At 39.5% G+C, this 57671-nt stretch carries 51 protein-coding genes and 3 pseudogenes (1 of these 54 running past the window's edge); 41 read left to right on the top strand and 13 right to left on the bottom strand.

The window, feature by feature from the left end; all coding sequences use genetic code 11:
* The 6 genes from GF867_RS09295 to GF867_RS09270 all read left to right on the top strand — a co-directional run.
* Window positions 1-461: the end of an NAD(P)H-quinone oxidoreductase gene (locus GF867_RS09295; protein WP_153832831.1), read on the top strand. 550 nt of this gene lie to the left of the window's left edge; only the last 461 of its 1011 coding nucleotides appear in the window; its start codon lies off the left edge, out of view; it ends in the stop codon at window positions 459-461.
* Window positions 462-465: 4 nt separating this feature from the next.
* The gene (locus GF867_RS09290) at window positions 466-1287 is read left to right on the top strand and encodes an aldo/keto reductase (protein ID WP_153832830.1); all 822 of its coding nucleotides are present in this window, start codon (window positions 466-468) and stop codon (window positions 1285-1287) included.
* 668 nt (window positions 1288-1955) lie between these two features.
* Complete coding sequence (locus GF867_RS09285) at window positions 1956-2366, top strand: GNAT family N-acetyltransferase (protein WP_153832829.1); 411 nt, start codon at window positions 1956-1958, stop codon at window positions 2364-2366.
* A gap of 494 nt (window positions 2367-2860) precedes the next feature.
* Window positions 2861-3661 carry a hypothetical protein gene (locus tag GF867_RS09280; protein WP_153832828.1) on the top strand — a complete coding sequence of 267 codons (801 nt, stop codon included), beginning with the start codon at window positions 2861-2863 and terminating at the stop codon, window positions 3659-3661.
* A 458-nt stretch (window positions 3662-4119) separates the two neighbouring features.
* Window positions 4120-4881 carry a CHAD domain-containing protein gene (locus GF867_RS09275; RefSeq protein ID WP_153832827.1) on the top strand — a complete coding sequence of 254 codons (762 nt, stop codon included), beginning with the start codon at window positions 4120-4122 and terminating at the stop codon, window positions 4879-4881.
* A gap of 12 nt (window positions 4882-4893) precedes the next feature.
* Window positions 4894-5484 (top strand): SOS response-associated peptidase, encoded by a 591-nt coding sequence (locus GF867_RS09270; RefSeq protein WP_153832826.1) that lies wholly within the window; start codon window positions 4894-4896, stop codon window positions 5482-5484.
* Between the two features lie 71 nt (window positions 5485-5555).
* Here GF867_RS09270 and GF867_RS09265 read toward each other — a convergent pair whose 3' ends face one another.
* On the bottom strand, window positions 5556-6323 hold the full coding sequence (locus GF867_RS09265; protein WP_153832825.1) for an ABC transporter permease: 768 nt from the start codon (window positions 6321-6323) through the stop codon (window positions 5556-5558).
* Window positions 6320-6979 carry an ABC transporter ATP-binding protein gene (locus tag GF867_RS09260; RefSeq protein ID WP_153832824.1) on the bottom strand — a complete coding sequence of 220 codons (660 nt, stop codon included), beginning with the start codon at window positions 6977-6979 and terminating at the stop codon, window positions 6320-6322. The genes GF867_RS09265 and GF867_RS09260 overlap by 4 nt, the downstream gene beginning before the upstream one ends.
* 158 nt (window positions 6980-7137) lie before the next feature.
* Between GF867_RS09260 and GF867_RS09255 the strand changes: the two genes are divergently transcribed.
* From GF867_RS09255 to GF867_RS14065, 3 genes and pseudogenes are all read left to right on the top strand, one after another.
* The gene (locus GF867_RS09255; protein ID WP_153832823.1) at window positions 7138-7647 is read left to right on the top strand and encodes a VOC family protein; all 510 of its coding nucleotides are present in this window, start codon (window positions 7138-7140) and stop codon (window positions 7645-7647) included.
* Window positions 7648-7682: 35 nt separating this feature from the next.
* A complete protein-coding gene (locus GF867_RS14070; protein ID WP_253940798.1) occupies window positions 7683-7871 on the top strand; it encodes a hypothetical protein in 189 nt (62 codons plus the stop codon).
* Between the two features lie 27 nt (window positions 7872-7898).
* Window positions 7899-8345: pseudogene (locus GF867_RS14065) on the top strand (TSUP family transporter); the annotation flags it as partial.
* 189 nt (window positions 8346-8534) lie between these two features.
* Here GF867_RS14065 and GF867_RS09245 read toward each other — a convergent pair.
* From GF867_RS09245 to GF867_RS09235, 3 genes are all read right to left on the bottom strand, one after another.
* On the bottom strand, window positions 8535-8819 hold the full coding sequence (locus GF867_RS09245; RefSeq protein ID WP_153832822.1) for a helix-turn-helix domain-containing protein: 285 nt from the start codon (window positions 8817-8819) through the stop codon (window positions 8535-8537).
* A 237-nt stretch (window positions 8820-9056) separates the two neighbouring features.
* Entirely contained in the window at window positions 9057-9278 is a 222-nt protein-coding gene (locus GF867_RS09240) for a hypothetical protein (protein WP_153832821.1), read from the bottom strand.
* A 46-nt stretch (window positions 9279-9324) separates the two neighbouring features.
* A complete protein-coding gene (locus GF867_RS09235; RefSeq protein WP_153832820.1) occupies window positions 9325-10308 on the bottom strand; it encodes a YhdH/YhfP family quinone oxidoreductase in 984 nt (327 codons plus the stop codon).
* Window positions 10309-10540: 232 nt separating this feature from the next.
* On the opposite strand from GF867_RS09235, the gene GF867_RS09230 reads away from it, so the two are divergent.
* The 7 genes and pseudogenes from GF867_RS09230 (at window position 10541) to GF867_RS09200 (ending at window position 16386) form a co-directional block, all read left to right on the top strand.
* Window positions 10541-11350, top strand: coding sequence for an aldo/keto reductase family protein (locus GF867_RS09230; RefSeq protein WP_153832819.1), 810 nt, complete (start codon window positions 10541-10543; stop codon window positions 11348-11350).
* Window positions 11351-11669: 319 nt separating this feature from the next.
* Window positions 11670-12242: a GNAT family N-acetyltransferase gene (locus tag GF867_RS09225; RefSeq protein WP_153832818.1), complete on the top strand. Its 573-nt coding sequence runs from the start codon at window positions 11670-11672 to the stop codon at window positions 12240-12242.
* Between the two features lie 45 nt (window positions 12243-12287).
* Window positions 12288-12590, top strand: coding sequence for a hypothetical protein (locus GF867_RS09220; RefSeq protein WP_153832817.1), 303 nt, complete (start codon window positions 12288-12290; stop codon window positions 12588-12590).
* Between the two features lie 18 nt (window positions 12591-12608).
* Window positions 12609-13622, top strand: a complete 1014-nt coding sequence (locus GF867_RS09215; RefSeq protein WP_153832816.1) for an alpha/beta hydrolase — start codon at window positions 12609-12611, stop codon at window positions 13620-13622.
* Window positions 13623-13646: 24 nt separating this feature from the next.
* Entirely contained in the window at window positions 13647-14051 is a 405-nt protein-coding gene (locus GF867_RS09210) for a MaoC family dehydratase (protein WP_153832815.1), read from the top strand.
* A gap of 604 nt (window positions 14052-14655) precedes the next feature.
* Window positions 14656-15694: pseudogene (locus GF867_RS09205) on the top strand (IS1595 family transposase).
* A gap of 149 nt (window positions 15695-15843) precedes the next feature.
* Entirely contained in the window at window positions 15844-16386 is a 543-nt protein-coding gene (locus GF867_RS09200) for a ClbS/DfsB family four-helix bundle protein (protein WP_153832814.1), read from the top strand.
* 211 nt (window positions 16387-16597) lie between these two features.
* Here the strand turns inward: GF867_RS09200 and GF867_RS09195 are convergent, their stop codons facing one another.
* From GF867_RS09195 to GF867_RS09180, 4 genes are all read right to left on the bottom strand, one after another.
* On the bottom strand, window positions 16598-17719 hold the full coding sequence (locus tag GF867_RS09195) for an ABC transporter ATP-binding protein (RefSeq protein ID WP_153832813.1): 1122 nt from the start codon (window positions 17717-17719) through the stop codon (window positions 16598-16600).
* 121 nt (window positions 17720-17840) lie between these two features.
* Window positions 17841-19169: an ABC transporter substrate-binding protein gene (locus GF867_RS09190; RefSeq protein WP_153832812.1), complete on the bottom strand. Its 1329-nt coding sequence runs from the start codon at window positions 19167-19169 to the stop codon at window positions 17841-17843.
* 40 nt (window positions 19170-19209) lie between these two features.
* Entirely contained in the window at window positions 19210-20121 is a 912-nt protein-coding gene (locus tag GF867_RS09185) for a carbohydrate ABC transporter permease (protein WP_153832811.1), read from the bottom strand.
* Complete coding sequence (locus GF867_RS09180; RefSeq protein ID WP_153832810.1) at window positions 20118-20990, bottom strand: carbohydrate ABC transporter permease; 873 nt, start codon at window positions 20988-20990, stop codon at window positions 20118-20120. The genes GF867_RS09185 and GF867_RS09180 overlap by 4 nt, the downstream gene beginning before the upstream one ends.
* 264 nt (window positions 20991-21254) lie before the next feature.
* Between GF867_RS09180 and GF867_RS09175 the strand changes: the two genes are divergently transcribed.
* The 9 genes from GF867_RS09175 to aroD all read left to right on the top strand — a co-directional run bounded on the left by GF867_RS09175 (window position 21255) and on the right by aroD (window position 32239).
* Window positions 21255-22442 (top strand): tetratricopeptide repeat protein, encoded by a 1188-nt coding sequence (locus GF867_RS09175; RefSeq protein ID WP_153832809.1) that lies wholly within the window; start codon window positions 21255-21257, stop codon window positions 22440-22442.
* A gap of 673 nt (window positions 22443-23115) precedes the next feature.
* Window positions 23116-24285, top strand: a complete 1170-nt coding sequence (locus GF867_RS09170) for an ATP-grasp domain-containing protein (protein WP_172974002.1) — start codon at window positions 23116-23118, stop codon at window positions 24283-24285.
* Window positions 24286-24323: 38 nt separating this feature from the next.
* A complete protein-coding gene (locus GF867_RS09165; RefSeq protein WP_153832808.1) occupies window positions 24324-25082 on the top strand; it encodes an esterase family protein in 759 nt (252 codons plus the stop codon).
* Window positions 25083-25125: 43 nt separating this feature from the next.
* A complete protein-coding gene (locus GF867_RS09160) occupies window positions 25126-26286 on the top strand; it encodes an ATP-grasp domain-containing protein (protein WP_153832807.1) in 1161 nt (386 codons plus the stop codon).
* Between the two features lie 1339 nt (window positions 26287-27625).
* On the top strand, window positions 27626-28369 hold the full coding sequence (locus GF867_RS09155; protein WP_153832806.1) for a methionine ABC transporter ATP-binding protein: 744 nt from the start codon (window positions 27626-27628) through the stop codon (window positions 28367-28369).
* Window positions 28356-29054, top strand: coding sequence for a methionine ABC transporter permease (locus tag GF867_RS09150; RefSeq protein ID WP_153832805.1), 699 nt, complete (start codon window positions 28356-28358; stop codon window positions 29052-29054). Before GF867_RS09155 ends, GF867_RS09150 begins: the two co-directional genes overlap by 14 nt.
* A gap of 40 nt (window positions 29055-29094) precedes the next feature.
* Window positions 29095-29964, top strand: a complete 870-nt coding sequence (locus tag GF867_RS09145; RefSeq protein ID WP_153832804.1) for a MetQ/NlpA family ABC transporter substrate-binding protein — start codon at window positions 29095-29097, stop codon at window positions 29962-29964.
* Window positions 29965-30485: 521 nt separating this feature from the next.
* The gene (locus GF867_RS09140) at window positions 30486-31442 is read left to right on the top strand and encodes an FAD:protein FMN transferase (RefSeq protein WP_153832803.1); all 957 of its coding nucleotides are present in this window, start codon (window positions 30486-30488) and stop codon (window positions 31440-31442) included.
* A gap of 41 nt (window positions 31443-31483) precedes the next feature.
* On the top strand, window positions 31484-32239 hold the full coding sequence (gene aroD / locus GF867_RS09135; RefSeq protein ID WP_153832802.1) for a type I 3-dehydroquinate dehydratase: 756 nt from the start codon (window positions 31484-31486) through the stop codon (window positions 32237-32239).
* A 692-nt stretch (window positions 32240-32931) separates the two neighbouring features.
* On the opposite strand, the gene GF867_RS09130 is transcribed toward aroD, so the two are convergent.
* Window positions 32932-34788 carry an alpha-amylase family glycosyl hydrolase gene (locus GF867_RS09130; protein ID WP_153832801.1) on the bottom strand — a complete coding sequence of 619 codons (1857 nt, stop codon included), beginning with the start codon at window positions 34786-34788 and terminating at the stop codon, window positions 32932-32934.
* 108 nt (window positions 34789-34896) lie between these two features.
* Here GF867_RS09130 and GF867_RS09125 point away from each other — a divergent pair, with 108 nt between their 5' ends.
* Window positions 34897-35727, top strand: coding sequence for an aldo/keto reductase (locus GF867_RS09125; protein WP_153832800.1), 831 nt, complete (start codon window positions 34897-34899; stop codon window positions 35725-35727).
* 119 nt (window positions 35728-35846) lie between these two features.
* Here GF867_RS09125 and GF867_RS09120 read toward each other — a convergent pair whose 3' ends face one another.
* A complete protein-coding gene (locus tag GF867_RS09120; RefSeq protein WP_153832799.1) occupies window positions 35847-36428 on the bottom strand; it encodes an NADPH-dependent FMN reductase in 582 nt (193 codons plus the stop codon).
* A 249-nt stretch (window positions 36429-36677) separates the two neighbouring features.
* Between GF867_RS09120 and GF867_RS09115 the strand changes: the two genes are divergently transcribed.
* The 3 genes from GF867_RS09115 to GF867_RS09105 all read left to right on the top strand — a co-directional run bounded on the left by GF867_RS09115 (window position 36678) and on the right by GF867_RS09105 (window position 40584).
* Entirely contained in the window at window positions 36678-37958 is a 1281-nt protein-coding gene (locus GF867_RS09115) for a DinB family protein (RefSeq protein ID WP_172974001.1), read from the top strand.
* Window positions 37959-38396: 438 nt separating this feature from the next.
* The gene (locus GF867_RS09110; protein WP_153832797.1) at window positions 38397-39668 is read left to right on the top strand and encodes a hypothetical protein; all 1272 of its coding nucleotides are present in this window, start codon (window positions 38397-38399) and stop codon (window positions 39666-39668) included.
* Between the two features lie 214 nt (window positions 39669-39882).
* Entirely contained in the window at window positions 39883-40584 is a 702-nt protein-coding gene (locus GF867_RS09105) for a hypothetical protein (protein WP_153832796.1), read from the top strand.
* Between the two features lie 80 nt (window positions 40585-40664).
* On the opposite strand, the gene GF867_RS09100 is transcribed toward GF867_RS09105, so the two are convergent.
* Window positions 40665-41849, bottom strand: a complete 1185-nt coding sequence (locus GF867_RS09100; RefSeq protein WP_153832795.1) for an ROK family protein — start codon at window positions 41847-41849, stop codon at window positions 40665-40667.
* A 1168-nt stretch (window positions 41850-43017) separates the two neighbouring features.
* Here GF867_RS09100 and GF867_RS09095 point away from each other — a divergent pair.
* The 12 genes and pseudogenes from GF867_RS09095 (at window position 43018) to GF867_RS09040 (ending at window position 56602) form a co-directional block, all read left to right on the top strand.
* Entirely contained in the window at window positions 43018-43566 is a 549-nt protein-coding gene (locus GF867_RS09095; protein ID WP_153832794.1) for a QueT transporter family protein, read from the top strand.
* Between the two features lie 551 nt (window positions 43567-44117).
* Complete coding sequence (gene coaBC, locus GF867_RS09090) at window positions 44118-45323, top strand: bifunctional phosphopantothenoylcysteine decarboxylase/phosphopantothenate--cysteine ligase CoaBC (protein WP_153832793.1); 1206 nt, start codon at window positions 44118-44120, stop codon at window positions 45321-45323.
* Window positions 45324-45839: 516 nt separating this feature from the next.
* On the top strand, window positions 45840-46847 hold the full coding sequence (gene aroF, locus GF867_RS09085; protein ID WP_153832792.1) for a 3-deoxy-7-phosphoheptulonate synthase: 1008 nt from the start codon (window positions 45840-45842) through the stop codon (window positions 46845-46847).
* A gap of 14 nt (window positions 46848-46861) precedes the next feature.
* Complete coding sequence (aroB, locus tag GF867_RS09080; protein WP_153832791.1) at window positions 46862-47959, top strand: 3-dehydroquinate synthase; 1098 nt, start codon at window positions 46862-46864, stop codon at window positions 47957-47959.
* The gene (gene aroE, locus GF867_RS09075) at window positions 47940-48833 is read left to right on the top strand and encodes a shikimate dehydrogenase (protein ID WP_172974000.1); all 894 of its coding nucleotides are present in this window, start codon (window positions 47940-47942) and stop codon (window positions 48831-48833) included. Before aroB ends, aroE begins: the two co-directional genes overlap by 20 nt.
* A 10-nt stretch (window positions 48834-48843) precedes the next feature.
* A pseudogene (gene aroC / locus GF867_RS09070) lies at window positions 48844-50013 on the top strand (chorismate synthase); the annotation flags it as partial.
* A gap of 192 nt (window positions 50014-50205) precedes the next feature.
* Window positions 50206-51495: a 3-phosphoshikimate 1-carboxyvinyltransferase gene (aroA, locus tag GF867_RS09065; protein WP_153832789.1), complete on the top strand. Its 1290-nt coding sequence runs from the start codon at window positions 50206-50208 to the stop codon at window positions 51493-51495.
* A gap of 12 nt (window positions 51496-51507) precedes the next feature.
* Window positions 51508-52008, top strand: coding sequence for a shikimate kinase (locus GF867_RS09060; protein WP_153832788.1), 501 nt, complete (start codon window positions 51508-51510; stop codon window positions 52006-52008).
* Between the two features lie 91 nt (window positions 52009-52099).
* Entirely contained in the window at window positions 52100-52855 is a 756-nt protein-coding gene (locus tag GF867_RS09055) for an ABC transporter ATP-binding protein (RefSeq protein WP_153832787.1), read from the top strand.
* Complete coding sequence (locus GF867_RS09050; protein WP_153832786.1) at window positions 52855-54123, top strand: ABC transporter permease; 1269 nt, start codon at window positions 52855-52857, stop codon at window positions 54121-54123. Before GF867_RS09055 ends, GF867_RS09050 begins: the two co-directional genes overlap by 1 nt.
* Before the next feature lie 883 nt (window positions 54124-55006).
* Window positions 55007-55570, top strand: coding sequence for a hypothetical protein (locus tag GF867_RS09045; RefSeq protein ID WP_153832785.1), 564 nt, complete (start codon window positions 55007-55009; stop codon window positions 55568-55570).
* A gap of 111 nt (window positions 55571-55681) precedes the next feature.
* Entirely contained in the window at window positions 55682-56602 is a 921-nt protein-coding gene (locus GF867_RS09040; protein ID WP_153832784.1) for a hypothetical protein, read from the top strand.
* A 446-nt stretch (window positions 56603-57048) separates the two neighbouring features.
* On the opposite strand, the gene GF867_RS09035 is transcribed toward GF867_RS09040, so the two are convergent.
* On the bottom strand, window positions 57049-57671 hold a 623-nt coding region (locus GF867_RS09035), incomplete at its 5' end, for an IS3 family transposase (RefSeq protein WP_153832783.1).

Here is a 57671-nt window from a genome sequence, read left to right as displayed (position 1 = left end):
TAACATTCTGCCAGAGCTTAGGTGCTGATGTACTGATTAACTATAAAGAAGAAAACTTTGCGGAACGTGTGCTGGAAGTGACTGACGGTCGTGGGGCGGACATCATCATGGATTTCGTTGGAGCAAGTTACTGGTCACGTAACCTCGAGAGTATTGCGGTCGAAGGACGTTGGCTATTGATTGGAGCCCTAGGCGGTTCACTTGTACCGGAAGTGCAATTATTTGATCTGATGAAAAAATTTGTGACGCTGACTGGTACGCTCTTAACACCGCGTACGGCTGAGTACAAAGCACGTCTGTCGCATGAATTTTTGGCACGTTTCGGGCAAGCTTTTACTGACGGACAATTACGTCCCGTAGTGGACCAAGTGTTTGACTTATCGGAAGCCGAAGCAGCACAACAGCGTATGAAAGACAATTTAAATACCGGCAAAATACTATTAACAAACAGGAGTGTTTAACTATATGAATTCTATCCAATTAATTGATGGCAAAGAGATACCCGTTCTAGGTTATGGAACATGGCGTAATACAGATCCAAAAGAGTGTGTGGATGGCGTAGTAGCTGCCTTAGCAGCAGGTTACCGTCATATTGATACAGCTCAAATGTATGGCAATGAAGCTTTGGTCGGAGAAGGTATGCGACTAAGTGGTGTGCCACGCGAAGAAATTTTCTTAACAAGTAAAATTAATAACAATAATCATGCATATGAAGATGCCCTACAATCCATTGACGCTTCTTTAGAAGCTTTAGGAACGGATTATTTAGATTTAATGTTAATCCACTGGCCAGTTGTTCAAGGGCATGAAGAGGATTGGCGTGAATCAAATATTCAAACTTGGCGTGCGCTTGAAACAGCTTATAAAGCGGGTAAAGTACGTTCAATTGGTTTGAGTAACTTCAAAGTTGAACACTTAGAAAACTTGTTACCTCACTGTGAAATCAAGCCAGTTGTGAACCAAATTCGCTTGCATCCTGGTGTATTACAAACTGAAACTGTAGCGATGAGTCGAGAAGCTGGTATGGCTTTGGAAGCTTGGTCACCTTTATCACCACTTCCGCAAATGTTAGAGGATAGCAGTTTAGTAGCTTTAGCAGACAAATACAGTAAATCTATCGCGCAAGTCTTATTACGTTATAGTATTGATAAAGGCTATATTCCTTTGACGAAGTCAGTTTCAGCTGCTCGTATTCAAGAAAACTTTGAGATTTTTGATTTCAAATTAAGTGAAGAAGATCTGACAGTTCTGGATAACTGGCAATGGCAAGGGGACGTATTCTTCTAATATAATGAATGAAGTAGGCGCTATGATTAGCGTCTCTTTTTTATAGTACGCTGCGCTCATGTGTTGCTTTGCCCTGGCGGAGGTCGCCTTTAAAGCCGAAAAGGTCGTTCGTCTTTTCCGGCTCAATTGGCTAGGCGCTGTCTAATTCGCTTCGCTCAAAATCAGCTCAAGCTGCGCCAATTGCCCTTAATACCGCTATTGGCAATCAACACATGCGCTTCGCTGGGATTCAAGACAGTACGCTGCGCTCATGTGTTGCTTTGCCCTGGCGGAGGTCGCCTTTAAAGCCGAAAAGGTCGTTCGTCTTTTCCGGCTCAATTGGCTAGGCGCTGTCTAATTCGCTGCGCTCAAAGTCAGCTCAAGCTGCGCCAATTGCCCTTAATACCGCTATTGGCCATCAACACATGAGCTTCGCGATAGTGTCAGATATTTAGCTGGATGTAAGAGTTTTAAGCCTGTTGAAAATTATTTTATTGAAAATTGATGGCTGAAAACTTTGACAAAGGTCAAAAATTTGATAAAGTGGAATTCAATGATGCATAGAAAGGTACTTAAATAAACGAACTTAAATAAACGAACTATATTATGAATATGAATTTAAAGGAGACATTAGACAGTGGACAAATTGTGGAATAAAACTTCAAAATAATTATTTTGAGGAGGAAAAAATGGAATTAAACTTTAGTAATACGAAAAATATAGATGTTGCTCAGTTGGAAAATTTATATAACGATGTTGGATGGCTTGCGTATACGCAAGATTTATCTGTGCTAAAACAAGCTGTATCAAATTCACTAGATGTTGTGTCTGCTTGGGATGAAGACAAGTTAATTGGGCTAATAAGAATTGTTGGAGATGGTTTAACTATTGTTTATGTACAAGACATACTAGTGTTAAACGCTTATCAAGACAAAGGGATTGCGACCCAATTAATGCAAAGAATTTTGCATAAATACGTTAAGGTACGCCAAAAGGTACTGTTAACTGAGGAAGCACAAGATGTCAGACACTTTTATGAAAAGCATGGTTTTCAATCTTGTGACCAGGGGAATTTGGTAGCTTTTGCGAAACTGAATTAAAATTTATTACGATTAAAAGATGGCGATTGCCCTCTTTTTTCGTAAGATAAGCGTTTATAAGTTTAGATTTCATTTACCATGCTTTAAGCGAGAGCTAACGATGAAGTTTTACCTAGGTACTAGATTAGCCCTTGTTCAAGTCGATACTCGCAGACCTTCGACTAGATTAAATTCTTTCTAGTCAAAAGTTCAATCCCTTTGGCTAAATCAAACCATACTTGCACAGTAAATAGTTTTCTCGCAAGAAACCAGGGCGGTGTCGTTCTCAGACGTTCACGACGATTATACAAGCCTCCCTTTTTGATATCGCGTTGGTTAGCATGACCCACTTGATTATGGGTATTATTGTATAGGGGGGAGGCCTCAAACTTTTTCCGAGACTTTTTATGGAGATATTTAGTTCACAAAGTGGAAATCGCATAGGCTAGGGTTTGTTTATAGGGAAAATTTGCGGTAAACTATTGAACGAAGATAAAATGGAGAGGAGAATTGATATGCGCTGGACTGAGTTACAAGCCAATGCAAATCAATGCTTATTGTGTGGTAGACAGGCTTTAGGGTCGAGTCCTCATTATACAAATTATAAAAGTTTTGAGAAGAGAACGGGTAATTTTTTAGTATCGTTAGACTCGCAAGATGTCTTTCTTGGTGAATCGAATAACGTGCGTAAGCGTGTGAAGCGTCTGATGAAAGAAGCTTCTCCAAACAATACTGGGGAAATGCTATCGAATAAAGAGGCAGGGATGCATGTTCAAGTTGCATATAATGACTTAGGGCGCAAAGAGTTAGAAGAATTAAATTCACCTGATAAGAAAATGATACAAGTTACGGAAAATGAAATGGCAAAGTGGGAAACTTTGCAAGCAGACTCTTTAGCTTTACTGACGCAAGCGCATCAAAATATGAAAAGTATGCGACCTTGTGAATGGACAATGCGACAAGCAGACTCAGTAGCTGGGGTTTATATCATATTTCAAGGGAATCAACCGATTTATATCGATCATGCAGCGAATCTTTTGACTGCCTTAAATGATCATTCGAACAATACTTCTCAATCCACTTTTAGACAAATGATTGCACGCAACGAGCTTGGTTTTACATTAAAAACTCAGACTACAGAAACTTCACCTTACGGTTTGTATTTAGATCGTGCTGAAGAGTATGCGGTCAATCATTATCTAATGGATTGTTTGGTAGTCACAATGCCGGTTACTTTCGGTCGACTCGAATTAGCCGAGGCGATGGTGAATTATTATGCGCCGATATTCAATGTTAAATCGCGAAAAATTACTTAAACAAGGTCTGCTTCGGCAGGCTTTTTTTATCGCTACGCTCACTGGGCGGGTTTACCAATGTGGAGGTCGCTTTCAAAGCCTCACCTCAGTTCGTCTTTTCCATCTCAAACGGCTAGGTTCTGACTAATTCGCTATGCTCAAAGTCAGACCAAGCTGCGCCGTTTGTCCTAACTACCGCTATAGGTAAACCCGCCCAGTGAGCTCCGCTTGTTTGGATTGTGGGGCGGGTTTACCAATGCGGAGGTCGCTTTCAAAGCCTCACCTCAGTTCGTCTTTTCCATCTCAAACGGCTAGGTTCTGACTAATTCGCTTGCTTTATTGAAAGTCAGACCAAGTTTTGGTGTTCGACTTTTTTCTAAGCATTAAGATAGTGGTTAATATTTTGTATGGAATTAATTTATTGTTTTTAGAAAAATCAGTTAGCTGATATAATAGAGGCAAAGAAAGAGGTGAACTAAATGGATAAAATTAAGCAAGCTTTGCAGGCTCAGGTAACGGTAATTGAAGAGAATTATCGTCATTATCTGAATAATCCTTTTGAAGCGAGTCATGCGCATGCATTGCGTGTTAGTTTACGAACAATGCGAGCTTTATTAAATTTCTTAAAAAAGAGTATGGATGCGGATGTTTATGAAAGCTACAATCAGCAGTTGAGAGAATCGGCAGCTTTACTAGGACCTTTGCGTGAATTGGATGTATTGCTTGATTGGTGTGCGGAGTCTGCTGTAAAAGAAGACAAATTGACGAAATATTACTATGAGACGTTCGCTTATCTGCATACGCTACGCCGTCGTGAAATGAAGAAGACCTTGAATAAAACGAGTCGCAAGCAATTTAAGCAGATGATTGCGATTCTTGAGGCGATTAACACTGACCAGTTAAAATTAAAAGATAGAAAAGATTGGCCATGGTACACGAAACGTCGTTTGAATACTAAAATGACGCAACTTCAAGATCAACTTACTGATTTAAATCACGAAGATTACGAAGGAGTTCACACGTTACGAAAGAAGGCGAAAAAAGTTCGCTATGCTGCGAGTTTGTTTGGTCCGTTGACAGATAAGAATTTTTCGAAAGTGATTCATCAGGCGAAAGATATTCAAAACGAACTTGGAGCACTCACAGACAGTCATGTGAATCAACAATTGTTAATAGAATTAGCCGCTCAAGTCGATGATAAAGCCGTTAAGTCAGGTTTGTTAGCTCTAAGCAAACTGTAAGGAGTGGAGAATGTGTGTGGACAATATAGCTATTTAGCTTCACAGCAGGAACTGTTAGCAAGGTATCAACTGGAAGAAACGGAGAGTTTTGAACTTGAAGAAGCTGATGTGTTTTATCCACAAGGTAAACACCCCGTTTTATTGCCCAACCAGAAAATTTATAATGTTCAGTGGGGACTGGTACCGAGCTTTGCCAAGCGCCCTTTGATTAATGCGCGAGTTGAAACAGTACTGGACAAGAAAACGTTCCGCGAGCCTTTTCTAAAGAAACGTTGCATAGTTCCAGCTACCAGGTTTTACGAATGGCAAACCAACAACGAAACCCATGCCAAAATACGATACGAAATATCACTTGAAAATCTACCGATTTTTTCGATGGCTGGTATTTGTGAACGTTATTTTAATGAAGATGGCAGTAGTTATTTAACTTATGCAATTTTAACGACAGAACCTAATGAACAAATGCGAGCGATTCATGATCGCATGCCGGTAATTCTTGAACCTGACTTTGAACAGCGCTACCTTGATTTAGCAGAAGCCGTTGAAGATTTATTGCCATATCTAACAGCAACCCAAAGACCCTTAAGACTACATATGCATTAAGAAAACCACACTAAAATAAAGCGTTCAGCTGCTTCTCATATCCTAGTGAGAAATAACTGAACGCTTTTCTATTAATCAATTGTTAATTGTAACTGCTCATTATAGAAACTTTGATAAGAAAGATAGCTCGCTATAAAAGAAGAAATAGCTGCTACAGCGACCAACATGAACATCACTACGATTTGATAGCGAATCGCATGTGTCGGATCAATTCCGGCAAACATTAAACCAGACATCATTCCTGGTAAACTGACTAAGCCAACTGTTTTCGTACTTGAAATCGAAGGGGTCATGCCAATTCGAATACTATCACGTAAAATTCCTGCTGAAGCTTGCTTAGCATTAGCGCCCAAAGCCAGTTTCTCTTGAATTTGTTGACGACGATCCTGGAATTGAGTTCTTAACGTACGATAAATAACACCAATTGTGTTCATCGAATTTGATGAAATCATCCCGGTAATGGGCACGATTTGTGATGGTGTCCAATCGAGAGTACCAGATGCCACCAGAATAAAGAGCGCTAGGCTAGTTCCAATACCAATTGCTAATAAAGAAGTTCTAAATGAGTGCCGTAGGCCGTTGCTATTCTTGTGGGCATGATAGCTTGCGTTGTAAATCATGAAAGCCACCATAACTAAGGTTAAGACAGCATTGTCAACTTGGAAGATATAAGCCAAGACATAGCCAATGACAAATAATTGAATCACAGCGCGAATGGCGGCAATGATAATATCTTTACTTAAACCAACTTTTTCCTTGAAATCGACAGATACAGCCAGAATAATTAAAGCAGTCGATAAAACTAAAGATACATTACTGATTTCTAGCGATTCATTCATTTTAATTCCTCCATCACACCGTTTTTCACTTGTAAGACGCGGTCAAAATATTGCGTATCATCATTATTATGTGTAATCCAAAGTACAGTTAAACTTTCTTCTGCATTTAATTGACGCACGTAGTTTAAGATGATGTCACGGTTAGTGGCATCTAAGGAACTGGTTACTTCATCCATTAATAAGACTTTAGGTAAATACATTAAATTACGCACTAGGGCAATGCGTTGCTTTTCACCGCCAGATAAATCATGGACAGATTTATCTAAATAACTGGCATCTAAACTAACTTTTTCTAAACCACGAATCGCGCGTTCTTCATCAAAGCTTTCATCACGAATTAGTGCTGGAAAAGCTAAATTGTCGCGAACCGTCTCATCGAATAGGAGAGCATTCTGGAAGAAGTAAGAGACTTCTTTTCGGTATTCAGTTGCGGCTATTTCAGATATATTCTGCCCTTGATAGTGAATTACACCTTCGGTGGGTGAAAGTAGGCTACCCATTATTTTCAATAAAGTACTTTTACCGCTACCTGAAGGACCAATGATGGCAATGCTTTCCCCGGCATGAATTGTTAAAGAGACCTCTTTTAAAATTTGTTGTTGGTTCATTTGGAAACCTACTTGTTCGAGTTGAAAAATAGGTGGTTGTGTTAGCATAAAATATCCTCCTTTGACTTACAAAAAACTTAACTAGAATCATTCTAATGTAACTGAAAAAATAAAGCAACACGAAAGGGTATGAATACGTTTCCGACCTTTAAACTTAATGTGCTTATGTTATACTAGCCCTAAAGATTAAGAAAGGGTGTCATTAAATGTCAACGTCACGTGAAATGGAATTTACCCTAAATTTAGTAGTTACTAATGCCTTAGCAGCTCTAGAATTTTATGAAAAAGTCTTTGAAGGTGAACGCGGGGAAATTTATGAGTTTACAAATCGCCAACAAGAAAATGAGGCTAACATTAAGTTAGGCAATGTTAAGTTGCGTTTGTTGGATGCAAATCCAATCTATGAATGTTATCCACCTAAAGCGGGTGAAGCCAGTCCAATGTGGATGCAACTAATGGTAGCAGATGTCGATAAAACCCTGAAAATAGCAGAGTTTTATGGTGCGACTGATGTTCAGGCCCCTAGCGAATTAATGGGACTTAGACATGCTCAATTTACGGATCCATTTGGCTACATCTGGACGATAAATTGTGTTCTGAAAGAAATATCTTTCCAAGAGCGTTATGAAGCTTATTTAACTTTGCAGGCAGAACAAGCGAGCGAAGAAGAAACTGATTTCGAAGATGCAGCCAACTTTAGACAGCAAACACCCTAAGTCAACTATATCTTAAGCATAAAGGAGCCGATTCAATGACGTTAACTTGGTTGTATACTATAATTGTGCTGTGCGCGACGACCATTGGGGCAATTACTGGCCTGGGTGGCGGCGTGATTATTAAGCCGTTATTTGACTTATTAGGGGCAGACACAGCCACAGTCATTGGCTTTTATTCATCAGTCGCAGTTTTCACGATGTGTTTAGTGTCCATCTATAAATAACTCAAGCAAGGTTTTAATTTTAAACTTAATATTCTTATCGGGGTATCTGTTGGTTCGTTGATTGGTGGTTATTTAGGTGAATTAGTATTTGGGTTAGCCACTCAGTCTTTGACGGATAATATGGTCCAAAGAATTCAAGCCAGCTTACTTTTCATCACCTTAGCCATTATTTTATTATATGCCTTTTATAAAGGCCGCATTAAACATTACGCCATAGATAATTGGTTAGTCGCCACTGTGGTTGGCTTGTCTCTGGGGACAATTTCGGTATTTTTAGGTATTGGGGGAGGCCCGCTGAATGTTTCTTTGTTACTATGGCTCATGTCTTTCACAATGAAAGAAGCAGCGGTTTATTCAATCGCGACGATATTTTTCTCACAATTATCAAAACTCGGCAGTATGTATTTAAGTGGCGCTCTATTAAGTTTTAACCTAACGATATTGCCTTATATTATGGTGGCTGCAATCATGTGAGGCTATCTAGGCACGTTGATTAATCAGCATTTAACCAATCAAAGAATCGAGCAGCTTTATAATACCTTGATGGTAGTTCTGATGTTGGTATCAGCCATAAATATTTATCAGACATATTAATCAACCTTAAAAAGGAACACCTTACACGACCAATTGAGTAAAGTGTTCCTTTTTATGTGGTAATCATTGCTAGTAATAGCGTTTTAGACTACGTTTATGTAAACTTTCATCCATAATGGCGAGGAGCACTGCATAATCAGCTTCGCTCAATTTTCTGAATTCACTTGGACTTAATTGATGATACTGAGTAAACATTTTTGAAAAGCTGAAGGCATCTTTATAGCCTACCATATTCGCGATTTCCTTAATTTGCATCTTTGAACCACGCAATAATTGACCCGCTTGGTTCATCCGTAATTCTTGAATCATACTTTTAGGTTGATTTATTGAGCTTTGCACTGATTGTTTGGCCATGCTCAAAGTCAGCGCACACTACACTAATTGCCTTTTGTACCCCTATGGTAAACGATTACGATATACTTGGGATAGGCGTTGTAAGAGTTGAGAGTTCAACTAAAAGTCACAATATATCGTGAAATAAAAGAGGCCATACAAAACTTCGGACGTGGATAAGAGGCTAAATAAACAAAAACATCACGTGAGCATCAAAGAGGATAGACCATGATGTCAAGTGATGTTATTGGTAATCATTCAGACATAACGTAGCATGCAACTATTATAAGCGTCATTCTTACCAGTACGAATGAATTGAATGTTGTATTGATATGCGACTGGACGGTCGCATATTTCAAAATACAACTTACTAATGGTGGTGAAATTAATCACACTCTTACTATACTTCAAGGTGTCTTGACAGTCAAGGAGTGTGTTATAAAACATTGTTTCTTCAAATAATTGTAATATAATCGTCATAAAAAAGTATCTTCAGCAAAATACTGAAGATACTGGAATAGTTATATTATAGTTTAACGATTGTACGACCCAAGTGTTTACCAGCTTTAAGATCAGCTAAGATGCTAGGGACTTCGTCTAAACTTACTTCTTGGCTTAGCGCATCTGCAGTAATGTTCCACTCGTTTGACATTTTATTCCATAAGATTAAACGGTTTTCGTGTGTTTCAGTCACTGAATTAATTCCTAGAATATTTACGCCACGTAGAATAAAGGGTAGAACGTTTGTGTCTAATTTAGCACCAGCAGCGTTACCACACATTGAAATGCTGCCGTTGTCAGTGATTTGCGGAATTAAAGTTGCCGCAACTTCGCCACCCACTGTATCCAATACATAATCATAAACAGCTCGACCTAATAAGCGTTTTTCGCCAAGTTCTTCTGAAAAGACAACATGGTGCGCGCCAAATTTTTTAGCGACTTCCACTTGATAGTCTTTACGAACGAGTGCAGAAATATTTGTGTAACCATTTTTTGCTAAGATTTGTAGCGCGACACTACCAACGCCACCAGTAGCACCTGTAATCAGGATGCGGGCATCTTTATTGTCTGCTAAACCGTGAGCTTCTAAGGCATAAACAGATTGAGCAGCAGTAAAGCCAGCTGTTCCAAAAATCATAACGTCTTTTAAGCTTAGACCTGCTGGAAGAGGTACTAGCCAATCAGCTTTTACGCGTGCGTATTCAGACAAACCACCAGTGTGGCTCACACCTAAATCGTAACCTGTTACTAAAACTTCTTGTCCTTGGGAGAAACGTTCATCTTCAGAAGACACTACTGTACCACTTAAGTCGATTCCCGGAATCATCGGATACTTGCGAATAACGCCACCTTTAGGTTGGACTGCTAACATATCCTTGTAATTAAGTGATGAGTAAGCAACCTTCACCACAACATCGCCTTCGTGTAAATTCTCTAAAGAAATTTCTTCTATCCCATGAACAACGGTTTCGTCCGTTTCCTTGACTACCAATGCTTTAAACTGTTCCATAAAATCCTCCTACTTTTTCAAAATACGACCCTAAATCACTTTGTGATAACGTTATCATATTGTAGCGTTTAAAGCAATTTCCAACAGGATTTGGCTTCGTATTTTGGAAGTGTTTTCTTAAGTGTACTTGTTTTTATGAATCTGTGAAACTTAAGTTTTCTGATTGTATTCATTAGTTTTACTTAGAGGCCCGTGCTACAATATAAGGTGAATAGAAAATGGAGGTCGAGACATGGAATTTGTAACTTTAAATACTGGAATTGAAATGCCCTTGTTAGGGACAGGAACAAACACGTACGGCAAACTAGAGCGTCGTTATGACGGAGAAATTACGGGAGATACAAGTGAGTTAGCATCAGCCATTGAGTTAGGTTACCGTTCAATTGATACGGCGATTAGTTATCGTAACGAATCAGTGATTGGAGATGCGGTTAAGCAGAGCGGGTTGGCTCGCGAGGAATTTTTCATTACGTCTAAATTACCGGGAACTCCCGAATACACGGCTTCGCGTGAAGCGGTTGAGAAGGGAATTGCCTTTAGTTTATCGCAATTACAAGTAGAGTATATTGACTTGTATTTAATTCATCATCCATGGGATAATTTAGAAGAAATTGTTCAAGTATGGAAAGTGTTAGAAGAGTATGTTGATAAAGGCGTCTTGAAGGCGATTGGTGTCTCTAACTTTGATGTTGAACAATTACAGTATTTGCTTGATCATGCGCGTATTAAACCTGCAGTGAACCAAGTGAAATCACATGCTGGTAATTGGAATGACGAAGTCATTGATTTTGGTCGTCAACACGGTGTTGTGGGTGAGGCTTGGTGGCCATTATCTGGTGTTGATGAGGCCGCACGAGCACAATTAACCGAAATCGGTGAGCGCTATGGTAAGACTTGGGCGCAAGTTACGTTGCGTTATCAAGTACAAAGAGGTGTGATTGTGATTCCTAAATCGCACAATTCAGAACGTCAGGCAGCTAATATTAATTTGTTTGATTTTGAATTAACTGACGATGAAATGTTATTGATTGCCAAATTATAGAATAAACTAAAGCCATAGGTTGATGCCTGCGGCTTTTTGTGTTGGCTTCGCTTGGCTAGTTCAACTACAATACGCAAAATGTAATAAAGTGCTACGCAAAGCACCTCGTTATGTGAGCGAGGTGCCAGAGTACTCCTCAAAGCCCCTCGTGCCAAAAATGAGGGGCTGCCTGAGTGAGTCAAACGAACTAAGAATAAACAATATAGTTTTAACATAATGTTTTGGTCATAATGGGGTAGCTTGTATCTTTTTAACAGTATTCTGTACTTAAAAATGTTAAACTAATTAAAAATGCATGTGGTGGAAGTGGAGTGATTGAATGGAACAGTTCCGATTTAATTTAAAGGTTGCTGAAGATTTGTATTTGGCGATGCCAATGTACGTAGACAAAGTTGCCGAAAAATTGTTTGAGGTGTTGGATAGTGACCGTGAACATATTGGAAAATATTTGGACTTTGTTGAGAAAACTCAGACCATTGAAGATGAGCGTGCTTTTATCGCTAGCCAATTAAATGATCAGGCAGCAGGCAAGTCGTACTTGTATTTGATTATTTATCAGGGCGATTTAGTCGGTACGATTAATTATCATTTTGTTAACCATCAACATGGTCGTGCGGAAATTGGTTATTGGTTACATTCTGCTTATACAGGTAAAGGGCTAGTTTCGCGATGCGTCAAGGCAATGCTAACGATTGGTTTTGAAAGTCTTGGTTTTAATCGGATTGATTTGTATGCGGATGTGGAGAACGCCCCAAGTAATGCGGTAGCCACAAGGACCGGGTTTAAATTTAACGCTTTACAGCCAGCGCAAGTGAAGATGCACGGGCAATTCCGTGATATGAACCAATATATTATGTTGAAAAGTGATTATGAAGTTTCAAAGGAAGATTAACCAGAAAGAGTTCGCTGTATTAGGCTGAGCTGAAAGGAGCATTGCATGAATTATTTAGGTTGGTTAGTGATTAGTTTGGTAGCCGTTGTGGGTTTGAGTTTTATTACACGCTCTAAGAATTCGAAAGAGATGGATCGTAATCGCCGAGCTTTGTTGGCAGGTGAATTAAATGACCGTCAAATAGCCAATGCTTATCGCAAGTTAGACACGTATCGAGAGAGTAAGTTTTATGCAGTGATTGCGTATGGCTTTTTCTATCAGCAGTATTTCGAGAAAGCGAATGAAGATTATGTTTTATTCAAGGCTGAAATGCAGAAGAGAGAGTTGTTCAAGCAATACCCGTATTAAGTTGAAAGGAGGGTGTCAATGGGGAAACTAAATAAAGCCTTGTTATTGGTAGGAGGTACAGTGAGTGGTGTGGCGCTTGCGACAGCACTCACTTTGTATCTCACACCTAGACCTGGAGCTTACCTGATTAAGAAAATATTTGATCGACCTTATGGAATCAAACTTCCAGAAGAATACGAAAAGGCTGCGAAACAAGTGAAGGTGATTCGTAATGGGATTTACTCCATTGATACTGACAAGAGCAGCTATGATCTGTACTTGCCTGTGAATTTAGCTGAAGGTGAACGTGTGCCCGTTCTGGTATGGTTGCATGGTGGTGGCTTTGTGGGCGGTGATAAAGAACAAATGTTGGAGTTTGCGACTTATGTGACTGCCCAGACTGGCCTAGCGGTCTTATGTCTGAACTATGATTTGGCGCCAAAGGCGAAGTATCCGTCCCAGTTAGCCCAGCTTAATGAAGCGGTGCAACATATTCAAAGTAATTCAGATTTAGTAGAATTTATCGATACCGAGCAATGGTTTTTCGGTGGAGACTCAGCTGGAGCACAAATTGCAGGGCAGTATGTCTTGATTCAGACGAACGAAAACTATCGTCATCACTTAGGCTATTCTGCTAGTTTGACGTCTAGCCAGCTCAAAGGGTTTATTGCTTATTGTGGACCGCTTGCGATGAATTTATTGGCGAATCGTCAGAGTAATCATCCAGCCATTAAATTCTTTTACAATACAGTCTCACGTTCTGTTATTGGGAGTCGTCAATGGTCACAAAGCCCTGAGCTAAGTGAGGCGTCCTTAGCCAATCATGTCAATGCACAGTTTCCAAGTTCTTTTGTAACCGACGGCAATAAGTTTACGTTTAATGATCATGGTAAATATTTTGTAAAGAGGTTAGTGGAATTGGGTGTTGCGGTGGAGCATTTGTTTATTGAAACGGAAGAACTAGTGCATGAATATCAGTTTGAGTATCAAACGGCAGCAGCTCAGCGTTGTTTGGCTGAAACAATTGCTTTTATTAAAGCAAATCGCGATTAATTATTTGAGGAGATGAATCATAAAATGTCAGAAGAAATTTACACAGTAGGCCAAACGGCTAGTTTTACGAAAACAGTCACAGAAACGGATGTAGTCCTGTTTGCGGGTATCAGTGGTGACCTTAATCCGGCGCATGTTGATGAGGTAGCAGCGAAGCAATCGATGTTTAAAGGTCGTGTTGCACATGGCATTCTGGGTGCGTCCTTTATTTCAGCGGTGATTGGCATGAAGTTGCCTGGACCGGGAACATTATACTTGTCGCAAGACTTACAATTTGTTAAGCCAATTTATTTCAATGATACCGTTACGGCGACAGTGACGATTAAAGAGGTCGGTCGACGCGGACGTTTAACACTCGAAACCAAGCTGACGAATCAAGACGGCAAAGAACTGATTACAGGTGAAGCGAAAGTCTTCGCCCCTAAATAAATAGCCAAAATACTCCCTTAAATAGCTCGTGTATCAATCACGAAGCCTTTAAGGGAGTTTTCTTTATATGATAAGAAATTATAAGTTTTATGTGGAATTAACAAGCATTGTACTTCCCTCAGCTTATAGTTATCTAACGTGGTGGTTGCTTTAAAAGACTGCCTGGAGTTCTTAATGTTCGGTTTTTCCAGCTCAATCGACTAGGATCTTATTATAATGAAGAATTTGCTTTGCTTGTATTTAGAGCAAATGATTCTATTATTTGCGATGGATGCACTTATTACTGCTTTGGAAAACCTCCGAGTCTAGCTACGTGAGGTAGTTCAACTAAAAGCCAAAATCTGCTTCCAATGTGTCGATTCAGAATTTGAGTCAGCACGTTAGAAGGCACTTAAATCAATATTATAATAAAATGTACAAATATAATGATAATATTAGCATAAGTGGTCAAGTCTATTTAATAAACTGAACTGAATCTTATTCGAGGCCACCCCTATAGACTAGCTCTTTTTTTAAGGCTATGTTAAAGAACTCTGTTGATATTTAATAAAAGAGAACGTTTGTTCTTTAATGTAAGAAAAGAGTGAGAGCGAGTGGGTTCCGAATGTCATTGAAGGAGATTATCGAAGAGATTCAAAAATTAAATACAGCCGACCAACATAGATTGAAACAGTTCTTTGTGAACTCGCTTGCATCTTATTCGGCAAGCGAACCTGTCTTCAAAGAAGTGTCTGAACGAAAGCATAAAGAAGGTTATACGTGTACCCATTGCCACTCGACGAAGGTTGTCCGTTTCGGGAAATACTCAGTGAAAATGGATATGCGACTGATTGAACGTCAACGTTATCGCTGTAAATATTGCAGAAAGACCTTCACCGATGTTACGAATACCCCACTTCATCGAACTCACTTGCCTCACAAATGGTTAGGGTTCATCCAATGTATGATAGAAGGCTACTCCCTTCGTAAAGCCTCTGAATTGATTGAGGTTCATTATGTCACTCTCTTCTATTGACGACATAAACTGCTTTCTGCGATGAAGCAGATGGACTTTGAGAAGTTCGAAGGTATTGTCGAGATGGATGAAACCTATTTCCTGTATTCTGAAAAAGGAAAGTGTAATCTCAAAGGTCGTAAACCAAGAAAACGTGGCGGCTCCTCGAGGAAACGGGGCATTAGTAAAGACCAATTGTGCGTTCTTGTCGCAAGAGACCGCCAAAAGTGACGTATTCAAAAATCCTCGATCAAGGACGTATCGTAAAGACTCAACTTGATGATGCCATCGGCTCCAAACTTTCTTCAACGAATGTTCTCTTTACAGACGCTTGGAGAGCCTTTAAGACCTATGCGACCGATAAAGGTTTGGAACATTACCGATTCAAATCAGATGGATATCAACGTGTGAAAGGTGTTTATCACATCCAGAACGTTAATAGTTTTCATAGCCGACTAAAAGGCTGGATTGACCGTTTCAATGGCGTCGCTACAAAGTACCTCGACCATTATTTGAGTTGGTTCCGATTCCTCGATAGCATCAGACATCGCAACAACGATGCAACCGTCAGCAAAATATAATAGAAAGTTGTTTATTCTCAACAATAGAAACCTATGATAAACTTAGATTATCAGAAATTTCCAAATGATAATCTAAGTTGTTCAAGAATAGGGGCTTTATGATTTTGTCTATAAATTATGACCATTTAGGAAGTTTTAATCATATCAAAAGTAGAGAAAAAATATTCAAAGCTATATTTTCTTAAAAATTCCATTAGTCAAAGAGAGGAGATTAAATATGATAGACAAAAATGAGAAAGAGATTTTATTATTGAATAGCGAGAAAAATTTCAAAGAACTACTTGAAATAATTGAATCAGTACCGAAAAGTAAAAGAGGAATTTCTATTGAAACTCCAGAGAGAGATAAAAATTTTAGAGATGTTTTAATGCATCTTTATGAATGGCACGCAATGCTTGAGAGATGGTATAGAGAGGGTATGGATGGGGATATTCCTTTTATGCCAGCACCTGGTTATAAGTGGAGTAGTATTAAACTCCTGAATATACGGATTTGGGAGAACTATCAAGATGTGACATTAAATCAAGCTATAAAAAAATTGAAGTTAAGTCACCAAAGAGTAACAGACTTAATTAAAATACATACGAATGAAGAAATCGTGACAAAAAAATATTATAAGTGGACGAAAACAAGTAATTTGCTCAGTTATTTTACAGCGAACACATCTAAACATTACATTTGGGCTGTGAAAAAATGTGAAGTTATCGCAAAGGCTTTAAAAGAAATAGAAAATGAAAATTTTGTAAAAACGTCTAATTAAACGAACGAGGACTTTAATAGAGTAAACAAAAGGGAACTTCTAAAAATGGAAGTTCCCTTAATTCTCGTAAAAAATCAACAATATAATTTAACATAGCTTTTTTAAGAAGCCATACAAATTACAAGAACCTTAATGTGTTTCAATACACCTACAAAGAGGGCAGTTTCACGCTATTTTATCCAACTACTTGAAAACTGAATCAACTAGCTCTTTATATCTCACGTGGTTCGAGTAAGGATTCTTCAGTCGCATCATCGAACAAATGCCATCTGTCAGGTGCGGCTTTTAAATAAATTGTATCGCCAACCGCTAAGTCTGGACCTAATTCAAGACTGGCAACCATTATTTGGTCGCGGTCACTTACAGTGAAAAAGACATTGCGTAGATGACCAAGGTGTTCGATATTTTCAATTTGGACACGAATTGTTCCTGTTTCTTCAGCAGTCGCTAAATATAAATCTTCGGGTCTGATTCCAGCATAAACATCTTGATATAAACCTGGAATAATCATACGTTCAAACACAGATGAAGCGAGTGGGGCAAATGAACCGTTGAAAGAAACGCCAGCTTGGCCTTGTTTGTCAAAGATTAATTGAGTTTCAAAGACATTCATTTGTGGATTACCAATGAATTCAGCAACAAATTTTGTACGAGGATTTTCATAAAGCTGAATGGGCCTATCCAATTGTTCTAACGCACCTTTATTTAAAACGGCAATCCGGTCTCCCATGGTCATGGCTTCTGTTTGATCATGGGTAACATAGATAAAAGTTGTATCTAATTGTTGATGAAGTTTGACGATTTCAGCACGCATTTCGATACGAAGCTTCGCATCTAAGTTCGATAAAGGTTCATCAAATAAAAAGACTTTCGGCTGACGAACCATAGCACGACCTAATGCGACGCGTTGACGTTGACCACCCGAAAGGGCATCGGGTTTACGTTTTAACAAGTCAGATAGTTGCAGTATTTCTGCGACTTTTTGGACACGTTGCTTGATGAATTTACGTGGAACTTTTTGCATTTTTAATGGGAAAGCAATGTTTTCTTCAATTGTCATGTAAGGATACAAGGCGTAATTCTGAAAGACCATTGCGATATCGCGGTCTTTAGTTTCCACATAATTGACCAGATTATTATCAATAAATAAACCGCCGTCTGTTATCGATTCTAGTCCTGCAATCATTCTTAGTGTAGTAGATTTTCCACAACCTGAAGGTCCCACAATGACTAGGAACTCCTTGTCTTGAATTTCAAATGTTAAGGGTTTAACTGCGAGCGATTGTCTGTCGTCGTATGACTTGGTCACTTGCCTTAATTCAACATTGGCCATAATAAACACTCCTTGGTTTTTGGGTTCATATTCTGTCAAAAGTAAGACAGCTTCTTACGTTGTTCGGCGCAAGAAGCTGTACTTAATAAGTTTCAAAATGATGCGTATAACAAAGTTAAGCTTAGTAGTTTACTAAGTTATATTGCTCGATTGCTGTATTGATTTGATCAGCCATTGCTTGAGCAGCTTCAGCTGGTGTTAAGTTACCGTTTAACATGTTTTCAATTTCAGTTTCAACAATTTGGCGTGCTTCAGGGAATACTGATACTAATGCACCTTGAGATTCTGGTGAAGACGCGTGTAATTGATCGATTGCAGTTTGGAATTGTGGGAAGTTAGCCACGTTCTCTTGGAAAACTGCTTCATCATGTGCGGCAGTTGAAATTGGGAAGTATCCTGTTGCTGCTGCCCATTCTGCTTGAACACTTGGTGATACTAAGAATTTAACGAATTCCCAAGTTGCTTGTGCTTTCTCAGGATCTTGACTATCTAAAGCCCAAACTGATGCACCACCGATTGACACACCACCTTCAAGTCCATCTTCAGTAACAGCTGGTAAGAAGGCTGTTCCGACTTCGAATTTACCATCAACTTCAGCTAGAATACCTGCTAATGATGCTGTTGAGCCCATTGTCATCGCTGATTGGCCAGAAACGAATTCTGGTTGTCCACCTTGACGGCCAACGTTTGGTGCTGCATTTGCCTCAAATAAGTCATACCAAGCTGTTAAAACTTCTTCCATAACGCCAGATTCGATAAAAGCAACTTCTGTGGTGTACTCTTCACGACCATTGCCATTGTTAACGAAGTGGTCGCCTTCTTTAGCGATAAATTGTTCAACGAACCAACCATAAACTTGTAAAGAAATAGGCATTGTCGCGCCAGCTTCTTCAAGCGCTGGTTGAATTTCAATGATTTCAGCTAAAGTAGTTGGTGCATTTTCGATACCAGCTGCTTCAAATAGATCAACGTTGTAGTAAAGAATTGGCGTAGATGAGTTGAATGGCATTGAAATTAATTCATCATTTACCGTATAGTAAGCGGCGATGTTAGGCTCAATTTGCGAAAGGTCGTAGCCTTCAGCATCGATAAATGTTTGTATCGGTGTAACTAAACCTGAATCGATCATATAACGTGTTCCGATATCGTAGATTTGAACTAAATCGGCTTCTAAGTTACCTAAAGAAGAGTTTCTTAATTTAGTGATGGTGTCATCATAAGAACCTTGGTATTCTGATGTTACTGTGATACCCAATTCATTTTCTTCGTTGAACTGTTCAACTAAAGCTTCTAAAGCAGTTCCAGCATTACCACCCATTCCATGCCAGAAGACGATTTCTTGATTTTCGCCGGTTTGAGCGTGTACTTCGTTTGTTGCAGTTAATCCAAGTAATCCTGTTAAGGTTAAAGCGGCTGCTGTGACAGTTTTTAATAACTTAAATTTTTTCATGATGTATAATAGCTCCTTGTTTTCTATGATTTATGAACAATTATCCTTTGACCGAACCAGAAAATAGTCCTTTTACTAATGCCTTTTGCCCTACTAAGAAAATTATTAGTGAAGGTAAGAGACAGAAGACTACTCCGGCAAACATTAAGACGATTGACTGACTGTCGACACTTTGCATCATTGAAACCCCGATTTGGACCGTACGATAATTATCAGAACCCGAAACCATCAATGGCCACATATACATGTTCCACGCATTGATAAAGGCGTTAACGGCCGTTGCGCCTAATGCAGGTTTTGATAATGGTAGCAGAATTGTAAAAACAAATCTGATATTACTACAGCCATCAATTCTAGCTGCCTCATATAATGTGAAAGGAAAACTCTTATAAAATTGTCTCAACAAGAAAATCGTTGAAGCCGACGTTAGATAAGGAATAATCAACACATGATAGCTATCTAACCAACCCCAACCAGCGACTTGTAAATAGTTCGAGACAATGGTTGCTTCACCAGGGACCATCATGGTTGCTAAGACTAAAGCAAAGATGACTTCTTTAAAACGTGAATTTAAAAACTCGAAAGAAAAGGCTGCTAAAGCCCCAGACAATAACTGTCCGATGGTAATTGCAATGGCCACAATAAACGAGTTAAGGATAAATCGACCAAGTGGGGCAGTTTGGAAAGCATTCACATAGTTACTAAATTGTGGTACGGCAGGGAGTAATTGAAACTCTGTTGTATAAATTTCTCCAGGAGTCTTCAATGACATGGTAACCGCATAGATTAATGGAAATAAAGTCACCACTGCCAGAATACTATTCACAACCAGTAAGCCGATTTTCATAATTCTTTTTCTTAGCTGTGCTTGTTTAAAGAGTCGCTCTTGTTCTTCTAATAACTCATCCAAAATAGGTACTTTTTCAAGTTCAAATGGTAGTTCTTGTGTCATGATTTAGCCCCCTTATTCTGAACAGCAAACATAATAGCGGTTAAGACTGCAATTATCACAAAGAGAATAATTGATTCTGCAGAAGCTAAGCCGTAACGGAAGTTTTGGAAAGCATTCCGGTAAATATCATGTACGATAACATTCGTCGATTCACCTGGACCACCTGCTGTTAAGATTCTAATTTGAGCAAATGATTGGAAAGCCCCAATAATATTAATCACAAACACGTAAAAACTAATGTTGCGAATACTTGGCAATGTAACAAACAGAAACTTATTCCATGTGTTTGCTCCATCCACTGAGGCACTTTCATACAAACTTTGATCAACATTGGCCAGTGCTGCACTAAAGTAGAGAAAGTTGAGACCGCTATTCAGCCAACCTGTTATGACTGCCAGTGTGATCAGGGCAAACTTTGGATCTACGAGCCAATTAACGTTTAAATTAAGTAATTGGTTCAGTGCACCCGTCTGCTGGTTGAGCATTATTTTGAAAACCATCGCAATGCCACTTGAAGCAATTGCCATCGGCAACGCATAGACGGTCGAAAAAAACTTTAACCCTGGGAAAGCAACGCTACAAAGCAAGGCTGTAATAAAACCAATGCTGATGCCTACAATCAAGACCAGTATCACAAATTGGACAGTCACCCAGATACTGTTCTGGAAGGAAGCCGAGGTGAAAAGGTCTTTATAGTTCTGCAGTCCGTAGAAGACTTTCTCAACGCCACGATTATCGGTAATGAAAAAGCTGCGATAAATCGTCCGTAGGAAAGGCCAATAAGTGAAGAGTAATAGAATAATTCCAGCCGGAACCAAGTATAAATAAGGTTCAATGATCGGATGCTTATTTTTTTCTTTTGTAAACATATCGATTCCTTTCGTTTATTAAATTTTACTCAACAGAAGTTAATAAAACCTTAAGCTGACGAGTTCAAGTATAGCGATTGAGTATTAATTACACGTAAATCTTCTGTAAATTAAGTGTAAAAAATATTGGAAGAATGTTAATTTAAAGTAAATTATTCCAGAAAGTTCATCGAAAATATTTTGCAAAAACATTGAAAAATTATAATTAAGATGTCATCGTTTTCACAACATGCTATAATTATGATGGAAGAAGGAGTGTGAGCGATGAGTTTTAATGATGATTTTTTTGCAAATTTGCAACAGTTTATTGATGAAAATGCAGATAAATATCCTTCAATAGATGATGCAGTTGAAGCTTATATTGAACAGTATAATAAGGGACAACGTAATCCTAAAAAGAGTAACGGGCCAATTTCGGACCGTGAAAAATCGATGGATTTGTTACAAGAAGCAATGTATGAAAATAATGTAAAAAAACAGCGTAAGCTATTAAAAGAAGCGGTAAAATTGTGGCCCGATAACTATGAGGCTGAGATATTGTTAGCGGAAGGTAGCGTTGAGGAGGTAATCAAGCACTTCTTAACAGTTCATGAAAGAGCTCATAAAAACTGGTTGAAGACTGATCAAGTAGGTTGGTTAAACTTTGAAGAACGTCCTTATTGGCAGTTGAAGTATTTTATTGGTTCTTATCTTTTTAACGTAGGAATGCTGATTAAGGCGGAACCTTTCTTTAGAGATTGCTTTGACTTTAATGAAATGGACAATTTAGGTGCGCGTTATCACTTAATGTCAATTTATGCGAGAACTTATAACTGGGAAGCGGCAACTGAAATTTATTACCAAACGCCTGAAGCTTCGGAAGATGATATGATGGTTATCCCGTTGATGAGTTTAGCTGTTGCTTTAGGAGAATTTCAAACTGCACGTAAGCTACTCGCTGATTTATATCGTATTAACCCACAGTTCGACGAAATATTAAAGGAAGACTTCTGGCCTTTTGAGTTGTTAGATGAAATTTACAGTCCAGATCAATATTCGTTCAATTCTGTAACGACTATTGCTAATGCAATCGTACCATTGATACCACTCTTGACTGGTGTTGATTATGCCTATGGGTGGATTAAAGAAGAATATGGAAAGATTGCGAAGCAAAAAGCGTTGAAACTTAAAACACCTAAACAAGTACAACGTGCGAAAAAAAAGAAAAAGGACAACGTTATTAGTTTTCCATCAGGCGTTACGACAGACTTTGCCAATAATTATGAAGCCGAAGGCTCACCATTGGCAGGCTTAGCACCAAAACCTCAACATATTTTAGCCTTGCAAGGACTTACGAGCTTTGAAGCCTTAGCACATAAGACGCAAAAGGAAGTTGCGGCGATTCAAGGGATTGGACCCAGAACAATCCAAGGATTATTGGATAATGGCGTGAAGTTCAAAGAAGAGAAGTAAATAGGAATACTCGCATCTGCATTTTTATTAAGGGCGCAACGAGACTGAGCAACATTATTCTTTAGATAGAAGGTGTTGCTCTTTTTTTTATAGTATAAGGTTTTATAAGTTTTATGTTGATTTATCAATCTTTATAATACGTTCAGCTTATTGTTTTCCAAGGGGGAGGTCGCTTTCAAAGCCTCACTTACGTTCGTGCTTTTCCAGCTCAATCGGCTAGGCTCTGTCTATGAGCAAAGCGAAGTAGACAGAGCAAGCTACGCCGTTGCCCATTATCTGTATCGGTACCGCTATGAAAAATAATTAGTTGATCTACGTTAAATATTCCAAAAAAAGTAAAGCGATATAATCAAATTATATTGCCAAACAGAATTTAAAGTCCTTAGACTCGTCCGAGGCTTTCTCATGGTATATGGAATTATAAGTTTTCGCTGGCTTAATGATATTTGAGTTTCGTTTTATGACAGTTAGAGTGGCCAAATCAGCCAAATTCCATTCAATATTCAGACTCAGCAGCCGAGTTTAAACATTGAAAGGAAATACTACCTTTAGGCTCCAATTTTTTGAGGGAAAAAGACTGATTCTAAAGGTATCTTTAGAATCGAATTAGAAAACGATTAGAAGGTATGCTATAATTAGACAAATTTAAATTATATTAAATGAGGTGATTTGCTTGAATCGAGTAAAGAATTTTGTTGTAGTGTCTGCACACTTTCCGGAAAATTATCAGTATTTTGCCCAGAGGTTGAAGGGTGTGGGGATGAATGTGTTGGGGATTGGTGATGGTGTTTACGATGAGTTGCCTCAAGAATTGAAACAAAGTTTAACGGAGTATTATCGAGTGGATTCGATGGATGATTACCAACAAATGTATCGAGCGGTGGCGTATTTTGCCTTTAAATATGGAAAAATTGATCGGATTGAATCGCATAATGAGCATTGGTTAGAGACGGATGCACGCCTCAGAACGGATTTTAATGTGCTAGGTTTTAAAAGTCAGGATATGAATCAAATTAAGCGTAAGTCTTCCATGAAGGCGGTCTTTAATGCGGTGGGTGTACCTGCTGCGCGTGGGAGGGTGTTTAAGGATTTTGAAGATGCTCAGCGATTAGTGAAAGAACTGGGTTATCCGGTGGTTATTAAACCTGATAGTGGAGTCGGGGCAAATGACACTTGGAAAGTGAATAATGCTGATGATTTAGAGGCATTTTGGAATCAGAAACAGGAAAATATTTCCTATATTATGGAGGAATTTATTGCGGGGACGATTCATTCGTATGACGGGCTGACCGATCAGAATGGACATATCGTCTTTAGTTCTTCTTATGTTTATAATCAGGGCGTATTGGATGCGGTTTCGGCTAATTCGAGTTTCTTCTACTATATCCGTCGTGATATTCCCGAAGAGCTAGAAGAGATGGGGCGTAAAATCGTTAAAGCTTTTGCTTTGAAAGAAAGATTTTTCCATATTGAATTCTTTTTGCGAGAAGATGGCAGTTATATGGCCTTGGAAATTAATTTTAGACCGCCAGGTGGGGCTGGGGTGGAGATGTTTAATTATGCCAATGACATTGATATTTATCAAGAGTATGCCAATATTGTGCAACATAATCAGTTTACGGCAGATGTGACGCGGCCATATTATTGTGGGTATATTTCTCGGAAATCGGGACGTGATTTCAAGCATGATAATGAGGCGGTTCGGGCACATTGCGGCGATCAACTGATGAAATTAATTGAAGTGCCCGAGGCATTTGTGCCGGTACTAGGGCGTAATGGGTATGTTGTCAGAGCGAAGGAGAAGGCCGAGTTATTGGATATGCTGGCTTACATAGATGCATAGCTGTAAGAGAGTCGGCAAGTAAGCGAAGGAGGAATACCATGAATTTTGAAAGCAGAAGTCATTATAGTGGTGCCTTAGGGCGCGAGATGCATTTTAACAAACATGGTCATGCAGGGCGACCCGTGATTGTCTTTCCTTCATCCGGAGGGAGCCAACATGAGTTTGGCGATTTTGGGATGGTGGAAGCTGCTGCGGATTTTATTAATCGAGGGAAATTAATTATTTATACCGTTTCAAGTTTTGATAGTGACTCTTGGCTAGCTGACTGGAAGAGCCCTTCTGATAAAGGGCAAGCACATAATGCCTATGATCGTTATATTATTCATGAACTGGTGCCGTTAGTACGACATGAATCACCTTGGCAAGGCAAGTTAATGACAGCAGGAGCATCGATGGGTGCTTTTCATGCGGTGAACTTTTCCTTGAGGCATCCAGATGTATTCGGAGCCTGTGTCGCTATGAGTGGTGTTTACGATGCACGTTATTTTACCGGTGATTTCGGTGATGACCACGCTGTTTATGAAAACTCACCTATTGATTTTCTGTGGAACCTATCGGATCCATGGTTCCTAGAACAGTATCGTCAGAATGACTTTATTATTTGCGTCGGCCAAGGTGCCTGGGAAAGCCCGCATATTTATGATACAAGTCGTTTGCAAGATGCTTTTGTTGCTAAAAACATTCCCGGCTGGTTTGATTTCTGGGGCTCTGATGTAGCCCACGATTGGCCTTGGTGGCGCAAGCAATGGCCTTATTTCTTATCGGTACTCGAACAACAAGGGAAATTAAACGAATAATTTTCATGGAACAAAACCAAATTTGTAGCATGGGAGGAAATCGATGAGCTTTAATTTTATTATTATATCACCGCATTATCCAGAGAACTTTCAATTGTTTGCGACACGCCTCAAGGAAAGTGGTGCGACGGTATTAGGAATAGCGGATGAATCGTACGACAATTTGTCACCACTGATACGAGAAGCTTTAACTGAATATTACCGAGTGGATGATATGGAAAACTATCATGAGATGTATCGAGCTGTTGCATATTTTGCCCATCAGTATGGTGGGGTTCATCGGCTTGAATCGCATAATGAACACTGGCTCGAAATGGACGCGCGCTTGAGGACTGATTTTAATATCCCGGGTTTAAAAGCCCATGAAATGGATCGACTTAAACAAAAGAATAAGATGAAAGCAGTATTTCGCTCCATCAATGTACCGGTGGCGAACGGCCGCGTTTTCGAAGGTTGGGAAGACGCCAGCAAACTGGTGAGCGAATTAGGCTACCCGGTCATCATTAAACCCAATATCGGCGTGGGAGCCAGCGATACTTGGCGCATTAGTAGCGATGAAGAGTTGTCACATTTCTTCGTTGAACGCAATTCAGCCGAAACCTTTATTATGGAAGAATTTATCGACGGTGACATCGTCACATTTGACGGACTGACGGACCAAGACGGCAATATCGTTTTCAGCCAAAATATGGTCTACGATAAGCCAGCGTTAGAAATCATTTCACAAAATATGGAAAGTTTTGTGCTATATCCAAAAGAGATGCCGGAAGACATCTGGAAATTAGGTAAACAATGCGTCGAAGCTTTCGAGATTAAAGAACGTTTTTTCCATTTCGAATTCTTTCGTCTAAAAAGTGACCAATCTCTGGTTGCTTTGGAAGTCAATTGTCGACCACCCGGTGGACCGATGATTGAGATGTTTAATTACGCGAATAACCTTGATATTTATGCTCAATACGCACAAGTGGTCCTCAACAATCAATTTACGGCAGACTTAAGCCAGCGGAAAAATTGTGGCTACGTCTCTCGGAAATACTATAATAATTATCTTTATACGCAAGATGACATTTATGCTTGGTATGGAGAATTCATTGTAAGTTCCGTGATGACAGAAGGAGTATTTGGAGATTTTGGCTATTTTATTGTGACGGATACTTTGAGTCAAATGCAGGCAGTTGTTCACTTTATTCAGGAACTTGCTTAAGGAGAGCTCTAACATTTGTGTGATCAACAAATGTTGGAGTTTTTTTTATTTACAAGGATTCATATGTTTGATATTGATTTTATAGCCTTTGTACTTCGCCCAGCTTATTGTTTTCCAAGGCGGTGGTCGCTTTCAAAGCCTCACTGACGTTCGTGCTTTTCCAGCTCAATCGGCTAGGGTGTGTCTACTTCGCTGCGCTCAAAGTCACACCAAGCTGTGCCGATTGCCCTTTATACCGCTTTGGAAAAAAGTCGCTGAACTACGTTAAGTATTCCAACAAAATTAAAGCGATATAATCAAGTTAAAACTTCTAACCGAAATTCAAAAACCTCGGACTCGCCCGAGGTTTTCTGAGTATGGATTCATATGGTTGGTATCAATTTTATAGCCTTTGTACTTCGCCCAGCTGATTGTTTTCCAAGGCGGTGGTCGCTTTCAAAGCCTCACTGACGTTCGTGCTTTTCCAGCTCAATCGGCTAGGGTGTGTCTACTTCGCTGCGCTCAAAGTCACACCAAGCTGTGCCGATTGCCCTTTATACCGCTTTGGAAAAAAAGTCGCTGAGCTACGTTAAGAATTCCAACAAAATTAAAGCGATATAATCAAGTTAAAACTTCTAACCGAAATTCAAAAACCTCAGACTCGGCCGAGGTTTTCTGAGTATGGATTCATATGTTTGATATTGATTTTATAGCCTTTGTACTTCGCCCAGCTAATTGTTTTTTTCGAAAAGTACGTTGTTAAGAAAAGTGAATTGCTTCATTGCTTCAAAAAAAAATGAAGAGCAAAAAGAGTGTCGGGCTGCTGACCGACACAATTTAAACACTTTGTGGATTTAATATAATCGTCGTGGACCGTGGGACACGACACACTGCTGTGGTTTTCTTGTTTGAATCGTGTTCGACTTTTTGAAACTGGAGCACGACTCGGTCTCTATCATGTTCGACTTTTGAAAACTGGGACATGATTCTACGCTGCTTAGTCTAGAGTATTGTAAAGCGGGTTTTGGATAATGAGGTTTTAGAATAATCTTTTCCTAGTGTATAATAATAAGGCCTGTTTTATTTAAACGTTCGTCTTTTAGGTAAGAAACTGATACACAACACTTAAACACGAAAGCAATCGAGTTTGGTGTTGTTTGACAAACTGTTACTATAACAACTGTATCAATTGTGTTTTTATAACTGTTTCAAAACTTGGTGGGAAGACAAGAAAGTTAGTTGACAATAAAACGCTTCAATGTTAACTTGGATAAGTAGAAACTGTTATACAATTTGTGTGTATCCTGTCGTTACTTTCACAAGCGTTTTAGGCGGAATTGAGCCAATTGGAGGTGTTTTTTTGATTGAATTAAAGCAAGTATCTAAACGGTATCAAGGTCAAGCAGGTATGTTCTCAGCTGTGGATAACGTTAGTTTAACGATTGATGATAGAGAAATATTCGGAATTATTGGTGAAAGTGGTGCAGGAAAATCGACTTTAATTCGCTTTATCAATGCTTTGGAGCAGATTGATGAAGGTGAGGTGTGGGTCGATAATGAACGAGTGGACCACTTCAACAAAAAACAACTTCGCCAACATCGAAAAGATGTTGGGATGATTTTCCAACAGTTTAATTTAATGAACAATTTGACGGTGGAGGATAATATTCTATTACCTTTATCTTTACATCATTATGAAGATACGATCGCCATTGAAGAATTATTGGAATTTGTGGGTCTGGCTGACAAACGCCACCATTATCCGAGTCAATTGTCGGGTGGACAAAAACAAAGAGTTGGGATTGCTAGAGCACTCATCACAAAACCTAAAATTCTATTATGTGATGAACCAACCTCTGCTTTAGATGCTAATCGTACGGATGAAATTGTGGCTGTGTTAAAAAGAGCTCATCAGCGGTTTGGGATGACAATTGTTCTGGTGACACATGAATTGGATGTGATTCAGAATTTATGCCAACGAGTCGCAATTATGGAGGCGGGAAAAGTCGTGGATGTTGTGGCGATTCAAACAAATACAGCATTTAAAGATGCCAAAAGTTATCATGAACGGGTGTTGGAGGTGTTAAAGCATGGTGAATCATGACCCCTTAACTTTCCAACTATATTTAGAACGCTTGCTTGATTTTGCGCCAAAGCTGTGGGAAAGTCTACAGGAAACAACGATTATGATGGGCTTAGGTTCTATGGCAGCCATTCTATTAGGTTTGCCATTAGGGACACTCCTGTTTTTAACGGCTAAAGGTAAACCGGCAGAGAACCGTTGGTTTTATACAGTTGCGAATATCTTTGTCAATATTGTCAGATCCTTTCCGTTCCTGTTACTGGTGGTGGCGATGCAGCCAGCCATTCGCGCTTTTTATGGAAGAGCAACGGGAGATCCAGTGGCGGCCTCTTTTCCAATTATGTTAATTTCGATTGCTTTGTATGCACGTTTTGTGGAGCAGTCATTGCTTGATTTACCCCGTGGCGTACTTGAAACTGCGGAGGCTATGGGAGCCGATTTATGGCAACTGATTATCAAGTTTTTATTTGTCGAAGCGCGTAGTTCGTTGGTCATCGGATTTACATCAGCTTTTGTTAGTTTCTTATCCTATTCTACCGTGATGGGGGTAGTGGGGGGCGGCGGTATTGGTGATTTCGCCATCCGTTATGGTTATCAACGTTATGAAACAGATATTATGTATACGGCCATCGTGATTATTATCGTGTTTGTCCAATTAATTCAATGGTTAGGTTTTAAACTAGCCAACAAACTCGATAAACGTTAATTCAGGGTACAAAATATTATTAAAAAGGGAGTTAGGTAGAATGTTTAAAAAAGGTTTAGTCGCAAGTGTCGCAGCTTTAGTGTTTGGTGCTAGTTTAAGTAGTGTTGTAACCGCTCAAGAAGAGAATGTTTTAAAGGTAGCTTCCCATTTACCGCCAATGACAGATATTGTGGAAATTGCTGCGGAGGTTATCGCAGAACCTTATTCGATTGAATTAGTCGAGGTATCTGATAACATCCAATACAATGAGGCTTTACTGAATGATGAAGTGTTTGCTAACTTCGCACAACATGAGCCATTTATGGAAATTTTCAACCAAGAACGTGATGGAGATTTAGTTGCAATTCAACCAATTTATAACGCTATTTTAGGTTTCTACTCGCCAGTTTATGATTCAATTGATGAGTTAGAAGATGGTGCTGAGGTAGCAATTCCTTCAGATATTACGAACGAAGCACGTGCTTTATTCATTCTAGAGAGTTACGATTTAATTGAATTAGACGAAGAAGCGGGGCTTTTCCCAACTGTTGATAGTATTACTGAAAATCCACATAATTTAGAATTTACACATGTTGATTTATTAAACTTAACGGGTGCGTACGAAGATGGTGTAGCTTTAGTCTTTAACTACCCAACTTACATTGCGTCAATCGGTTTAACACCAGCTGATGCTGTCTTATTAGAAGATGACGAAGAATTTACCTATGCTTTGCAAGTTATTATCCGTGAAGGTAATTTAGATTCAGAAGCTGCTGAAGCATTGAAAGCTGCTTTTGCTTCACCAGAAGTTCATGCTTTCTTAGAAGAGCTTGCTGAGAATGGTCATTTAGAACCAGCGTTTGACTTAGATTCAGAGGATGATTCTAAAGAAAAAGAAGATGCTAATGAATCAGAAGAAGATGCTGAATAATTGAATCGTGAGAGTCTCCCAAAATTGGGAGGCTTTTTATTTTATGGTATAGAAATTTAGTAGTTTAGGTTGAGTTGAGAAGCTTTGTGCATCGCTTGCTTATTATTTATCCAAGGCGGTAGTCGCTTTCAAAGCCTCACGTTTGTGAGGGCTTTTCCAGCTCAATCGGCTAGGCTCTGTCTACTTCGCTTCGCTCAAAGTCATAGCAAGCGATTCTATTAGTAGCGATGGATTGCCCTTGATACCGCTTTGGAAAACAAGTCGCTGAGTTACGATAAGTATTCCAACAAAAGTGACGATGTATTATCAAGTCAAGACTGCTAAACGGAATTTTAAGGCCTCGGACAAAGTACGAGGTTTTTTTACCGTAAACGCTTATAAGCCGAGTATTTTGAATCATATTTTGAAAAAAGTTGTGTGTACAAAAGATTATAATTGCATTTAGTTAGAATTGTATTAGAATTAAAATAGATGAAAGCGATCACTCTAGTGGTTGCATTTTTATGTGAGGAGGAGTTTAATTGGCAGAGTTTTTACATGGCTTTCCTTTAATGGGGAATGACATTGAATTATCGATTGATCACCCGGATGCCACTCAGATTTTCCAAGAAGCTGAGGCGTTATTGCGTGATTATGAACGTCGCTATAGTGCTAACTTTGAGAATTCGGAACTGATGACCATTAACGCGGCTGCAGGTCGGTCTCCGGTAACCGTTTCGAACGATTTGTATGATTTGATTAAGAATGGTGTTTCCATTGCGTTGGCGACTAATGGTGTCTTTAATATTGCGGTTGGGGCGATTACGAAATTATGGCATATTGGCTTTAGTGATGCACAATTACCGGACAAAGCACAAATTCAAGAAAAATTGGCTTTGATTCATCCTCAAGATATCGAGTTGAATGATGAACAGCGGTCGGTTTTCTTAAAGAAGACTGGAATGGAATTGGATTTGGGAGCGATTGCTAAGGGATATTTTGCAGATCGTTTAAAGCAGTTTTTCACCGAGAAAGGTGTTCATTCGGGGTTAATTAGCTTGGGGACAACGACGGTAACTATAGGACAAGCGAATGATAGCTTAGATGGCTTTTGGGCAGTCGAGATTCCGAATCCCTTGCGGTATGATGGTCAGGTGTTGGCGCATTTAAAGATAAGTGATCAGTCGGTGGTTATTTCTTCTATCAATGAAAGAAAGCTAAAAGTAGGCGATAAGTATTACCATCATATCTTTGATACGCGAACGGGTTATCCAGTTGATAGTCGAATTGCTGGTATTGTGATTGTGAGTGAGCAAGCCTTAGATGGTGAGATTTGGTCCACTGTCTTGTTTGGTTTACCTGCTGAGAAAGCACTAAGATGGATGAATCAAGAGGAGAGCATTGAAGGTATGATTGTCACAAAAGAGGGTCAAGTCATTGTGTCTGAAGGTTTACAGGATAAGCTTATTTTATGTCAAGATTTTGAAATGTTAGGTTGAAAAATAACGAGTAGTGGCTATTAGTAGGGAGGTTTGGTTTTATGGAAAAGGTTAAAGTTGAAAACGTGATGATAGGGGAAGGGCGGCCTAAAATTATTGTGCCCATAACTGGTCAAACGCAAGAACATATTTTGTTAGAAGCACATCAGGCACGTAAATCCACTTGCGATATTGTTGAGTGGCGGATCGATCATTTTGAAGGAGTTAAGCAACAAGGTTTGGTAGCGACATTATCTCATCAAGTGAAAGATTTGTTGCAGAAACCTTTGTTGATAACGTTTCGCACTAAAGCAGAAGGTGGTGCTACAGAATTAGCGGTGGAAGAGTACTACATTTTATACCGTGATATTCTTTTAAATGGTAGTGCCGATTTGATTGATTTAGAATTGAACTTACCAGATTATATTGTCTTAGGTTTGAAGAACATTGCTTACTTGAATAATGTACAAGTAATTATGAGTGAGCATCATTTTGAGAAGACGCCTAAGAAAAACCAAATTATCCAAAGCTTGCATGCAATGGCTAATAAAGGCGCCAACATTGCCAAAATAGCGACAATGCCGCAAGACGCTGAAGATGTCTTAACACTCCTGTCTGCCAGTGTAAAATTGAAAACAGAATTAGATATCCCAGTTATTTGTATCGCTATGGGTGAACTGGGGCAAGTATCGCGTTTCACGGGTGAACTATTCGGATCTGCAGCGACATTCGCTAGCTTAGAAAGTGATTCAGCGCCCGGCCAATTGCCTCTGGGAAAAGTTGAAGAACTTCAGAACTTATTGAAATTATCTCATTAATTATTCGCATGATAAAAGCCCGCACAAGTTGACGTATCTCACGTTGCTTGTGCGGGTTTATTTATAATATAAGGTTTTATAATAATATAAGGTTTTATAAGTTTTATGTTGATTTACCAAGCTTTATACTACGTTCAGCTAATTGTTTTCCAATGCGGAGGTCGCTTTCAAAGCCTCACTGACGTTCGTGCTTTTCCAGCTCAATCGGCTAGGGTGTGTCTAATTCGCTTTGCTCAAAGTCCCACCAAGCTACGCCGATTGCCCTTTGTACCGCTATGGAAAACAATTAGCTGATCTACGTTAAATATTCCAACAAAAGTAAAACGATATAATCAAATTATACTGCTAAACAGAATTTAAAATCCTTGGACTTGTCCGAGGTTTTCTTAGTTTTATGTTGATTTACCAAGCTTTGTACTTCGCTCAGCCGATTGTTTTCCAATGCGGAGGTCGCTTTCAAAACCTCACTGAAGTTCGTGCCTTTATAGCTCAATCGGCTAGGCTCTGTCTACTTCGCTTTGCTCATAGTCAGAGCAAGCTATTTTATTAATAACGAAGGATTGCCCTTTGTACCGCTTTGGAAAACAAGTCACTGAGCTTCGCTCAAAATTTCAAAAAAATCACACTTGATTATAAAATTTAAATTGCTAAACGGAATTAAAAGGCCTTGGACTAATCCTTGGTTGTCTAAATTATTCTACTGAAAATTGTCCGCGGTCGAGGGTTAGAAGGGCTGTTCCACCCTCTTCTAATAAGGTGGCCGGTATGATTAATCGCTTCCCATCCGCCTGAAATTGTTCACCGTTGTAGTGGTTGAAGGCGATGGCATCTGCTTCTGTGACAGCGAGTTCGATTTCAAAAGCTTCTTCGCGATTACTAAATAACAAGTAGACCGCCTCATCTTGAAATGCTCTCTCTACCAAAATATAACCATCCTCGTTGCTTCCGCTAATTAATTGACGGTTACCTTTAGCTAAAATTTCTGAATAATTGTGACGAAAATCCAACAAGGTTTGATAATGATTGAAGATATCGTGATTCTCCGTCTCAGTTTCTTCCCAAGCCAAGTCATAGCGGTTGTCATAGACGGGCCAGTTATTAGCACCGGTTTGACCGAGCTCTTCTCCATAATAAATCACCGGTTGCCCCTTTGCGGTTAGTTGTAAAGCCACTGCTAGTTTATATTTCCCTAGATGATTATTTAGCATGTATAAGAAGCCGGTTTCGTCATGGCTACTTAAAAATTGTCCAGCGGTCGCATTACTTTCCAATGCTTCATTGCGTTTGATTAAGGCCTCGTTAGCGCCGACTAAGTTACCATTAATAAAGTTGCGGGCTGTTTCCTTGAATTTGAAATCTAGTACAGAATCCATTTTGCCACTGTTCAAGAAATTCTTGTGATTAATCGGATCAGCACCCCAAGCTTCAGCAATCAATTTAAAGTCTGGATTGATCGTCGTCAGTTCGTTGCGAAAATGTTGAAGGGTTACAGGGTCCACATGAATGGCGGTATCGACTCTAAAACTGGCGATTGAATTTCCATTTGGAGTCGTTGCTAGATCGAGCCAAGCAGTTTGCCAAGCCACAATTTGTTCACGAACCGCTGGGTCTTCTGTTATAAAATCTGGTAAGCCTGATAAAGATTCTGTCAGTGCATCGCGGCCGGTTTCGAGTCTAAGCATGTCTTCAAACACTGCGCGGTCTTCATCGGTTGGATAACCAGCCGGCGAATTTTCTCGTGCTCCATCTAGAGGATGCAGGCCATACCCTGTATGATTTAAGACCACATCTACCATAATGTTCATGTTATAGCTGGCTGCTTGGTCAATCAATGTATGGAACTCTTCCAAAGTTCCGAAGTGCGGGTTAAGCTCTTCAAAGTTTTGCGCCCAGTAACCATGATAACCGTAAAAAGCGCCGTCTTGGCTACCAGCCGAAACATCGTATTGAATATTGGCGACGATCGGCGATATCCAAATGGTTGTTATTCCTAAATCGGATAGGTAGGCCAATTTTTCGGTGATTCCAGCAAAATCGCCCCCTTGGTAGACACCGCGGGGATTGTCAGCGCCCGCATAGTCAAGATCATATGGATTATTATTGTCCGAATTTCCATCATAAAAGCGGTCGGTTAATAGGAAGTAAATTATTTCTTCATCCCAATCACGGTGTGATTCTCCGTCATTTGTCAAAGCTTTAATCGTTACAGGATAGTCTAGCGTTTCAACTATTTCACCATCGTTATTGGTGGCCGTTACGGGTAAAACGTAAGTACCTGCATCGACACAATCAGGAGCGGAAAGCGAAATGCGTTTTAATTCAAGTGGTATTTCGAGGGCTGCTTGTCCGCCGATAGCCGAAGCATCGATGACTATTTTGCCGATGTCAGTTTGCTCCAATTCTGAAACGTCGATAATAAAATGTTGGTTAGGCAACGATTCAACGCTTGTTTCAGTGACTTGCGCAGCAACGGGCACAGCCTGTAAAACTGGTGAAGTGACTAAGGCGATGGCGAGTCCTATTTTGGACAGAATTTTTTTATCAAACATCTAGTTCCTCCTAGTTTGTAAGTGATTACAAATAGTATAGCCTTTAAGCCTTTCGATAGCAAATAGTGCCTTAAAACATGTTATAATATGATCAAAGGAGGCGTTTACATGTATCAACATACTTTGTTAGATGGTTATCAAATGCCGGCGGTTGGATTTGGGACAGCGGGCTTACGTGGTATTGAGGATATGCGTCGGATTGAACAGGCGTTATCGAATGGGTATCGTTTGCTTGACACGGCTTATGCTTATGAGAATGAGGGGACGGTAGGTCAGGCAATTCGCAACAGTAGTGTAGCGAGAGATCAGGTGACGATTCAATCGAAACTACCTGGTCGCGATCATTCTTATGGGAAGGCTTTGCGCACAATTGAAGAATCGATTATGCGGTTGGGTGTGGATTATATCGATGTTTATTTAATTCATTGGCCAAATCCGAAAGAAGATTGTTATATTGATGCATGGAAAGCATTAATTACCGCACGTCAAACTGGTTTAGTGCGCTCGATAGGTGTCTGCAATTTCCTGCCAAAACATATTGAACGTTTAGAAGCCGAGACGGGTGTTCTACCTGTGGTAAATCAAATCGAAATGCATCCCTATTTCCATCAACCTGTGACTCGACAATTCCATAAAGAAAAAGGCATTATTACTCAAGCGTGGAGTCCACTAGGTGCGGGAGAGGGCGTGCTAGAAGAAGCCGTTATTGCAGCACTTGCTAGCAAATATGCTAAATCATCGGGACAAATTGTCTTGCGTTGGTTGTTCCAACTTGGTGCGTTACCCCTTCCGAAATCTCGTCATAGTGTGCGTCAACAAGATAACTTAAATATCTTTGATTTTACATTAAGTCGTGACGATATGGATTCAATGAGTGTCTTATCGCGTAAAGATGGACGCTTATTTGATCAGCATCCGGAAACATTTAGCGACATTTAAATAGTAATAATAGATAGGGTGCACTGGTATTTGTTCAGTGCGCTTTTGTTTATGTTTTCGCAAACATAATAAAAAAGCCTCCTGAACTTTCAGGAGGCTTTGCATTGTGATTATAAAGCTTAGTTTAAGTGGTTTTCGCGGACAGCTTTCATGCCCCAACCCCAAGCAACAACATCATCGATAACAGCGTTGATTGTTGGTGTGTGTACTTCAGATGGTGTGAATTCTTTCATATCTACAAAGTCTGTAAATAAGTTGAAAGCACCATGAGGTGTAACATCAGCTAATTTGAAGTTTGCTAGAATGCCACGTAATGAATTGATGGCAGCAATCCCTAAAGTAGAACCGTAACCTACGATACCAGCAGATTTGTGAGCAAATTCTGGTCCGATGTAGTCTAGGTTGTTTTTCAATGCTGAAGTGATTGATTTATTATATTCAGGTGTGATGAAGATGTAACCATCTAAACCATCAATTTTATCAGACCATTTTTGAACGTCTGCATTATTGTATTGCTTATTAGCCATTGCTGGTGGTAAAGCTTCATTGAAGATTGGTAATTGATAGTCTTTAATATCAACAATTTCAAATGAAACATTTTCTAAGTTTTTGCTGTCTGCAATAGCTTTGAAGTATTCTGCGACTGCTAAGTTCACACGAACGTCACGAATACTACCTGTAATAATACCGATTTTTAACATAGTAAATCCCCCTGTAATTAACAATATATTGAACGACTAATCGTTCAGCACATTCAAGTATATCTTATAACGACATAAATGTGAAGAGGGAATATCTGAAATCGAGACATTTTTTCAAAATATTTCTCAAAATACTGTCGCTTTTTTCTAGAGTATTCTAACTAGGGGGGTTTTGTTCGCTTGTAGAAAAAGAATGTGTTAGGATAAATTTGAGAAAATAATTTGTATTAGGAGAGGGGAATAAAGATGATGACTACTTTCAAACAACGATTGATTAATGTTGCCTTAGCTTTATATTTAGTTGTACCGCTTTATTTAGCGACAGCTCAACCGATTTTTGCTCAGGAAATTCCAGCTACTAATGAAGTTGCAGAGTTTTTAGTTCATGGAGAAGCCATTGACACCGAAAGTACAATGTACCCAACAGTTTCGTTTGATATTGTCGAAGCGGAATTGCCAGCGGATCGAATTGTGGTGGACGAGTCCACTCTATACAGTGATAAATTGTTATTTATTGAATCACCGGGGCGTGAAGAAGTTTATTATCATAACTTTACGAATCCTACGACGTATCGAGATTATTCAGCTTGGCCAATGTATTACCTCGTTTATGATAATGGCGATTTGGAAATGTTGCATTCAATTAACTTTACAGAAAAGATTTCTGATTATTATGATGTCTTAGCTTTCTTGAATGCTCACAAAGAAGAATTGTTGCATAAAGTCAGCAATGATTTTGTTTGGCCATTTGCGGATGACATTGATCATCTCTATGAATTGCAAGGACAGTTTGCGCCACAGATGATTGCAGATGCTAAAGCAGCAATGATGCGTGCCGAAGCTGTGTATGAAACTTTAGGCGAAGATGATCCTTACCATTATTCAGCGACTGAAATTATTGAAGAAATGCGAGTGGGTCATGACGCTTTGATGCAACGCTATAATAACATGTATTCAGAAACGCCGGCGTTTAACTATTATAAATCAGAAGATTTGTATGATGAAACCACGGCAGATGAATTGATTGTATCGGTAGAAGAAGTGATCGCAACATTGCCAGAAGCTATTCAAAGACGTTTATCTAACTTTTACTTTGTACCCAAATATGAAGTAACTTATGTTATGGAAGACTCTTTCATTGATGCTTATGCGATGCCAACTGGTGTCATTTATTTCGGTGATGATATTGAACCGGATCAAAAGGGTTTAATTTATCATGAGATTGCACATGTTATTGATTTTAACTCATATTCGCCAACTTCTTTAGAATATGAAGAGTTTACGCGTTACTCAACGAATCCAGACTGGCAAGAGATTCATGATGCAGAGTGGTACAATGCGGATGATTCGGAGTATTACTATAATGATCCGGTTGAATCTTTTGCGCAAGCTTTTGCGGGCTATACGTTAGAGAAATATATGGGTATGCAAATGAGTGAGTTAGGTTATGTAGATGAAGATATCGCAGATCGTCCTTTATCGAAAGCGTATTTTGATGATTTCTTTGAACGGCATGGATTGAACGAATAATAGATAGTAGGTAGATGAAGATAGCAACTTTTCAAGGGCTGCTATCTTTTATTATAGTATGAGGCCTTAAGTTTGATGTTGATTCTATAGCTTTGAGCTTCACTCAGCCGATTGTTTTCCAAAGGTGTTGGTCGCTATCAAAGCCTAACAGTTGTGAGGGCTTTCCCAGATCAATCGGCTAGATTATGCCTAATTCGATTTGCTCACAGTCAAACCAGACTAATACTGTTAGTTGATATGGATAGCCTTTTTCCATCTTGTAAAACAAGTCGCTAAACTAGGCTAAGTTATTTCAACAAAAGAATTTATATAGTATCGATTTAAAACGGCTAAGTGAAATTTGATCCCTCGGTATCATACACACTACTTTCACGAAACGAGGCGCTATAGAATGGGGCTTAACAAAGGATGTATTGGGGCAATAAAGGAGGAATAAAAATGAAAAAAAGATATAAAAAGTTGAAGTTAACCTTATTAGCGAGTTTAGTGGGCACGAGTCTGGCCTTGCCGCAAGTAACAATACAAGCGCAAACCGATGAAGCAGCGATGGAAGCTTGTCCAATCATGGTTGGCGGGGAAGTAATTGATACAGAGTCGACACTTTATCCAACGATTTCTTATGAATTAATTGATGCGAATTTACCAGCAGACCGTGTAAAAATCGATGCATCGACATTGTTTTCGGATGACTGGGCAATCAGTGATGGAGATCATGAAGCCAATGCTTATTATCAAAATTTACTAGAACTTGAAACTTATCGAGATTATTCAATTTGGCCAATGTATATTTTAACTTATGATTCCGGTGATCTTGCGGTACTAGCACCAATCAATATGTCTGAGGATTTATTGGAATTTTATTCAGTTATCGAGCTATTGGATGCGCAGAATGAAGACTTATACCACAAATTAATCAGTGATTATATGCACGCGTTTTCAGATGACTTAGATGAAATTTATCATCTATCTAAAGGTTTCCCGACTTCAATCTTTGCTGATGGGAAAGCCAACTTGCAACGTGCCGAAGCGATTTTCGCGAATATTCCGGAAGATGATGAAAATTACGAGCAAGCATTGTCGTTAATGGATCAAATTAGCTTTAAGTATTTTGTCTTAGAAGGTCGTTATAACAACGCTTGTGGTGCTGATTTATACTATGATTACTTTGTTTATGATAATGTAGAGGATCAAGAACGTGCGTCAGAGTTGGTTGATTTTATCGATGCAAGCTTACAGAAAATGCCACTTGACCTACAACAACGTCTATTTGATATTCGTGTCATCCGTCATGATGAACTTACTGATAGAACTGAAGACGAAAATCTGATGGCAAAAGCTTATTCTGAACGTATTCTTTACTTCAGTGACCAAATGGAAGATGATCCAACCTGGGTATACTTTATGGTTGGTCAAATTCTAGATTTAAGTACTTATATGCCGAAGGACACATTCTATGAAGAATATACAAGTTACTCGCTCGCTGACGAATGGCAAGCAATTCATAACAATGAGTGGCTTGATGAAGCCAGTGAGGATGCTTGGACGAATGATTCATTCAACTCATTCAGTTTTGCTTACGCAGCGTATGCATTACAAAAGTATGATGACGCACAACCGAGTGACTTCGGCCACGAAAACATGGATTTGACTGAACGTCCAGAAACCGAAGCTTACTTTGATGACTTATTCAATCGTCTAAGCTTTAATTAAACGAATAAACCCGAGACTGCCTTTCAATGCGAAAAGCAGTCTTTTTCTCTTTCCAAAATACTCTCATAATATAACTTTTAAGATTTACTTAATCTCTTGGTTTTGAAACCTAAATCTTTGAGCTAGCACTTTCTTTGCTTTACCATGATATTAAGGAAGTTAATAAGGTCACCTAGGCAATGCAAAAATGCGAAAAGAAAGAGGAGTGAACATTATGGCAAGAGAATTTGTTTATGGCGTTTATCCATCGTTGAATAAAGCGGAAGAGGCAGTCGAAGCATTAACAGGAAGAGGTGTGAGCCGAGGTGGCATCAAACTACTAGCTAATGTAGATGTTGTAAACCATGCGCAATCCGGCACCAAGGTTGAAGCGATTGAGCAACTAACCGAACATAAGAAGCATTGGTGGGAAGGTTTGTTAGATTTTTTCACGTTTGATGACTATCAATCGCAAACAGGAGAAGCGGTGGAAGCTGACCGTGAAATTGATTTGTCGGACTATAAAGAGGTAATTGATAAGGGGCAAGTAGTGATACTTGTGGACGGGGCATTTGAAGATATTGCTTCGCAGTTAAACATACCGAATCCAGAAATCGTAGAAACGCCAGTGGAACATTCATTACCTGATAATTTACACAATCCGGTAACAGGCGCGAGTATGGCTGACGAACCTGGTGTGAATGCGGATATCTATGAAGACTTAACCGAAACAGAAGTTGATGAATTAGATCATAATGTAGCAGAGGTACACGACAATGTTACCGACACTAATAAAGCCTCTGAAGTCGATCCGACGATTCATGAAGAACAGGTTGAGCGCAATACACGAACTTTAGAAAACCTACGTCATCCACGCGAAAACGTAACCCCCGAAGATGTCCAACATGCTTTTGATGATATTCGCAATCCTAAATAACCACCGCAAAATAATACCCCATAAGCCTAGTCGGTTCTCCAATTGGGAACTGCTAGTCTTATGGGGATATTTTGGCTGGATTAAAATCCGTTGATTAGGTGATGATGAATGGCGTATGCACATGCTGCAAGGGCACCATTTGTATATTGATATGGTAAAAAAGAATGTTTATGCGTATCTGTGGGACGGTAAGGTGAAGAATTCTCAAGTAAATATTGTTTGAGCAACCCTACACACTCAGGTGTATTGAAAATAGCCCCATGCAATACCACTTCTTCAGTATCAATAATCATTGACAAATTATCGAGAGCCACCGCAAGATATCTCATAGCATTCTTGATCAGTGTTGTCGCTGCTTCATCCCCTAAGCGAAAGGCTTGAATAACGGTCGAAAAGTCGATATCAGCTGTTTTTTTGACAATGTTATGCAAAAAAGTGTTCTCTGCCACTTCATAAATCATCTTAGCTTTACGGACAATCGCATCTTCACTTAGATAGGTTTGCAAGCAACCGCGTTTTCCGCAAGCGCAAGCCTCACCTTGTGGATTAATAACGGTGTGTCCTAATTCACCAACAAGGGGCGCTTTATTTTCTTGGACAACACCATCTTCCACATAAGCCATCAGAATCTTACTACGAATATGTAAGAGAATAAAGCTATCGGATGCTACTTTGGGGTTAAACAGTCTTTGAGACAGCGCCATAGAATTTGCCAAAGGAGCGAAGTAGATAGGAACATCGGATAAAGCTGCGATTTTACTTGTGTCTAAATCTTTCCAGAAAGGTAAATTAGTTCGCGGCTTACCTGTTCTACTTAACGTAGTTGGAATTGAAAAACCAATCGCTGAAATAGGGTACATTGCGTACTCTGTTCGAAATCCACGAATATCAGCGTCAAATTGTTCAGAAGCGAAATACTCTTCTAATGATGTTTCGGTAAATTTGATTATTTTCTTCGCAAAAATATTACCTTTGTTATCTGTGATACAAAGGCACATATAATGATAAAATAATTCAATTCCTAAATAATAGGCATATTGGGGAGTGATGTCTAAAAGAATCTTTTTTCTTCCTACGTTATAACCGTCCAATTCTTCGCCTACTTCGTAAATAACTTTTGTATCCATTAAGTAATGAGTAATAATGGTCATTGTGGCAGGTGTGATGCCAAGCTTGCGAGATAATTCGACTCTAGAAATTGGCCCCTCAGCATAGATGCTATCTAAAATTATAGCGCTCTGTTCTTTTTGTTTTTTAGTCAGCATTTAATTGTCCCCTTTGTGGCCATTGGTAAATGGCGAATAATTTTAATCAATAAAATAATTGAAACTTAAGAAAATAGTTGTATGAAGAGCCATCTATTTGTATTAAGTTATTAAATTTAAGTTAAATTTATGTTTATGGTTAAGTATAAGCCAAATTTTAATGAAAAGCATTTATAATGCTTTTCGCTATATTATAGCAAAATGATTAGATGTTAAATGTGTTGTAGTGAGCTAACTCGCGTTTTTTTATTTGGGATATTCACAAAATAGATGGTTAAACACTAACAAAATAGCATAAACTATACAACTTTTAGTTTGACAATAGTTTCACAAACAACTATAATAAATGTAAGGTCAGAGAGTAAAACTTCTGCCTATCTTGTAAATCTCTCTCGTAAGTTTATGATTTACAGTAACAAATGGGCTAATATCCGGGCAAAATTTCCCAATCATTCAAACTCCCGACAATTCTCGGATGTTAGCCTATCTTGTTTTTTTTATTCGGGATATGAATGTGCTCGCCCAAATTGGGCGTATTTTTTTTGCTTTTCTTTAGGATGATTAAAATAGAAGGCACGCTTCACTTTCCGTGTTGGTTTACTATGGCGATGGTCACTTTCAAAGCCTTCGCTAGCACTCAGGGCTTTTCCAGCTCAATCGGCTAGGGGATGACTACTTCGCTGCGCTCGAAGTCCTACCAAACTGCGCCGATTGCCCTTTGTATCGCTATTGGAAAAACTACTCGGTAAGCTACGCTAGCTGGTAAATATGATTGTGGCAGTAAAAATACTAAGTTTTGAGTAGTAACTTATATAATTTATCGGAAAGATAAAAGAGTGGCGCTTGGCGCCACGATTAATATAGAAAAGGCTAATCTCTTACATGAATCGTCGTGAAACATGGTCGAGCGATGCCTTATGGTGTTCTTGTATGAAAACACAGTTCAATCATTGAGCTCGTGATGAATGAGAGTTTCTTAAATGATTGATTAGTATTCTGTATGGCTTATGTAGAGCACTTGCAATTTTTTCCATTAGTGGTAAACTAAATAACGCTATACGAGTGATGATCGGCTAGCACCACGACACTTCAGCAGAGTACTGCTTTTATCCTTTGGTCGTGGTTATTACTAGGTTGAGCGATTGACCTACAAAGGAGAATGATAAATATGACAAGTCATCATCAAAACAGCAGTTATGCACCTTCGCGTGCTCACAGTCTGGTGAAAGCCGGTCTAGTAGCTGCTTTATATATTGTTTTAACAATGTTAGTTGCACCCGTAGCTTTTGGTCCTGTACAATTTCGAATTTCAGAGGGTTTGAATTACCTAGGACTTTATAACAAACGATACATTTACGCCGTTACCATTGGTGTCTTTATTGTGAACTACTTCCAATTTGGTCCGATTGATATGGTCGTCGGGAGTGCGGCGACATTCGTCTTCTTATGGATCGGACGTTGGGCAGGGGAAGCAACAGTCAGAACATTACAAAAAACCGGACGCTTAAAAGCAGATCCGATGATTATTAAATACATTATTATGGGCATTTCATTTGTAATTCAAATGTTACCCATTGCAGGTATGTTATTATTTGTTGGAGCAGAAGCAGCTTTCTGGCCAGTTTACATCTCGCTTGCGATATCTGAAGCTATCGCCATGTTAGTGACAGCTTTTGTCATGTATCCACTAAGTAAACGAGTGGATTTCGAAGCATAAATTAAACTTAACACTATACCAATCAATAGCCGGTAGCTTTATCATTTCAAATGAAAAGTTACCGGCTATCTTTGTATTAAAAAGGATTGTCAGTTTAGCGTTGAATTAATACGCTTCGTGCTTCGCTCGTCGTGTTGGGTTTTTAGGGCTCAGTTTTTTCAAAACCTTATGGGAGACCGTTATGTTCGTTCATTTCTAAGCAAATCAACTAGAATAAGAGCAAATCTAGCCGAATGTCATCGAGAATCGGTTAGAATGAGAGCTATACTAATGTAAAGTCTTTGAGCATCAGCTACATCTAGACTAGGCAGTTAAATGGTGTTCATAGGACGTAAACTTAATAATGTAACAACTCTTCAATTATTCTGTGTAAACCAATTTCTGTTATAAAAAAATAGGTCGCCTGAAGCGAAAACCTACTAGACAGATACTGCTCACCAAGATCATTCATACAGTTACGGGTTTATCTCAACTTAGTTTGCGAAGCGCTTACGATGTAATGTACAATAGAAACAATAAGGAAAGTAGAATACATAAGTAGGTGTAACTAAATGTTAGAAAATAAGAAAATAGCACTATTTATTACAGGTGGTATTGCAAGTTATAAAATGGCTGAATTTACTAGACAGCTAATTAAAAAAGGTGCACAAGTACGTGTGGTGATGAGTAAGAGCGCCCAAGAATTTATCACGCCGCTTACTTTGCAAATTTTGACGAAGCACTATGTGTTAGTCGATACTTTTGATGAGCATGATCCAACAAGTGTGCAACATATTGAACTAGCAGATTGGTGTGATTTGGCGATTGTTGCGCCGGCTACGGCGAATATTCTGGCTAAGATGGCGAATGGTTTGGCGGATGATATTGTAAGTAGTGTACTATTAGCTGTACATTGTCCACGCTTATTAGTGCCTGCAATGAATACGAATATGTATGATAATCCAGCCACGCAAAGAAATCTGAAGCAATTAGCAGAAGATGGCTATGAGGTAATGGAGCCGGATACAGGATTCTTGGCTGAAGGTTATGAGGGTAAGGGACGTTTACCAGAATTGGAGCGCATTGTTGAGAGAGCAGAGTTATTAATGGCGCGCACTTCACTTCCACAAGTGTTATCAGGAAAAAGAGTGCTTGTAACAGCTGGCGGAACTGTGGAACGTATTGATCCGGTTCGTTATATCTCAAATGATTCTTCTGGGAAAATGGGTTATGCAATGGCGCGTGTTGCTAGTTGGTTGGGGGCAGACGTTCAATTAGTTTCGACGAATCGCGCATTAGCAACACCTTTAGGTGTCGCAGTTCAGTATGTGGAAAGTGCGGAAGAGATGCAAGCGGCTGTGACGAGTGAATTTGCGCAACTGGATTATGTGGTGAAAGCAGCCGCTGTCAGTGATTATCGTGTCGGAAATGCACGTGGGCATAAGATGAAGAAGGCTGAAACAGGGTCAGAAACTACGATTGAGTTAGTTGAAAATCCAGACATTCTAGCTGGTTTGGGTGCGATGAAAGAACATCAAATTGTAATCGGCTTTGCGGCTGAAACCCAAAACTTACTTGAATATGCGCAGGCTAAATTACAAAAGAAAAATGCCGACTGGATTATTGCTAACAATGTTTCAGAAGCCGGAGTAGGCTTCAATGTGGAAACGAACCGTGTGACGATTATTGGCAAGGAAAACCTCATTAAAGAACTGAAACATATGAGCAAGCTTGATACAGCTTTAGCTGTTTGGAAAACAATTACAGGAATTGAATAATTAAGGCGAAATAAGTCTGTACATAAAATGAGTTGGAATGAATGTTTCTCATTTTCTTGGGGCAGACTTTTTAATTTGATTTTTAGATTTAATGTTAGGAGTTATGGAAGAGAGCGTTTTGTGAAGGTTTTTCTCAATAAATGTGTAAGTATGATAAATATAATTTTAAAATATGAGATTTATCTGTTGACTTAATTAGAAAATGATGATAAATTATGTGTAATAAGTTAAGAGAGGGGGAAACGTATTATGAAGTCTTTAAAAGGTGCAGCATTTTTTACATATTTTAACTACTTTTACTTTTATTTTTATAACAGTAAAAGTGATTTGTGTTGCACTCAAATAGGACCGACTAAATAATACGCTTTCCTTGGATGAACCGATTATATCGGGATAAATGGATGGATAGCTTGTTTAGAGCCTAGCAACATTAGTCACCATGTGTGATTAGTGTCGCTGGGCTCTTTTTATTTACTTTTTGTTGAAAAATGCTTATAAAATTTAGGAGGAAACATCATGATTATCACATTAAACCCATTAGCAGGAAAAGTTGAAGTCGAACAAATTTGTCAACAATTGAAAAACTTAGAGTTGGAAGCCGCGACGTTACCACACCGCCCAGATATTTCGTTAATGATTTACGGTGTGTTGACGGAGGATAAATTAGAAATCATCCGTCGTTTACCAAAAGTAGTCCGTACTGAAAAGATACAAATGCCTTACCACCGTGCTAGTAAGCAATTGCATCCTGAAGCGAGTGTGATACAAGTCGGGAATGTAAAAGTGGGTGGCGGTAACTTTGCGATGATTGGTGGTCCGTGTTCAATCGAGAACTCAATGCAATTAGAAGAAACCGCAGAATACGTGAAAGCGAGTGGCTCAAACATGTTACGTGGTGGAGCATTCAAACCGAGAACCTCTCCTTACTCTTTCCAAGGAATGGGCAAACAAGGCTTGGATTTACTGCATAAAGTCGGTAAAAAATTAGATATGCCAATTGTTTCTGAAGTGATGTCCATTGATCAAATTGAATTGTTTGGTGATGTTGATATGTTCCAAGTCGGTGCACGTAATATGCAGAACTTTGACTTATTAAAAGAATTAGGTAAAACGAACAAGCCAGTTTTATTGAAACGCGGTTTGTCAGCGACGATCCAGGAATGGTTAATGAGTGCAGAATACATTATGTCTGAAGGAAACGAAAACGTGATTCTATGTGAACGTGGCATTCGAACCTTTGAAACCTACACGCGTAATACGGCAGACTTATCAGCGATTGCAGCAATTAAAAAATTGAGTCATTTACCAATCGTAATTGACCCAAGTCATGCGGCTGGTAAGCGCGATATGATTGAATCTTTAGCCTTAGCAGCAGTCGCGGCTGGCGCAGACGGCTTAATCATTGAAACTCATCCACATCCTGAGGAAGCAATCTCAGATGGCGAGCAATCATTATACCCAGATCAATACGCAGCCTTAACAGAAAAAGTTTGGAAATTACATCAATTCATGAAGACGTTGTAGGAAGGAGCTTCTAAATGGAAAAAGTCCATATCGCAGTAAACCAGGCTTATGACGTTTTAATCGACCGTGACTTACTAGCGCAAGCCAAACAATTATTAACCCCCCATGTTCAAAACAAGAAAGTACTCGTCGTGAGCGATCGAAATGTTGAAGTAGCAGGTTATGTTAGCAAGCTAGCTGAACAACTGACTTCCATTGCTGAACAAGTAACTGTCGAAGTGCTGCCAGCAGGAGAAGCGCAAAAATCGATGGCCAACGTGACGCGCTTATTAAGTCGCTTGGCTGAATTAAATTTTTCGCGCACGGATTGCCTCGTGGCTTTAGGAGGCGGCGTTATCGGGGATTTAGTTGGATTTGTGGCAGGTATCTATTTAAGAGGTGTGGATTTTATTCAGATTCCGACGACTTTATTGTCCGCGATTGATTCATCTGTTGGAGGTAAAACGGCAGTCGACTTACCAGAAGGAAAGAATTTAGCAGGCGTCTTTCATCAGCCACGCTTAGTTCTGTGTGATGTTAGCTTATTTGAAAGTTTACCTAGTGCAGTGTTCGAAGATGGCTGTAGTGAGTTGATTAAATACGGCATGATTATGGATCCTATTCTATTAAAGGGGTTGTTAGAACGACCGGCTGCTCTCAAGGCAAGCGATGCAGATTTGGTTGAGATTGTTAAAGTCTGTGTTGAATTAAAAGCGACTGTTGTGCTTGAAGATGAATTTGATCAGGGCTTGAGACAACTCTTGAATTATGGACATACACTGGGACACGCTTTAGAGCAAGTCAGCGGCTACCAAATCAGTCATGGACGTGGTGTGGCAACAGGCATGTTAGTCTTCTTAAAAATCGCTGTCCGTCAAGGGAGATTAGCGCCAGAGGCTGTAGAAAAATTTGCGAGACTACTCCATACCTACCATCTACTGCCTGAGCGATACAACTATTCAACGGAATTATTACAAGCAGCCATGCTGAAAGATAAGAAAAGACGCAGTCAAACCATCACGATTGTGTTACCAAGTGAGTTTGGTCGTTGCGAATTAAAAGAATTACCGATAGAAATATTTATGAATGTATTTGAGGAGGAATGGTTGGCTTATGGACAAGCGACAAGTTAACGGACACACGTCTTTATATGCAGTGATTGGGTCACCGGTCAAACATTCTAAATCACCAGCGATTTATAATGCAGCCTTTGCTCAGGACCAAGTCAATAGCGTCTATCTAGCTTTTGAAGCGGATGAGGATGCAACGCCCACAACGATAGCAGCCTTGAAACAACTAGGAGTAAAAGGCATCAATGTGACGATGCCTGGTAAAGATGTTGCCTTAGGGAGCGTTGATGAATTGGATGCCGCTGCTGAGTACGTTCAAGCTATCAACTGTTTAGTGCAGCAGGATGAAGCCGGCGGGAAATGGAAAGGCTATAATACGGACGGAATTGGTTTCTGGGCTTCTGTGAAGAAGGCTACCACCAGATCACTTGTAAAGCAATCGGTACTGATATTTGGTTCGGGGAATACTGCACGAATTATTCTGGCTCAAGCAGTTTTAGAGGGTGTCACAAACATTACAGTGGTGGCAAGAGGCATCGACCATCGACCACTTGCAATTATTGAGTTAGCTAGCAAACTAGCGAGCTCACATGCTGTTAAAATTCAAGTAATTGATTTAGCTTCGACGCTAACTGTTCAAGCAGCTCTAACAACGAGTGATATTGTGGTACAAGCAACGAGCTTAGGTATGGCTCCTTTAACTAACCAGAGTATTCTGCCAGAGGGAGTTGTTTTTAAAAGCGGAGCTTTGGCATGCGATATTGTGTATAATCCAGCGGAGACTCAGTTTTTAAAAGCTGCTCAGCTACAAGGTTGCCAGACACTAGGTGGGATTCATATGCTAGTGGAACAAGCAGCAGTGAACTATCAATTATTTACTGGAAAAGAATTAGATGCAGAGGTGATGTTAGACCTCTTAAACCAAACACAAGACTAGGAGAGATAGTATGTTACGTTTTATTACAGCAGGAGAATCACACGGTCCAGTTCTCACAACCATTATTGAAGGATTACCAGCGGGCTTACCAATCAGTGTCGAGATTATTAACGAGGCAATGGCACGCCGTCAACAAGGGTATGGCCGTGGGAATCGAATGAAAATCGAAACCGATCAAATCCAGATCACCTCAGGAGTTCGACATGGTCTAACATTAGGCTCACCAGTGACCATAAGTTTGCCTAACAAGGATTACAAAAATTGGCAAAGTGTCATGGGGATTGAGCCCCTAGAAGATGAACGTGCCAAATTGCGTCGAGCTGTGCATCGTCCGCGTCCGGGACATGCCGATTTAGTAGGAGGTATTAAATACCACCACGCTGATTTGCGTAATGTACTTGAACGCTCATCAGCCCGAGAAACCGCAATGCGTGTGGCGCTTGGTTCAGTCGCAAGCCAATTGCTTAAAGGGCTTGGTGTCGAAGTGGCTGCTTACGTTCGTGAAATAGGCGGTATTGTGGGAGAAGCATAAATCGATTCATTAAGTCTGGATCACTTGCGTAAACAAGTAGCTGCATCACCAGTCATGATGGTTGATTCAGAGGTGGAAGCACAGGTAATTGAAAAAATTGATGCGACTAAGAAAGTAGGTAATACATTGGGAGGCGTCGTTGAAGTCATTGCGACCGGCCTGCCAATCGGCTTAGGTAGCTATACTCAATGGGATAAGAAACTTGACGCCCGACTATCTCAAGCCGTTATGAGTATCAATGCCTTCAAAGGCGTAGAAATTGGCGACGGATTTGAACTTGCCCGCCGCTTCGGTAGTGAAGTGATGGACGAAATCGCTTATGACGAAACACAAGGCTTCTACCGCTTGAGTAACCACCTGGGCGGCTTGGAAGGCGGCATGACTAACGGAATGCCACTGATTGTGCGTGGTGTGAAGAAACCCATTCCGACCCTATACCGCCCGCTTCAAAGTGTTGACATTTACACTAAAGAAAACTACGAAGCCAGCATTGAAAGAAGCGATACAACCGCAGTTCCAGCTGCTAGTGTTGTAGCAGAAGCTGTCGTCGCCATGGAACTAGCCCAAGCAGTACTCGAGAAATTCCCGCACGACAGTTACGGCGAGCTCCAACAAGCCGTGACCAACTACCGTACTTACAGTAAAAATCCCGACATGTGGCAAAGCAATACAGACGAAAACGTCGAAAACACAGACTGGGCCAAACACGCCGACGCAGCCGCCGAAGCCCAAAATTAAACCACAGGCTAAATAAGCCCCTATAATGCGGGGAGCAAATAGGTGGCCCCATAATGACATGTCAGAAAAAAATTTCGAGACGCACAAAGGAGTTAACCAAACATGACAGAATTACTAACGAATGCCCCCAGTGTCCAACACAGTCTTAGCGTACCGGGAGACAAATCCATTTCGCATCGCGCCGTTATTTTAGGGTCAATTGCAGAAGGGCAGAGCCGTGTCAAAGGCTTTTTATTTGGTGAAGACTGTATTGCCACAATTAACGTGATGCGTCAATTAGGCGTGCCGATTACCATTGATTCGGAAACAAATGAAGTCATTATTGAAGGCCGTGGTTTAACAGGCTTACAGGCTTCAACTCAATTGTTGGATTGTGGAAATTCCGGGACAACCATGCGCCTCTTGAGCGGATTATTAGCAGGACAAGCCTTTAAAAGTCAGTTGATTGGTGATGCTTCCTTGAATAAAAGACCCATGGCTCGAGTGATGAATCCGTTAATCAGTATGGGGGCTAATATTGAAGGCTACCAAGGGAGTGAATTGCCTCCGTTAACCATTCAACCGGTCGAAGCCTTAACAGCCATTCGCTACGAAATGCCAGTTGCCAGTGCCCAAGTAAAGTCAGCGATATTACTTGCTGCCCTGCAAGCCGGTGGTGAGACAGAAGTGATTGAACAAGCAGTCTCTCGTAATCATACAGAAGAAATGTTGCAACTATTTGGCGTAGATCTAAAAGTAGAAGGCAAGCACATTAAATTAAACGGTGGTCAAACATTAAAAGGTCAAACGATTGAAGTGCCTGGCGATATTTCATCAGCCGCCTATTTCTTAGCCGCAGGTTTACTGTTGGCAGACACAGAACTTAAAATTGAAAACGTCGGCCTAAATGAGACCCGATCAGGTATCTTAGAGGTTATTCAAGCGATGGGTGGGCAATTAGAAGTACAACCGCGTGCCAATGGAATTAGTGCAGATATTACGGTGCGCAGTAGTCGCTTAAAATCTACTGTTATTGAAGGTGAACTGATTCCACGTTTAATTGATGAGTTGCCGATCATTGCTTTAATGGCGACACAAGCTGAAGGCGTAACACTCATTAAAGATGCGGCTGAATTGAAAGTAAAAGAGACCGACCGCGTTGTAGCAGTAGCGGATCAATTGAACGCATTGGGAGCAGAAGTGACCGCAACCGCTGATGGTTGGGAAATAAAAGGTGGCAGCCAATTACGAGAAGCGGCTGTCAAAAGTTACGGAGACCACCGAATTGGCATGATGTTACAAATTGCTGCTTTGCTCGTTAAAGCAGGGCGTGTAGATCTAGAAGATGCAACTTGCGTCAACATTAGTTATCCAGAATTCTTTGAGACAGTTCAAGCGATATGGGGAGCATAAAGGAGGGAACGCATGATACTAATCGGCTTTATGGGAGCGGGCAAGAGTACAATTGCACGTCTGCTTGGTAAAGAACTCGGGCGCCCTTTTATTGATATTGATACAGAAATTGAGAAAAATCTTGAGATGAGTATTTCAGAATATTTTGCCCAGAGGGGTGAAACAGCTTTTCGTCAAATAGAATTAGAAGTGCTTAAACTGGCACTTACGACTGAGCGGATTATTTCAACAGGTGGTGGCTGTATTGAGACAGCTGAAGTTCGTTCTTTGTTAAAGGAACGTCAAGATGTCATCTTTTTAAGAGGCTCATTTGATTTATTATATGAGCGTGTTACCCATGAAGCGGTGGCGAGCTTGCGTCCGCTTGTCAATCAGAAAACAAAAAGTGAGTTAGCAGCTCTCTATGAGTCGCGCTTAGGCTATTATCAAGAAGTAGCTCAAATAACCATTGATACCGACGACTTGACGCCCATTGAAATTGTTCAAGAAATTCAACAGCTGGTTCATAATTAGACAATGATTCTGTGTTATAATAGTGCTATTGAAAAAACGATGACAGTCAAAGAAAGTTAGGGTGCTATCTCGTATAACACAGGAGGATTTTATGACGTTAAAAGTTACCAATCTTTATAGTGGTTACCGCCAGGTGCCCGTATTAAAAGATATCAATTTTGAAATTAAATTTGGAGAAATTGTTGGTTTAATCGGCTTGAATGGAGCGGGTAAATCAACTTTATTAAAAACGATATTAGGCCTTTTGAAAGCTCAAAAGGGTGAAGTGTCCATTGATGGCACGACGATTCAAGCGAATCATAGTCAGTATGCGCAGCAATTGGCCTATATTCCAGAAACGCCCATTCTATATGAAGCCTTAACTTTAAAGGAACATTTGGAAATGACGGCTTTAGGTTATGGCATTTCAACTGAAGTTGTAATGGAGCGAGCAGAACCATTATTGAAGCTATTCCGTTTAGACAAACATTTAAGTTGGTTCCCAGCGCATTTCTCCAAAGGTATGAAGCAAAAAGTAATGGTGATTTGTGCTTTAGTTACCGATGCAAAAGTGTTGATTATAGATGAGCCATTTTTAGGTTTGGATCCATTGGCTATTAAGCATTTTACCAACTTGCTGAAAGAAAGAGCTGAAGCAGGTAGCGCCATCTTATTTACAACGCATGTGTTAAGCATCGCGGAAACTTTATGTGACCACTACTTGATGTTACAAGCAGGACAATTAATTGCTAGCGGTGATTTACCGAGCATGCAAATGCAGTTGAATAAGCCTGATGCGAGTCTAGATGAACTTTATGTAATGATTGCGGAAGAAGGTTTAGTAAGCGAAGTTGGTGGTGAGGTTTGATGACACTCGCTCAACTTTGGCAGAAAAGATTGAGTCATTTTCTCAATGAGCTGGGAAAATATGGTCGTCTAATTTTTAATGATCATTTCTCAATTATCCTATTCATAATGTTGGGTTTTGGTGCATTCTTTTACCAAGACCAATTAGTAAAATTACAGGCGATGGACTTAGCAACCTTGAAGTGGCCAGTGCTGTTAAGTGCTAGCTTAGTATTGGCGTTTTTTTTCCATTTAGGTCGTCCGTTATTGTTGACGCTAGATCCCGATAAAAGTTATTTATTTGCACGAGGTAAAGAATGGCAAGCGTATTGGTTAAAAGGGACGATACTTGCAGTCGTGTTGCCAATTATTTTGTTACTAGTGATGTATGCTTTGATGTCTCCCTTTATCAGTTTGGTGACTGCTTGGTCAGACGGCGTTTTTATTGCTTATGCAGTATGCTTAGTATGGGCTAAATTGATAAGTTTCCTATTAATGTACTTGAATATCTTTGACTTAGGTTTAGGTAAAGTGGAAAAACCTTTAAAGCAAGGGCATCATACATTGGCTTTTGTGCTCGTTTTATTAGTGAGTTTTGCATTCTCGCAACCAATTGGTTTGATCTTCATGAGTGTAGTTTTAGTCTTGCTGACTGCATATGTCGGCTGGGCCATGACTAGAAGAGAACAACAATTGATGCAATTTAATTACGTGATTGAACAAGAGGAAATTCGTACAGCTACTTTCTATAAATGGATTGCGATTTTTGCGGATGTGCCACATCTTGCACCATCTGTTAAACGTCGCCAATATTTAGACGGTTTGCTTGAAAAGCTTAGCGACAAACTGCCGAATCGTGAAAGTTACATGTACATTCGTATGTTGTTCCGCCACACTGCATATAGCGGTGTCTGGATTCGTGTGATGATTTTTATAGCTTTATTACTAGTCCTCGTTGATCAACTTTGGATGGCAGCAGCCCTAGGGTTTATCGGGCATTTACTCACTGTCGTTCAATTAGTTCCACTGATACACTATTATGATGCACATCCTTTTCAAATGCTTTATCCTATCAAAATGAGCAATCAATACCAAGCTTTCCAGAAAACGATGTTGATTATTTTCTTCGTCCAAACTTTGGTTTATGCACTCGTATGGGTATTGGTTCAAAGCTTCAGTTTAACATGGTTAACTGCAATCGGAATTTGGCTAATACTAGCTCTCCTATTAATCTATATTTATATTCCAGCGTGGAGTCGCAAGCAAGCTAAGAAAATAAATCGATTTTAATAACTAGCTCCTAAATCCGTTCGTGGGTTTAGGAGCTTTCTTTTTTATGATAGAGGTTTATAGGTTTAGCGTTGATGTTATTCAGTTTATGCTTTATTCAGTTTATTGTTTTTTCAAGGTGTATTGTTAGGATCATTGAATTTCTTTATTGCTTCAATAAAAGCGAAGAGCAAAAGGAGTGTCGACCTGCAGGCCGACACGATTTAAACGGCTTGAGGATCTAATATAATCGTCGTGGACCGTCGGACATGACACCGCCTGAGTTTCTTGTTTTAATCGTGTTTGAGTTTTTGAAACTGAGACACGACTCGCTCGCTATCATGCTCCACTTTTTGGAACTGAGACATGATTCCGCGATTTATAGAAATAATCGTGTTCGAGTTCTCCAAACTGGAGCACGATTCGTTGTCTATCGTGTTCGAGTTTTTGGAACTGAAACATGATTCCGCGATTTTTAGGAATAATCGTGTTCGAGTTCTCCAAACTGGAGCACGATTCGTTGTCTATCATGTTCCACTTTTTGGAACTGAGACATGACTCGTGGTAGTTCAATTAAAAGTTGCGATATATAAAGCAATGAAGCTAAGTAAATCAAAAACAGCCTCGGATCTATCAGAAGTTTTCTTACGAACAAGTTATCGAACTGTTACTAGACTTCATAACAACACAGTGTTTTTTTGTGTGAAAATTCAAATAAAAGTATAGATAAATATTTTAAAATGGGTTATAGTAAAGTAATTAATATTTTGTGAAAGGGTTAACAATGTTGGAGGTTTGCTGTACATACAATTATCATTTAATCATTCCGCCTCAGTATTATGATTCGATTACTTTACGAAGTTTTCAACTGTTAAATCAGTGTTTTTATTTGAAGGACGATCCTTTGTATTATCAGAATGCTTTAAGATATAACGGAGTTTATGCTAATGAGCCTTTCTTTGAATTGTTAATGCGCGGCTGTTTGGTGCGCACAAAATCATTATCGCAAGTAGTTCATTGGCAGTATATTGACACTGAACATGATGAGAGGTATACCATAAGTCAAAGTATCGAAGAGTATCTACCCAGTCATTCGCCGTTTAGAACTTTTTTCAAAAATCGCACCAATCATTTTTTTCACTTAGTACCACTTCAATGTCTAATTAAGTGTGTGCATTTTAATTACAGAGATTTTTTGGAACGGGACTTAAAGGATAGTGTTTCAATTGTAGGTTTAACAAAGTTGACAAGCTTACCGATATTAAATTCGACGCAATTAACGCGCTATTATCAAGGCACCACTTTGTCGAACGACCTAATTCAAACGTTAGTAAAGCACGGTGTTTATTATTTTGAAGAGTTACACTCATTAGATAAAACATTCTTGGATTTATATCCGAACTTACGACGTATTAATTTACAAAATAGCCACAATATACCCCCGCAGCAGGTTTTTATGAATGTATAAAAATATTATGCAACCATTTCATTTTAAAACTGAACGTTTGTCCTTTATACTGAATACAGTAGTTCAATAATTGCATGTTGAGCATAAGGTCAAAAAAAGGAGATTTATATCATGAAGAAAACCTTACAAAAATTAGTCGTAACTGCATTAACAACAAACTTGTTGTTAGTTGCGATACCAACTACAGCAGTTTGGGCGCAAGACGGTGAAGAAAGTACAGAAGAAGTAGCTGAAACAGCAACTGAAGAAGAAGCAAGCGAAGAGGAAACGACTGAGGAAACGACTGAGGAAACAACTGAGGAAGAAGTGGCGACAGAAGGTCATGCTTTAAAAGATGTTCTAGTTGAAGCAACAGCTGAGAACTTAGCATTACTTGATGCTTTTGCAGACTATCAAAAAGTTATTGAACAATTTTCAATTCAAGACTTAAACGTGTCAGATGTTGTAGGTTCAAGTTTTGCCGAAGTAGTTGATAACTTTGATGCTCAAGTAGAACCTGAGGTTTTTGACTTAAGCGAAACTGAGAAATACTTAAGTTACACGTATGAGATTGATGAAATTAGTTCAGTAACGGAAGAGAATAAAGCTGCGGAACTAATCTTATACTTTAGTGATGACACATTATTGTACGTAGGGATTGCGACATTAGACATGGAGCTTTATCCGGAAGATGTATTACCGGAAGAAGAGATTGAAACTTGGATTGCCGATCAAGTCGATATTCAAGCTGTAGCCGACCGCCAAACTCGTATTATGGGTCTATCTGAAATGGTGTTTGATGGTATTCCTTATCATATGGTTTTCTTACCAACAATCACAGCCGAAAATGAAGTGTTTGGTGACTTTATGATTATTTCTGAAGGTGCAGTCTTTGATAGCTACCCATTAGGAATTGAAGAAGCCATTGAAAGCCCGCAAACAACGATGTTATCATTATTCAGTGACTTCTTCGGTTTCGGTGCGGAAACAGAAGATGCACCTGTTGAGGAAGAACCAGCAGACGAAGAAACGACAGAAGAATCAGCAGAATAAGCCAAAATATTATCCCAAAAAGACCAGTGTTCAATAGCACTGGTCTTTTTTGCATATAACTGGTAATGCAGAATTTGTCTACAAATATTATCTGATGCTGATGTGAGTAGTTAATCAAGCCGAAGGTCTTCAATTATCGACTAGATAAGGCATTAATCTAGCGGAAGTTCTTCAAGTATCGACTAGATAAGGTGCTAATCTAGCCGAAGGTCTTCAATTATCGACTAGATAAGGCGCTAATCAAGCCGAAGGTCTTCAAGTATCGACTAGATAAGGCGCTAATCAAGCCGAAAGTCCCTGAGCATCGACTAGATTAGGTGTTAATCTAGCCGAAGGTCTTCGAGTATCGACTAGATTAGGTGTAAATTGGACCCTTAGTCAAGGACATTTTTCAAAACGGCCTCTCTTTTTTTAAAACCTCCCTTTTATAAGGTTTAACCTTTAATTTACATTGCACTTTCATTCACATCACAAGTTCTGACTGCTGGAATTTCTGGTGTTTCAATTAAATCAGCTAATGGATAATAGCCTGTTGTCACAAATTCATAGTATTGACGAGGAGCTAATTTAGCTAAGCCCCATTGGTAGCGATCATGGTTGTAATAGTTCATATAGTGATCGATGGCTGCTTGTAATGCTTCAAATGTCTGGCATCCTGCGATATCTACTTCGTCTTTCATATGACCATAGAATGATTCTTGAGGGGCATTATCCCAACAGTTACCACGGCGAGACATCGATTGAATCAGGTCATGATCCTCAAGTAGTTCTTGGAATTTCATACTCGTGTAGTGTGAACCTTGATCTGAATGGATAATCGTCTCATGATTTAACGTCATGCCTTCTTCTTCAATTAACTGATTTATCGTGGCGAGGACGAATTCAACTTCTAAAGAAGCGCTGAGTTGGTACGCTAAGATTTCATTTGTATAAGCATCTTTTATGGTGGATAAATAAGCTCGCTTATCCTGACCATATAAGCAATAAGTAATGTCTGTTAATAAAACAGTTCGTGGACCAAAGGCTTTGAACTGTCGTTGAACGAGATTCGGTTTGATGGAATGTTCTT

The sequence above is a fragment of the Fundicoccus ignavus genome, from assembly GCF_009659375.1.
Classification (GTDB): Bacteria; Bacillota; Bacilli; order Lactobacillales; family Aerococcaceae; genus Fundicoccus; species Fundicoccus ignavus.
The sequence above is the reverse complement of the archived record's forward strand: the minus strand, read 5'-3'. Positions and strand labels throughout refer to the sequence as shown.

What these genes read in the sequence shown, in the direction of transcription:
- GF867_RS09290 (WP_153832830.1), top strand. Translation starts at nt 466, where the DNA reads ATGAATTCTATCCAATTAATTGATGGCAAAGAGATACCCGTTCTAGGT.
- GF867_RS09285 (WP_153832829.1), top strand. Translation starts at nt 1,956, where the DNA reads ATGGAATTAAACTTTAGTAATACGAAAAATATAGATGTTGCTCAGTTG.
- GF867_RS09280 (WP_153832828.1), top strand. Translation starts at nt 2,861, where the DNA reads ATGCGCTGGACTGAGTTACAAGCCAATGCAAATCAATGCTTATTGTGT.
- GF867_RS09275 (WP_153832827.1), top strand. Translation starts at nt 4,120, where the DNA reads ATGGATAAAATTAAGCAAGCTTTGCAGGCTCAGGTAACGGTAATTGAA.
- GF867_RS09265 (WP_153832825.1), bottom strand. Translation starts at nt 6,323, where the DNA reads ATGAATGAATCGCTAGAAATCAGTAATGTATCTTTAGTTTTATCGACT.
- GF867_RS09260 (WP_153832824.1), bottom strand. Translation starts at nt 6,979, where the DNA reads ATGCTAACACAACCACCTATTTTTCAACTCGAACAAGTAGGTTTCCAA.
- GF867_RS09255 (WP_153832823.1), top strand. Translation starts at nt 7,138, where the DNA reads ATGTCAACGTCACGTGAAATGGAATTTACCCTAAATTTAGTAGTTACT.
- GF867_RS14070 (WP_253940798.1), top strand. Translation starts at nt 7,683, where the DNA reads ATGACGTTAACTTGGTTGTATACTATAATTGTGCTGTGCGCGACGACC.
- GF867_RS09245 (WP_153832822.1), bottom strand. Translation starts at nt 8,819, where the DNA reads ATGGCCAAACAATCAGTGCAAAGCTCAATAAATCAACCTAAAAGTATG.
- GF867_RS09240 (WP_153832821.1), bottom strand. Translation starts at nt 9,278, where the DNA reads ATGACGATTATATTACAATTATTTGAAGAAACAATGTTTTATAACACA.
- GF867_RS09235 (WP_153832820.1), bottom strand. Translation starts at nt 10,308, where the DNA reads ATGGAACAGTTTAAAGCATTGGTAGTCAAGGAAACGGACGAAACCGTT.
- GF867_RS09230 (WP_153832819.1), top strand. Translation starts at nt 10,541, where the DNA reads ATGGAATTTGTAACTTTAAATACTGGAATTGAAATGCCCTTGTTAGGG.
- GF867_RS09225 (WP_153832818.1), top strand. Translation starts at nt 11,670, where the DNA reads ATGGAACAGTTCCGATTTAATTTAAAGGTTGCTGAAGATTTGTATTTG.
- GF867_RS09220 (WP_153832817.1), top strand. Translation starts at nt 12,288, where the DNA reads ATGAATTATTTAGGTTGGTTAGTGATTAGTTTGGTAGCCGTTGTGGGT.
- GF867_RS09215 (WP_153832816.1), top strand. Translation starts at nt 12,609, where the DNA reads ATGGGGAAACTAAATAAAGCCTTGTTATTGGTAGGAGGTACAGTGAGT.
- GF867_RS09210 (WP_153832815.1), top strand. Translation starts at nt 13,647, where the DNA reads ATGTCAGAAGAAATTTACACAGTAGGCCAAACGGCTAGTTTTACGAAA.
- GF867_RS09200 (WP_153832814.1), top strand. Translation starts at nt 15,844, where the DNA reads ATGATAGACAAAAATGAGAAAGAGATTTTATTATTGAATAGCGAGAAA.
- GF867_RS09195 (WP_153832813.1), bottom strand. Translation starts at nt 17,719, where the DNA reads ATGGCCAATGTTGAATTAAGGCAAGTGACCAAGTCATACGACGACAGA.
- GF867_RS09190 (WP_153832812.1), bottom strand. Translation starts at nt 19,169, where the DNA reads ATGAAAAAATTTAAGTTATTAAAAACTGTCACAGCAGCCGCTTTAACC.
- GF867_RS09185 (WP_153832811.1), bottom strand. Translation starts at nt 20,121, where the DNA reads ATGACACAAGAACTACCATTTGAACTTGAAAAAGTACCTATTTTGGAT.
- GF867_RS09180 (WP_153832810.1), bottom strand. Translation starts at nt 20,990, where the DNA reads ATGTTTACAAAAGAAAAAAATAAGCATCCGATCATTGAACCTTATTTA.
- GF867_RS09175 (WP_153832809.1), top strand. Translation starts at nt 21,255, where the DNA reads ATGAGTTTTAATGATGATTTTTTTGCAAATTTGCAACAGTTTATTGAT.
- GF867_RS09165 (WP_153832808.1), top strand. Translation starts at nt 24,324, where the DNA reads ATGAATTTTGAAAGCAGAAGTCATTATAGTGGTGCCTTAGGGCGCGAG.
- GF867_RS09160 (WP_153832807.1), top strand. Translation starts at nt 25,126, where the DNA reads ATGAGCTTTAATTTTATTATTATATCACCGCATTATCCAGAGAACTTT.
- GF867_RS09150 (WP_153832805.1), top strand. Translation starts at nt 28,356, where the DNA reads ATGGTGAATCATGACCCCTTAACTTTCCAACTATATTTAGAACGCTTG.
- GF867_RS09145 (WP_153832804.1), top strand. Translation starts at nt 29,095, where the DNA reads ATGTTTAAAAAAGGTTTAGTCGCAAGTGTCGCAGCTTTAGTGTTTGGT.
- aroD (WP_153832802.1), top strand. Translation starts at nt 31,484, where the DNA reads ATGGAAAAGGTTAAAGTTGAAAACGTGATGATAGGGGAAGGGCGGCCT.
- GF867_RS09130 (WP_153832801.1), bottom strand. Translation starts at nt 34,788, where the DNA reads ATGTTTGATAAAAAAATTCTGTCCAAAATAGGACTCGCCATCGCCTTA.
- GF867_RS09125 (WP_153832800.1), top strand. Translation starts at nt 34,897, where the DNA reads ATGTATCAACATACTTTGTTAGATGGTTATCAAATGCCGGCGGTTGGA.
- GF867_RS09120 (WP_153832799.1), bottom strand. Translation starts at nt 36,428, where the DNA reads ATGTTAAAAATCGGTATTATTACAGGTAGTATTCGTGACGTTCGTGTG.
- GF867_RS09115 (WP_172974001.1), top strand. Translation starts at nt 36,678, where the DNA reads ATGACTACTTTCAAACAACGATTGATTAATGTTGCCTTAGCTTTATAT.
- GF867_RS09110 (WP_153832797.1), top strand. Translation starts at nt 38,397, where the DNA reads ATGAAAAAAAGATATAAAAAGTTGAAGTTAACCTTATTAGCGAGTTTA.
- GF867_RS09105 (WP_153832796.1), top strand. Translation starts at nt 39,883, where the DNA reads ATGGCAAGAGAATTTGTTTATGGCGTTTATCCATCGTTGAATAAAGCG.
- GF867_RS09100 (WP_153832795.1), bottom strand. Translation starts at nt 41,849, where the DNA reads ATGCTGACTAAAAAACAAAAAGAACAGAGCGCTATAATTTTAGATAGC.
- GF867_RS09095 (WP_153832794.1), top strand. Translation starts at nt 43,018, where the DNA reads ATGACAAGTCATCATCAAAACAGCAGTTATGCACCTTCGCGTGCTCAC.
- coaBC (WP_153832793.1), top strand. Translation starts at nt 44,118, where the DNA reads ATGTTAGAAAATAAGAAAATAGCACTATTTATTACAGGTGGTATTGCA.
- aroF (WP_153832792.1), top strand. Translation starts at nt 45,840, where the DNA reads ATGATTATCACATTAAACCCATTAGCAGGAAAAGTTGAAGTCGAACAA.
- aroB (WP_153832791.1), top strand. Translation starts at nt 46,862, where the DNA reads ATGGAAAAAGTCCATATCGCAGTAAACCAGGCTTATGACGTTTTAATC.
- aroE (WP_172974000.1), top strand. Translation starts at nt 47,940, where the DNA reads ATGGACAAGCGACAAGTTAACGGACACACGTCTTTATATGCAGTGATT.
- aroA (WP_153832789.1), top strand. Translation starts at nt 50,206, where the DNA reads ATGACAGAATTACTAACGAATGCCCCCAGTGTCCAACACAGTCTTAGC.
- GF867_RS09060 (WP_153832788.1), top strand. Translation starts at nt 51,508, where the DNA reads ATGATACTAATCGGCTTTATGGGAGCGGGCAAGAGTACAATTGCACGT.
- GF867_RS09055 (WP_153832787.1), top strand. Translation starts at nt 52,100, where the DNA reads ATGACGTTAAAAGTTACCAATCTTTATAGTGGTTACCGCCAGGTGCCC.
- GF867_RS09050 (WP_153832786.1), top strand. Translation starts at nt 52,855, where the DNA reads ATGACACTCGCTCAACTTTGGCAGAAAAGATTGAGTCATTTTCTCAAT.
- GF867_RS09040 (WP_153832784.1), top strand. Translation starts at nt 55,682, where the DNA reads ATGAAGAAAACCTTACAAAAATTAGTCGTAACTGCATTAACAACAAAC.